At 40.5% G+C, this 57671-nt stretch carries 45 protein-coding genes, 2 tRNA genes and 1 pseudogene (2 of these 48 running past the window's edge); 13 read left to right on the plus strand and 35 right to left on the minus strand.

Annotation, left to right across the window (positions count from 1 at the left end; all coding sequences use genetic code 11):
* A protein-coding gene (locus L4C37_RS00970; protein WP_167494033.1) for a U32 family peptidase crosses the window boundary here: on the plus strand, positions 1 to 465 show its 3' portion. It extends 414 nt beyond the left edge of the window; only the last 465 of its 879 coding nucleotides appear in the window; its start codon lies off the left edge, out of view; its stop codon occupies positions 463 to 465.
* A gap of 93 nt (positions 466 to 558) precedes the next feature.
* On the opposite strand, the pseudogene L4C37_RS00975 reads toward L4C37_RS00970, so the two are convergent.
* The 6 genes and pseudogenes from L4C37_RS00975 to L4C37_RS01000 all read right to left on the minus strand — a co-directional run.
* Positions 559 to 1821: pseudogene (locus L4C37_RS00975) on the minus strand (MATE family efflux transporter); the annotation flags it as partial.
* 331 nt (positions 1822 to 2152) lie between these two features.
* Positions 2153 to 4345 (minus strand): AAA family ATPase, encoded by a 2193-nt coding sequence (locus tag L4C37_RS00980; RefSeq protein WP_429767647.1) that lies wholly within the window; start codon positions 4343 to 4345, stop codon positions 2153 to 2155.
* Positions 4345 to 4797 carry a VPA1267 family protein gene (locus L4C37_RS00985; RefSeq protein ID WP_016767823.1) on the minus strand — a complete coding sequence of 151 codons (453 nt, stop codon included), beginning with the start codon at positions 4795 to 4797 and terminating at the stop codon, positions 4345 to 4347. Before L4C37_RS00985 ends, L4C37_RS00980 begins: the two co-directional genes overlap by 1 nt.
* A gap of 1 nt (position 4798) precedes the next feature.
* Positions 4799 to 5347, minus strand: a complete 549-nt coding sequence (locus L4C37_RS00990; RefSeq protein ID WP_429767648.1) for a recombinase family protein — start codon at positions 5345 to 5347, stop codon at positions 4799 to 4801.
* 191 nt (positions 5348 to 5538) lie between these two features.
* A complete protein-coding gene (locus L4C37_RS00995; RefSeq protein ID WP_016767821.1) occupies positions 5539 to 5799 on the minus strand; it encodes an AbrB/MazE/SpoVT family DNA-binding domain-containing protein in 261 nt (86 codons plus the stop codon).
* Between the two features lie 108 nt (positions 5800 to 5907).
* Positions 5908 to 6159, minus strand: coding sequence for a helix-turn-helix domain-containing protein (locus L4C37_RS01000; RefSeq protein ID WP_429767649.1), 252 nt, complete (start codon positions 6157 to 6159; stop codon positions 5908 to 5910).
* 82 nt (positions 6160 to 6241) lie between these two features.
* Here L4C37_RS01000 and L4C37_RS01005 point away from each other — a divergent pair, with 82 nt between their 5' ends.
* Positions 6242 to 6769 (plus strand): hypothetical protein, encoded by a 528-nt coding sequence (locus tag L4C37_RS01005; RefSeq protein WP_429767650.1) that lies wholly within the window; start codon positions 6242 to 6244, stop codon positions 6767 to 6769.
* A gap of 220 nt (positions 6770 to 6989) precedes the next feature.
* Here the strand turns inward: L4C37_RS01005 and L4C37_RS01010 are convergent, their stop codons facing one another.
* Genes L4C37_RS01010 through L4C37_RS01020 form a run of 3 tightly spaced genes read right to left on the minus strand, consistent with a single transcriptional unit; the run spans position 6990 to position 12127 of the window.
* Positions 6990 to 9908, minus strand: coding sequence for a type III restriction-modification system endonuclease (locus tag L4C37_RS01010; protein ID WP_429767651.1), 2919 nt, complete (start codon positions 9906 to 9908; stop codon positions 6990 to 6992).
* Complete coding sequence (locus L4C37_RS01015) at positions 9908 to 11809, minus strand: site-specific DNA-methyltransferase (protein ID WP_429767652.1); 1902 nt, start codon at positions 11807 to 11809, stop codon at positions 9908 to 9910. The genes L4C37_RS01010 and L4C37_RS01015 overlap by 1 nt, the downstream gene beginning before the upstream one ends.
* A 33-nt stretch (positions 11810 to 11842) precedes the next feature.
* Positions 11843 to 12127, minus strand: coding sequence for a hypothetical protein (locus L4C37_RS01020; protein WP_429767653.1), 285 nt, complete (start codon positions 12125 to 12127; stop codon positions 11843 to 11845).
* A 382-nt stretch (positions 12128 to 12509) separates the two neighbouring features.
* Between L4C37_RS01020 and L4C37_RS01025 the strand changes: the two genes are divergently transcribed.
* The 3 genes from L4C37_RS01025 to L4C37_RS01035 all read left to right on the plus strand — a co-directional run bounded on the left by L4C37_RS01025 (position 12510) and on the right by L4C37_RS01035 (position 14359).
* Positions 12510 to 13703: an SH3 domain-containing protein gene (locus L4C37_RS01025; protein ID WP_429767654.1), complete on the plus strand. Its 1194-nt coding sequence runs from the start codon at positions 12510 to 12512 to the stop codon at positions 13701 to 13703.
* A gap of 64 nt (positions 13704 to 13767) precedes the next feature.
* Complete coding sequence (locus L4C37_RS01030; RefSeq protein WP_429767655.1) at positions 13768 to 13929, plus strand: hypothetical protein; 162 nt, start codon at positions 13768 to 13770, stop codon at positions 13927 to 13929.
* Between the two features lie 97 nt (positions 13930 to 14026).
* Entirely contained in the window at positions 14027 to 14359 is a 333-nt protein-coding gene (locus tag L4C37_RS01035) for a DMT family transporter (protein ID WP_198592332.1), read from the plus strand.
* Positions 14360 to 14403: 44 nt separating this feature from the next.
* Here the strand turns inward: L4C37_RS01035 and L4C37_RS01040 are convergent, their stop codons facing one another.
* The 20 genes from L4C37_RS01040 to rlmE form a co-directional block, all read right to left on the minus strand.
* A complete protein-coding gene (locus L4C37_RS01040; protein WP_429767656.1) occupies positions 14404 to 15048 on the minus strand; it encodes a hypothetical protein in 645 nt (214 codons plus the stop codon).
* Positions 15045 to 17198 carry a hypothetical protein gene (locus L4C37_RS01045; RefSeq protein ID WP_429767657.1) on the minus strand — a complete coding sequence of 718 codons (2154 nt, stop codon included), beginning with the start codon at positions 17196 to 17198 and terminating at the stop codon, positions 15045 to 15047. Before L4C37_RS01045 ends, L4C37_RS01040 begins: the two co-directional genes overlap by 4 nt.
* Positions 17199 to 17211: 13 nt before the next feature.
* Positions 17212 to 19341, minus strand: a complete 2130-nt coding sequence (locus L4C37_RS01050; RefSeq protein WP_429767658.1) for a hypothetical protein — start codon at positions 19339 to 19341, stop codon at positions 17212 to 17214.
* 3 nt (positions 19342 to 19344) lie between these two features.
* Positions 19345 to 20577 carry a site-specific integrase gene (locus L4C37_RS01055; protein ID WP_429767659.1) on the minus strand — a complete coding sequence of 411 codons (1233 nt, stop codon included), beginning with the start codon at positions 20575 to 20577 and terminating at the stop codon, positions 19345 to 19347.
* Positions 20578 to 20913: 336 nt separating this feature from the next.
* Complete coding sequence (locus L4C37_RS01060; protein ID WP_429767660.1) at positions 20914 to 21321, minus strand: MarR family winged helix-turn-helix transcriptional regulator; 408 nt, start codon at positions 21319 to 21321, stop codon at positions 20914 to 20916.
* A 131-nt stretch (positions 21322 to 21452) separates the two neighbouring features.
* Positions 21453 to 22370, minus strand: coding sequence for a lipoprotein NlpI (gene nlpI / locus L4C37_RS01065; protein ID WP_429767661.1), 918 nt, complete (start codon positions 22368 to 22370; stop codon positions 21453 to 21455).
* 120 nt (positions 22371 to 22490) lie between these two features.
* Entirely contained in the window at positions 22491 to 24611 is a 2121-nt protein-coding gene (gene pnp / locus L4C37_RS01070) for a polyribonucleotide nucleotidyltransferase (protein WP_429767662.1), read from the minus strand.
* Positions 24612 to 24989: 378 nt separating this feature from the next.
* On the minus strand, positions 24990 to 25259 hold the full coding sequence (rpsO, locus tag L4C37_RS01075) for a 30S ribosomal protein S15 (RefSeq protein ID WP_010436144.1): 270 nt from the start codon (positions 25257 to 25259) through the stop codon (positions 24990 to 24992).
* Positions 25260 to 25477: 218 nt separating this feature from the next.
* Positions 25478 to 26431: a tRNA pseudouridine(55) synthase TruB gene (gene truB, locus L4C37_RS01080; RefSeq protein WP_429767663.1), complete on the minus strand. Its 954-nt coding sequence runs from the start codon at positions 26429 to 26431 to the stop codon at positions 25478 to 25480.
* On the minus strand, positions 26431 to 26844 hold the full coding sequence (gene rbfA, locus L4C37_RS01085; RefSeq protein WP_137373443.1) for a 30S ribosome-binding factor RbfA: 414 nt from the start codon (positions 26842 to 26844) through the stop codon (positions 26431 to 26433). The genes truB and rbfA overlap by 1 nt, the downstream gene beginning before the upstream one ends.
* 134 nt (positions 26845 to 26978) lie before the next feature.
* The gene (gene infB, locus L4C37_RS01090) at positions 26979 to 29669 is read right to left on the minus strand and encodes a translation initiation factor IF-2 (protein WP_273296684.1); all 2691 of its coding nucleotides are present in this window, start codon (positions 29667 to 29669) and stop codon (positions 26979 to 26981) included.
* A 20-nt stretch (positions 29670 to 29689) separates the two neighbouring features.
* A complete protein-coding gene (gene nusA, locus L4C37_RS01095) occupies positions 29690 to 31177 on the minus strand; it encodes a transcription termination factor NusA (RefSeq protein ID WP_137373441.1) in 1488 nt (495 codons plus the stop codon).
* A gap of 35 nt (positions 31178 to 31212) precedes the next feature.
* The gene (gene rimP / locus L4C37_RS01100; protein WP_137373440.1) at positions 31213 to 31668 is read right to left on the minus strand and encodes a ribosome maturation factor RimP; all 456 of its coding nucleotides are present in this window, start codon (positions 31666 to 31668) and stop codon (positions 31213 to 31215) included.
* Positions 31669 to 31903: 235 nt separating this feature from the next.
* Positions 31904 to 31980, minus strand: a tRNA-Met gene (locus L4C37_RS01105).
* Positions 31981 to 32033: 53 nt separating this feature from the next.
* A tRNA-Leu gene (locus tag L4C37_RS01110) sits at positions 32034 to 32118 on the minus strand.
* A 15-nt stretch (positions 32119 to 32133) separates the two neighbouring features.
* A complete protein-coding gene (gene secG, locus L4C37_RS01115; protein WP_137373439.1) occupies positions 32134 to 32466 on the minus strand; it encodes a preprotein translocase subunit SecG in 333 nt (110 codons plus the stop codon).
* Between the two features lie 240 nt (positions 32467 to 32706).
* The gene (glmM, locus tag L4C37_RS01120) at positions 32707 to 34047 is read right to left on the minus strand and encodes a phosphoglucosamine mutase (protein WP_137373438.1); all 1341 of its coding nucleotides are present in this window, start codon (positions 34045 to 34047) and stop codon (positions 32707 to 32709) included.
* Positions 34048 to 34066: 19 nt separating this feature from the next.
* Positions 34067 to 34909, minus strand: a complete 843-nt coding sequence (gene folP / locus L4C37_RS01125; RefSeq protein ID WP_137373437.1) for a dihydropteroate synthase — start codon at positions 34907 to 34909, stop codon at positions 34067 to 34069.
* Between the two features lie 108 nt (positions 34910 to 35017).
* A complete protein-coding gene (gene ftsH / locus L4C37_RS01130) occupies positions 35018 to 36988 on the minus strand; it encodes an ATP-dependent zinc metalloprotease FtsH (RefSeq protein ID WP_273295975.1) in 1971 nt (656 codons plus the stop codon).
* A gap of 107 nt (positions 36989 to 37095) precedes the next feature.
* Positions 37096 to 37725, minus strand: coding sequence for a 23S rRNA (uridine(2552)-2'-O)-methyltransferase RlmE (rlmE, locus tag L4C37_RS01135; RefSeq protein WP_137373435.1), 630 nt, complete (start codon positions 37723 to 37725; stop codon positions 37096 to 37098).
* Positions 37726 to 37852: 127 nt separating this feature from the next.
* Here rlmE and yhbY point away from each other — a divergent pair, with 127 nt between their 5' ends.
* Positions 37853 to 38149 (plus strand): ribosome assembly RNA-binding protein YhbY, encoded by a 297-nt coding sequence (gene yhbY, locus L4C37_RS01140; RefSeq protein WP_004738252.1) that lies wholly within the window; start codon positions 37853 to 37855, stop codon positions 38147 to 38149.
* Positions 38150 to 38225: 76 nt separating this feature from the next.
* Here the strand turns inward: yhbY and greA are convergent, their stop codons facing one another.
* On the minus strand, positions 38226 to 38699 hold the full coding sequence (gene greA, locus L4C37_RS01145) for a transcription elongation factor GreA (protein WP_137373434.1): 474 nt from the start codon (positions 38697 to 38699) through the stop codon (positions 38226 to 38228).
* A gap of 513 nt (positions 38700 to 39212) precedes the next feature.
* Between greA and L4C37_RS01150 the strand changes: the two genes are divergently transcribed.
* Both L4C37_RS01150 and dacB read left to right on the plus strand, forming a co-directional pair.
* A complete protein-coding gene (locus L4C37_RS01150) occupies positions 39213 to 40205 on the plus strand; it encodes a porin (RefSeq protein ID WP_429767664.1) in 993 nt (330 codons plus the stop codon).
* A 112-nt stretch (positions 40206 to 40317) separates the two neighbouring features.
* Positions 40318 to 41718 (plus strand): serine-type D-Ala-D-Ala carboxypeptidase, encoded by a 1401-nt coding sequence (gene dacB, locus L4C37_RS01155; RefSeq protein WP_429767665.1) that lies wholly within the window; start codon positions 40318 to 40320, stop codon positions 41716 to 41718.
* A gap of 129 nt (positions 41719 to 41847) precedes the next feature.
* On the opposite strand, the gene L4C37_RS01160 is transcribed toward dacB, so the two are convergent.
* On the minus strand, positions 41848 to 42693 hold the full coding sequence (locus L4C37_RS01160; protein ID WP_429767666.1) for a magnesium transporter: 846 nt from the start codon (positions 42691 to 42693) through the stop codon (positions 41848 to 41850).
* 428 nt (positions 42694 to 43121) lie between these two features.
* A complete protein-coding gene (gene tyrS / locus L4C37_RS01165) occupies positions 43122 to 44309 on the minus strand; it encodes a tyrosine--tRNA ligase (protein WP_137373430.1) in 1188 nt (395 codons plus the stop codon).
* 129 nt (positions 44310 to 44438) lie between these two features.
* On the opposite strand from tyrS, the gene shyC reads away from it, so the two are divergent.
* The gene (gene shyC / locus L4C37_RS01170; RefSeq protein WP_429767667.1) at positions 44439 to 45728 is read left to right on the plus strand and encodes a peptidoglycan DD-endopeptidase ShyC; all 1290 of its coding nucleotides are present in this window, start codon (positions 44439 to 44441) and stop codon (positions 45726 to 45728) included.
* Between the two features lie 185 nt (positions 45729 to 45913).
* On the opposite strand, the gene L4C37_RS01175 is transcribed toward shyC, so the two are convergent.
* The 3 genes from L4C37_RS01175 to erpA all read right to left on the minus strand — a co-directional run bounded on the left by L4C37_RS01175 (position 45914) and on the right by erpA (position 50867).
* Entirely contained in the window at positions 45914 to 49012 is a 3099-nt protein-coding gene (locus L4C37_RS01175) for an efflux RND transporter permease subunit (protein WP_429767668.1), read from the minus strand.
* Positions 49013 to 49023: 11 nt separating this feature from the next.
* The gene (locus tag L4C37_RS01180; RefSeq protein ID WP_429767669.1) at positions 49024 to 50160 is read right to left on the minus strand and encodes an efflux RND transporter periplasmic adaptor subunit; all 1137 of its coding nucleotides are present in this window, start codon (positions 50158 to 50160) and stop codon (positions 49024 to 49026) included.
* Between the two features lie 365 nt (positions 50161 to 50525).
* On the minus strand, positions 50526 to 50867 hold the full coding sequence (erpA, locus tag L4C37_RS01185; RefSeq protein ID WP_137373426.1) for an iron-sulfur cluster insertion protein ErpA: 342 nt from the start codon (positions 50865 to 50867) through the stop codon (positions 50526 to 50528).
* A 296-nt stretch (positions 50868 to 51163) separates the two neighbouring features.
* On the opposite strand from erpA, the gene hemL reads away from it, so the two are divergent.
* The 4 genes from hemL to L4C37_RS01205 all read left to right on the plus strand — a co-directional run.
* Positions 51164 to 52459, plus strand: a complete 1296-nt coding sequence (gene hemL, locus L4C37_RS01190) for a glutamate-1-semialdehyde 2,1-aminomutase (protein WP_273294879.1) — start codon at positions 51164 to 51166, stop codon at positions 52457 to 52459.
* Between the two features lie 331 nt (positions 52460 to 52790).
* The gene (locus L4C37_RS01195) at positions 52791 to 53876 is read left to right on the plus strand and encodes an AI-2E family transporter (RefSeq protein ID WP_137373424.1); all 1086 of its coding nucleotides are present in this window, start codon (positions 52791 to 52793) and stop codon (positions 53874 to 53876) included.
* A 116-nt stretch (positions 53877 to 53992) separates the two neighbouring features.
* Complete coding sequence (gene rsmC, locus L4C37_RS01200; protein ID WP_429767670.1) at positions 53993 to 55015, plus strand: 16S rRNA (guanine(1207)-N(2))-methyltransferase RsmC; 1023 nt, start codon at positions 53993 to 53995, stop codon at positions 55013 to 55015.
* 215 nt (positions 55016 to 55230) lie between these two features.
* Positions 55231 to 57671, plus strand: partial view of a response regulator gene (locus tag L4C37_RS01205; RefSeq protein ID WP_137373422.1) — the 5' portion only. It continues 949 nt past the right edge of the window; the window shows 2441 of its 3390 coding nt (coding positions 1-2441); its start codon is at positions 55231 to 55233; the stop codon falls past the right edge of the window.

The raw sequence follows: 57671 nt of genomic DNA on the forward strand, positions 1-57671 counted from the left end.
GTTGAGCTTTCTCGCGAATGGTTGAGCAATATAATGGCACAATGCGAAGAGCTAAATATTCGTAATAAGTTTGAAGTCGAAGTATTCAGCCATGGCTATTTACCTTTAGCGTATTCAGCACGTTGCTTTACCGCTCGTGCAGAGAATAAAGCGAAAGATGACTGTGAAACTTGCTGTATTAAGTACCCAACAGGCTTACAAGTAGACAGCCAAGAAGGGCAATCAGTCTTCAACTTAAACGGTATTCAAACTCAGTCTGGCTACTGCTATAACTTAGTGAATGACTTACCGAGTATGAATGAATTAGTTGATGTGGCTAGGCTTAGCCCATTAGGTGTTGATACATTCTCTGAAGTTGAAAAGTTCAAAGCTAATGAGCAAGGCTTAAAACCTCAACCTATTTCAGATAGACAATGTAATGGTTATTGGCATCAATTGGCGGGGTTAAGCGTTAAGAATATCTAGATATTCAGTACAGCTTACACCACTCTATATCATAAAAAAGGTCCAGCTAACGCTAGACCTTTTTCTGTTTATAAAGAGTTCACATCAGAATATCTATACCATCACTGGTTTTTCTGAAGGTGGGTTTAGCTTCTTAACATCTTTCAGTAACATCACTATCACTACTAAACTCAGTGCAATATTTGAAATTGGGTACGCAATCCATACACCGGTTAGCCCCCAGACTTTAGGAAGTAGGTACAAGAATGGCAGTTGGATCAGCATATTGCCGATAGTCACAAACATTGCCTTACTGCCACGGTTCACGGACTGATAATAAGCTGCTGCGACCACCAAAAAACCATCTAGGAACAGTGCAAACATATGTAGCCTTAACCCTAGAACAGCCCCTTCCACTAATTCTGTGTTATTTGAATTGAATACAGATACCGCCTGGTAAGGGAAGATATTCAATACGATTACAAACACCAAACCACCAACGACAGACGTTACCATTGCTATATTAAGCAACTTACGCATGTTTTCGGGGTTCTTAGCTCCATAGTTATAACTCATTAATGGTTGCATACCATTCGCAACCCCTTCTACCGTGAGATAATAAACAGTCACAATATAGCCAATAATAGCGTAAGCACCAATTAACACAGAACTACCATACTGGGTAAATAGCGCATTATGTACAGCGACCATCATTGAACCATAGGCATACATAAAGAAGCTTGAAATACCAATAGTCAGAATAGTAGGTACAAACTCCAATCGTAAAACCAAACACTTAAGCGTTAAGCGAACTTTGGCTCTTTTAGAGAAAAAATATAAGATACCTAAAAGAGTTACCGTCATTTGAGCAATTCCGGTAGCAATCGCAGCACCTCTAAGTTCCCACTGTAAATGGGCAATAAAAATATAATCGAGTACGATATTGATAACCGCACCGACAATCATCAAGATAGTTGCCAAATTAGGGCTGTCGTCATTTCTCAATAGGAAAGGAATCGCAATCGACCCTAATGAAAAAACACTCGCAACAATTAAGATGTCGAGATATTGAACCCCAAGCTCTAGAACTCTTCCGCTTGCTCCTTGCAAGGCCAAGAAATCATCGGAGAAAAACCATAATGTTGTCGCAACAATAGGGGCAAGTATAAGCAACATTAAAAAACCAGTGGCTAAAGTTTGCTTAGCTTCTAAAGGCTTTTGCTCACCTTGCTTGATTGAAACCAGAGCTCCCGTACCCACGCCTATCATCATCCCTATCCCTAAAATAGTTCCGATCACAGGCCAAGCAACGTTAATTCCAGCTAAGCCGTCAGCTCCCACATAACGACCAATAAAAATGCCATCTACAACTTGGTATGAAGCGTAATCACATAAAAATTTTCGTTAGATTGATGAGTGGGTGGGTTTGTAGAACCCGTATTAACTAAGGTTTAAATAAAAAATCCTTGTACCCACCTCCGAAAAACCCAACTAACAAAAACATTTTTGTTAGTTTTCTATTCTGCCTTCTTTCTTTTCCTCATGCCTGCATTTAAATATTGCATACCAGAAGTATTAGCACTTTCTGTTAGTGTTATTCTAGTACGGCATTGGCACATGAATGTGCCAACACCATAAGTAAGTTTACTATTTCTGTTAGTTATCAAGTAAACTGATTGAGCCACTACTGAGTGCAAGCACTCATTCGCTAGGCATCAATAACTTTCCTTGACAACTTTTCTACTTCATCAGTCAACAAACTAGACAAACTTACCTGTCTTTTATTAACTGCTGTTTCTGTAGTGATTGCTTCTCTCAGTACCTTTTCACTGCCCAAAAAATATAGAGATTTTTCTGCTCTAGTAATTGCAGTGTAAACCCAAGAGTTATCCATAACTCGACTTCTAGAAAGTGGTACTATCACTCGTTCAAACTGACTTCCTTGAGCCTTATGTAAAGTAATAGCGTAAGCTAGCTCCAAGTCATCAATGTGATCATAAGTAACGTCAATTACAGCACCCGTATCTGTTTCCACCTTTACTATTGCTTTAACAAGATCATGACTACAGACCTCAATAATCTTACCTAGAGTGCCATTCTGAATATCAAGCTTGTAGTCGTTTTTCGTAAAAATGACAGGATCATTGAGGCGCAACCCAACATCTTCAAACTCACCATCAAATGAAAGAAACACTTTCTTACCGTATGGATTTTTAATTGCTTGGCAATGCTCATTAATTTCACGAGTCAACTTTCTGGTCGGAGTGATAATCTGACAATTTCCACCCAATTCTAAATACAGTTCGACTGCTGAATCCACTAAGGAATCATAAGGTGTACTTTTAAAGCTGATATTCTTGAAGGACAGGTTTTCAGGAATGATTTTGTTTCGGATTTGGTTTGAGTAAAAAGGGATTCCAGAAGATTCCTTTTGTCGCTGCACCACATCCAGCTTCACCGTACTAACAACATTACTGCGAACAATTTCGCTCAAGACCAACCCTGACCCAATCGGTGCTAACTGAGCATCATCTCCAACAAATATAATTCTCGTAGATGGCGGTATCTTCATTATGAGACGGTACAAGCTAAGGATATCGACCATTGAAGTTTCATCGATAATTAAAAGTGTCGGCTTATCTGACTCAAACTCACTTTCATCAAGCATGGCTAACCTATGAATTGTGTAAGTTGACATATGAATCGATTCACTTAACCTTTTCGTTGCTCGACCTGAAAGAGCTGTAGCAAATATTTTAAATCCTGAGTATCGATAAGCATCAACAATTGCTTTAAGGACTGTTGTTTTACCAGTGCCTGCACCGCCAGTAATGCAAAACACTTTAGTCTCCAAGCTTCTTACTACTGCTTCCCCTTGCTTATAAGAGAGAGGGAAAGGTATGCCTTCTAAGGCTTTTCGGTGCGATTCATCAAATACGGTCAACCATTCACGTTTCCAAGATAGCTTAGCAAGTCGCTTTGCTATGACTTTCTCCATAATGTAAGTGCCAGTATTATGAATCCTTTCACTATTGGGATCGTAATAGACAGCCAAAGAACTATGAGCATTAATAATGGCTTCTTCAGCTAAATCTTCATCATTTGCCAAACTAGCGACCCGACTAAATAACACCGAAACATCAGCTACGGTATGCCCTTCAGAGCAATAGTCTCTCATCGCAGACTCCACCATTGCATTAAGCCTTCTCAGATCATCCTCTTCGATATCAAAGTGCCTCTGTGCAATGTTGTCTGCTTCTTCAAATGACAGACCAAAATGCTGTAGCAAATAAGGATTTTCTTTTACTTGTTCAACTGAATTCTTCTTATGGTATCTAAAAAGCCTTGCTTGAACTCTTGGTGGTATTTTCTTTTCAGCAAACCATGATGCGTAACATAGGTTTTCGTATTTTCTATATCCAGCGATCAAAGCCTCAGCCGAATCTACGGTTAAAACCTTTCTTAGTGACGCTATATCTTTTTGAGAGAGTATTTCGAAAATTGTGCCACCAAAAGTATCAAAAAGTAACCTAGCCTTAGCCTCACCAATACCAATGAAGTCTTTTTCCTTAGAGATAAAACCAATGAACTCTTCAGCAGTTTCAGGCAAGACAATTTTGATCTTATACGGTTCAACAAAGCTAACTTCTGTCATTTCATACCCAGAGTCCTCTTTGATTCGAACTTCAGGCTTACCTAGCAATTCATAGATTTGCCCGACTCTAGGCTCTACCTCAAACTTACTTTCTGAGCAATGAATAGCAGCATATGATCTCGCAGATACTTTATTAGAGCGGTGACTACCTCGAACAAAAACACCATAGAACATATACTTATTGTCTCGGAGTGGGAATGCACTAGTAACACGCACATAGAACCTCAGATTTTTTTTCGATGACATCAAAGCACTCCCAATTCAGCAATAACCTCTTCTAACTCTCGATATCGTTCTAACTTTGCCTTAAGCACTAGGATTTCTTGCTGCGCTCGACTCAGTTGCGTTTCTAGTCTTTGAGCTTCAGTAAAGCTTTTGTTTCTTTTCGGGGTAGAAGCGATTTGTTGATCTGGTTTTGAACTGACCGCTTTAGGCAGTATTCCAATAGCCCTTAGAGAGTTTTCGAACTTTTCCAAATCTTTCACGATAACATCATTTTTGCTTAGAGCAGATTTGCCAATCCCCGCAACTTTCGCTACTTCGGTTCGATTTAACTTGCCACGATATACCATGCTTATTAGCATCGATTTGATTTCACGATTTAATTCCGCTCCCTCACTATCTTGCAGCCCCCCTTCAACAGAAGAAACCCACGCTCGAAACTTATCGATATTTTCTTCTTTCAATCCGTTAGACATACTACCTCCTTGAACTCTTCTCATTCAAAATTCGATAAACGGTTTGTCGGGATATCCCATGCTGTTTGGCGATTTGAGCTTTAGGTATGCGCTGTTCATTTTGAGCTATTACTGCTTTTCGCACCTTACTTGGTACTGAAGGGCGACCAATTCGGCTGTCTGTACTAGCCTTTTGACATTCAGAAAGGAGGCTATTTTCAAATTTGACAAATGAATCAAATAATCTGAGGCTTACTACTGATGAGTTCACTTCATCTTCCGATAGCACTATATTTTCAGCAACAAAGACAATAGAAGCACCTTGAGAAAGGATTTGCTTAGAGCGATGGTGCAAATCACTTAAGCTTGTAGCTAACGAACTAAAAGACTCAACATAAACACTATCCCCACGCTCTAAAAAGCGAATACATTCGCTGAGAGCCTCACTGTTCGACCCTGGTTTGGCTTTCTCATCTTCGATAAAAACTTTATCTAGCTCGATAGACACTAGTTTTGATTGAATAGAGTGAATTTGATCCATCCCACTCACGAAACCAATTTTTCTTGGCATCAACACACCCCTCTCCAACATGTAACATTAAACTTAGTATTTTTGTTACGAAGTGTCAAAAAACCATTTTGTTACATTATTATAGTTTATCAAAGATACAAAAAAACGAGGTTCGTTATTACGAACCTCGCTCTCTACCTTTTTCATTTCTATTGCCCTTTAGCCTTCCATACCTTAGAGTTTCATTGCTTTTAGCTTTGTTCTCGACCAACTATTGACTTACCACTCCACTCTTGCAGTTCAGGATCATTACGCTGCAATTCAAAATCTGTGTTAGCCATAAGGTCTTTTAATTTATATTTTGGTTTCTCATTCGATGGTTTAACGAAAAAGCCATCCCTTTGACGAACCAATGTAACTTTAGCACCAGGCTTTAGCTGCATTTCTTCTAACAGTTCATCGGGAATAACAACTCCAGTTGAACCATCAATCTTTATGAGAACTGTATCCATCTATACCTCCAGTCAGCTACGCTAAATGTTGGTACAATGTAATTAAGGTGTCAAATTTAAAGGGTCTCAAATCATCCTTTAGGTAGTTTGATAGATGACTCATATTTATTATTTCGACCTTTCTTTTATCGAGTCAAAGATCTCTTCATCACTAGGTAACAAATCCAATACAGGACACCCCAAGACGTAAGCGCATAAATAAACTTTTTCTAACGCTACGTTGGTTTCACCTCTTTCTAGATTTCCAATATAGGTCTTGCTTAGACCAGTGAATTTTGCAAGATCACCCTGCAACCATCCTATTTCTTTTCTCTTTTCAGCAACTTTGCTACCAAAGCTTATCGCTATTTCTTTTTTCATTTCAATTCACAGACCAATTATAGTTGGTTTAACCACCAAAACCAATTACAATTGGTTTGGTTGTTAATTATGGAGTTATCGTATGCAAGATTCATTTGAAGAAACAATGTTAATAGCAATATGTTCTAAGATGCCTCAAGTCTTCTATTTGAATGATCTCGTTAAAAAAATTAAAAACGATTACCAAGGAGATTTACCCCTGAGTTCTATTAAGCGATTAGTAGAACGTTTGTTAGAGTCATATGAATCTGAAGAACAACCTATTATTCAATCGCTTGGCAGTAAACCTTACGTTGGAGCTGTTTACCGAAAGCTCTATGTTGAGAATGAACAAGGTGAACTGGTTAAGAGTCACCCAATCTTGCCCGATTATTTTGAGATCGAGCACATCAAAGAAGTACGCAAAATCATAGATGATAAACTTGACTCGATTGAAAACCGAATTCACGCATATCAAAGATTGAGCTATAGCTTCCCAAAAACCGAAGACTGGTCCGATGCAAAGTTAACACGGCTTCTAACTCAGAAAGCATTTCTCTCTGAAGATCTCGATGTTATTGACGAACTTCTATCGGATACACAGCATTTAGAAAATGAGTTTGATTCGTAGAAATAACACTCTTAACCTCTTATTCCGACAAAAGAATACTGTTTACTGCTAAGTGTTTTGTCACAGCGGCATATTGACTCTGCTTTACGAGCATGCTTTGGACATAAATGCGTTATGTCGATGAATCTAACTTTTAAGTGTAAATTTTCTGTTCATGATTGAATTCTCCAAAATATCGAATGAAAGCGAAAGTATTTGATACTCTCGCTTTCTAGATAAGCTAACTAGAAGCAGCTTGCTTAATTAAATCGTAAATCAAATCATCAGCAAACTGTGTTTTGAAATCGACCTTGACCTCTTTACTGATCTGGTCAAAAAGAACTTTAGCATGTTCGATTTTTCGCTCTTCCTCTTTGCGAAGACTATCCTTGCCATCAACATTTTTCGTCTCAATGATGAAGTTCAGGAAATCACCTTTACTCGTTTTAACGACATACGCAAAGTCAGGAGAATATGAGTAGCCACCAGATACAGGGATCTTAATTGAGTTCTTCGGAATCTTAGTAAAGACTGATACAGATTCAATCTCACCATCGGTAATATTCAGTTTCTCAAGTTCAGAATCGTAAAACACATCTTCAAACAGGTATGTATCCAGAGGGGTGAGAGAGTCGTCATTATAAACGCCTAAATCACTTGCCATAACTTCGGTTCTAGGTTCACCTTGATCATCAGTAAACTTAGTTGGGTGCATACTATTTGATATAATGTTATAGCCAAGACCAAATTTATTGAATGAATTATTCAACAAGAATTTACTGAATCCTGATTTAACCTTTCTGATTGTCTGAATGTTCAAATAATCAGTAATATCAATCGTGCTTTGGACACTCAAAAATGCTTTATGAAGTGTAGATAACTTGATAAACGCTTCTTGTGATAATCGGTTCAGGAACTCTTTGTAAGTCATAGTAGAGAACTTGGTGAAGTCGTCATCGTTTCCAAACATTGACTTAGACATAGCTGTATCGTTATGAATATAGACCGTCTCAATACGTGTTTGAACACCAGTTTTCTTGAACTTATCTGACTCTTCAATCAGGTAATTTTTAAACAGCTCAAGGAAGTCATCTTCGCTTGCAATTTTATATTCTAAAATCGCTTTTTGGTTAATCATATCCCAAAGAGCTTTTAGCTCATCGAACTTACCAACACGCATTTTCGATGTTTTTTTAGCGCCATTATTAACCTTAATCTTGTTAGGCTTAACGCCTGTAGGAAATGCATTAGGGTATTGAGCTTTTAGTTTTGAGTAAGCATCAGAACCAAGTAAATTTTCATTTTCGTCAATGATTCCTTTACCCAACAGATCAGACATAATTTTAAATGCAGATAAATCAGGGTATTCGGCTGTAATTTTATCTTTGATTTCTTGAGTTAACTTGCTTGGAACAGTTTCTTTGAATGAAGAGTCATTCACTTCTTGAACGAGAGTGCTTACAAAGTCTTTTTCTGTAAAATCAACATAGTAATTAAGCATAAATGAACGGTCTTTAACACGCCCCATATACTCATTTACAGGTAGACGAAGACCACGGCCAACTTCTTGAAGTTTTGATGTTGTGCTACCGCTTGAACGTAACTTAACGATCTGCATTACGTTAGGCGAATCCCAACCTTCACGAAGTGTCCACTTACTAAAGATAAAACGTCTTGGATTGTCTAATGAAAGAAGAAGTTCTTTATCATGAAGAATCTCATTGATTTCTTTCTCAATTTTTTCATCTTTATCACTATTATCTTTCGAGAAATAACCGCCATGAGCAACAGACACATCTTTAATGGTCTTTTCTAGATATTCTCTGTAGAAAGCATCCGTTTCAACTTTTAAACATTCTTTAGCTTCTGCGACAACCCATTCTTCAAACTTCGTTTTTAAGCTACCTGAGAGGTTGTTACCATCACGATAACCTTCAATATCATCAATGAAGAAAAGCGATAACGGCTTGATTCTTGGGCGTTGAGTCAGCAATTCACGTTCAAGCTTGAAATGCTCCTTAATCGCTTTACGGATCATATTGTCTTCAAGCGTATCCGAGTATGAATAAGGATTTATAGACTTGCCGACTTTAAGCTCGATACCGTTACTCAACACAACCATTTTTGTGTTAAGTGATTCAATATACAGATCATGAATCTCGCTATGAGTCTTTGATAATGGCTCACCTTTCGCAAGTTTATAAACGGTTTTCGTTCCACTTTCGTTTAACTCAAAAGTTGCTTCTTTAGCCGTTGATTTAGTGAGTTTAAGGTTTGCAAAGTCATCACCAACAACATCTTCAATAAAAGCGTTAATCCCTTTTACTAGGTCATTGTTAAACGCATCGACAGCCGTTAAGCGATAAACTAGATTCTCGTAGTCTTCGTTGAAAGTTGCACCAAAACGAATAATGTATTGAGCATTAAGCTTGCTGATGTTGTCCCATGTTTTTTTAGCTGTAGGGAACTTATGAGGCTCATCAATTATAATAAAAGGTCTAACAGCACTGATAGCGTCAATCGGTGTATCGAATTTGTTATCTAACAACCCTGTGTCGTAAGTCTCAACCAATGATTTTGAGTTAATCATTCCTGAATTGATAACCAAAACGTGGATATGTTTTTTATTAAAATTATTTGCTTCAACAAAATCATGAACCGCTTGAGGCATAAAAGATTTAGTATTCTTCTTACTAGAACCTTTTTGACTTTCTACGACATAAGTTTTTAATTCACGTTCATAATCATCACGGAAATGTTCTTTAAGTGCATCACTTTTCAGAAAGTTGACTGTTCCAGCTTTGATTGAAAGCGTAGGGACAATGACAATAAACTTGTTGATTCCAAATGCTTTATTGAGATCATACATGGATTTAGTATAGGTATAAGTCTTACCTGTGCCTGTTTCCATCGAAATATCAATAACGTTGCTTTTAGCGTTGTAATGCTCTCTTTTATGTTCGATTCCATTGAATTCTTGGACTGTTTTGATGTTCGCATAGTATTGAGGGTCGGTGATACTAAGAACAGGATTTGCTCTAAGGCGAACGATAGGATCGTCCGATTGTTGAGGTTCAGCCCCAACAAACATACTCATCAATGCGTCTACACCTGCCTTTTGGTGTGGCAGATTCTTCTCAAATGTGAATCCCTTTGACATCAGTTTCTTCCTACCAGATCAATTTCTAATGACTTTTTATTAGCATAACTTTTCAGAGCTTCGTTTAGCTCCATTTGCTTCACGCTATCAAAGTTTTTACCAAAGAAAACAATCTTATTAGGTGAAAATTCCTTGTCTGTATCAAGTTTATTAAGAAGAGCTTTCAATGCATTACTAGAGAAATCTGAGGCAATCATATACAAGCGATTATCGCAAAGGTGAGCGATATAGTTAGCCAAGTCAATGTCTTGCACAGGTGTCGTTAACTCACTACCATCATACAAACGCCAAGTAGTAAGAAGCGTATGATATTGCTCATCGGTAAGCATCACATCATCAAACATTGTCATCGTCATTAAAGACAATTCTTTGTCGTCATCTTCGACTCTGAAATCTTCTACTGTCTCAAAGATTTTGAATCCCAGATTGCCCTGGAAATCAGGTTTTTGCTCACGAATCTTTTCAGCAGCTTTAATGATTCTGGCTTTAGTTAAATCGAAAATATTCACATAATCTTCTGAAGAGTTATCTAGCTTTTCAGGGATCTGAACTGTTATAAATTGTCTATTACCATTGTCATCAGCGTTTGCTTCTAGGACAGCATGTGCCGTTGACCCAGAGCCTGCAAAAAAATCTAATATGATGTCATCTTGGGATGACTGGGGGGTGATATGTATCAAGTTTTTGATTACAGGTATTGGCTTTGGAAAGCTAAATAACTTCTCACCATCGAATAACGCCCTTAAATCTCGTGCTGCTTTTTTGTTACCGTCAAGATCTGTCCATAAAGGAGATGGTCTTTTAGTTCTCCCTTCAAGATAGTATTTTATATATGGCCACCAGATTTCACCGCCATCACGTTTGGTTTTTTTCCAAAGAACCATGTCATCTTTGACTAATTGTTCATATGTAGGCTTACCGAAACGCCAACAACTTTCATAACCAGCAGGAGCAATTGGGTATAACTCGTTACCATCAGGATCAATAACAGCATAATACATGTTAGGTCGATCTTCTCTTCTGTCATTACTCCCTGTCTTTCTCATTTGATCGAAGGCGTAGTTACCTTTGGTATCTTTGTTTTGAAACCTTTTTAAATCATGTTCAGTGAGTGGCAATCCGCTAAGATCGACATTTTGTAATTTTGTATATACGAGAATATAATCAAAAGATGAACCTAATCCACCACTATCTTGTCCTGTTGTTTGACCAGTAGCTCTAACTATGTTCCCTGAAAAGTTTTGCTCACCAAAAACTTCATCGCAAACTAGCTTTAATTGACTAACTTCATGATCGTCAATTGATATGAAAATCACACCATTATCTGCAAGTAGTTCTCTTGCAATATATAGTCGAGGGTAAATGAAAGTTAGCCAAGCACTATGACTACTTGAACCCTTGTCCGTGAAATCCAAAATACGACTTGCTTCATCCAGGTCTATACCTGCTAAGTCAGCCAACTGTTCTTTGGTGAATTTACGGTCATCATTGTAAACAAACCCGTCTGAACCTGTGTTGTAAGGAGGGTCGATATAGATCATCTTGACCTTCTCACTGTATGCGTTAACCATGTGTTTCAATACTTCAAGGTTATCGCCTTTGATAAGCAGGTTTTTACTGTCTTTGTTCTGTTCTAACTGGTTATGTGCAACGTCTTCATCGATCAATGTTTTCGGTGGAAGATTAGTCAATAAGCGAGCGTAAGACTTACCAAGCCAGTTCAACGAGTATGACTCTTTTGAAAGTTCAACTTCATTCGCATTAACAACTTCAAGCATTTTCTCTTGAATGAAGTTACCCGACTTATCAAAGCATTGAGGGAAATTTTTTTTCAGGACTGCAAGCTGTTTGCTATTCACTGTCTCGCTGTTCGAATGAAGTGTTTCTTCTTTGATTGTCATCTTGTGTATCCAAATTTGTTTATAATACCGATTTTATTCTGAATCAGTTCTGTCAGTAATCTTGATTGATGCTTCTGTTAAGCCTATACGTAGTAGCTCTGCTAATGCCCCGTCCAAGCTTTTGAATATACGAGGCTCATAAGGCTGTCTAGAGCTACTTAACACCAATGGTTCACCATTCCATTCAGAACCATCGAAAACGACTGTGTATGCGCTTTTCATACCTGAAATTTGTGCGTGATCGATAATCCCACTTTTGACTCGCTCTTTAGCCATAGAGCTAAGTATGCAGTTACCACCGTTTATGCCTGAAATCATGATAATTCGTCCAATATCCGTTTTTGCTACAATATCAAATATCGCAACAATAATGTAGTTTTGAAATAATTTTGGGAGAGTTCAATATTTATGCAGAGCATGAAAGCTTAGTACATCATAGGTAACGCTACGGTGAAAACCATAATGAGCGAAGGTGTGTTTGCAATGATCGGTGCTGATACACCTATGGACAGAAGTAATTCATTGACATTGTTGGTTATTGCACTGGCTCAAGTATATCAATTTCCCTTGATTGTACATATTATACAATGTACTAGCTTCTACCTTCATAACCAAGTCACTCAACCATTTCTAATATTCGGTAAAAGGATGGGGAGCTGAAATAATAAAGCGATGAGATCCATAAGGACAATCAAACCGAATGAAAAAGAATCAACTGCTTGATAAATCAGCTCAAATGACAAGTCTAACGGCTATGCCTGATATATCGGCTCAAATAGCAAGTCTAACTGCCATGCCTGATATGTCGGCTCAAATAGCAAATCTAACTGCCATGCCTGATATGTCGGCTCAGATAGCAAGTCTAGCTGCCATGCCTGATATGTCGGCTCAAATAGCAAGTCTAACTGCCATGCCTGATATGTCGGCTCAGATAGCAAGTCTAACTGCCATGCCTGATATGTCGGCTCAAATAGCAAGTCTAACTGCCATACCAGATATGTCGGCTCAAATAGCAAGTCTAACTGCCATACCAGATATGTCGGCTCAGATAACAAGTCTAACTGCCATGTCTGATATGTCTGCTCAGATAGCAAGTTTAACTGCCATGCCTGATATGTCCGCTCAAATAGCAAGTCTAACTGCCATGTCAGATATGTCGGCTCAGATAGCAAGTCTAACTGCCATGCCTGATTTAAGCAGCCGTATGACCGAACTATCAAAAATGAAAGATCTGAATGTACATATGGCAACCTTATCGGTCATACCCTCTTCAATGTGGGAGCTAAATGTTTCACTAGATTTTTTGAAAAATTCAGTAACTGATGCGTGCCATTCAGGGGTTACAGTAAATGAAAATGGCACGATTAAGCATTCATCCAAAGAATTAGCGGTGTTTGAACTGCAAGAATTAACAATGGATGTATTACAGCATTCTGTAGATATCAACCAATCTATTGAGAGTTATATAAATTGCTTAATACATGAAATTAAGAAGCAGAAAGATCCATTAACTCAACGTTTATTATCATGGGTTGTTTTTCCATTGATAGTTGGGCTTATTCTTTCTGTAGCGGCACCTATATCAGAGCACTACGTGAATACTTACTTAGGCAAAGATAATAGAACAAAGGTAAAAATAATTAAGCAAAATGCAAACAATGCTGTTACTGACCCTGATTTACTCAGTGAAATGCGTTTTGTTAATACACCATTATTAAACGTAAGAATGCAACCTTCTATCAATAGCGAGCTAATTGGAGCTTTGAAATTTTCCACCCCCATTGTTGTTATTGAGAAAAGAAAAAGTTGGACATTAGTTCTGTGGGTAAATGAAGAAACGGAAGTATCAATTAAGGGATGGGTATTTTCTAGATACTTACAAAAGTTCAGGTAATTGGGATAAGCTTAGTTCATCAAGAGCTGAGTTATAGAAGTATCTCACTACAAAGTAATTCCTCTTGGATTTTACGAAGCATTCGGTAGGCTCAATCTCAAAAGAACAAATGCAAGTTGGTAACGACAATACCCAAAACACCACTATCAATATTCAGCAGCTTGTTGAAAAGGTAGCTTCTAGTAATGATACCGAAGCAAAAAAACAAGCTGAAACAGTTACTTGAAAACAACACTGTTGCTAGCGTATTAGGGGCAAGTGTTTCTAGTTTATTGAGCATGCTATAAAAGTAAAAACCATACCTCACAGTTAAGGTAAAAAACATTATGGGATATTTGTATCTTGCAGTTGCGATAATTGCAGAAGTTATAGGAACAAGCGCTCTAAAAGCATCTGAAGGATTCACTCAAACATTACCTAGCTTTGTGGCAATTATTGGTTACGGAGTCGCTTTTTATTTCCTATCACTAGTACTAAAAGCAATTCCTGTTGGAGTTGCTTACGCTATTTGGTCGGGGCTGGGGGTCGTTCTTGTTGCTATCGTAGGAACAGTTGCATTCAATCAAAAGTTAGATTTAGCAGCAATAATTGGGATGATCTTGATTATTGCTGGAGTATTAGTGATGAACATATTTTCAACATCAGTAAAACACTAACCTAAAAGCTAACAAACACGTTTGTTAGCCTTTCTATTTATCTTCTATGCTCCTTTGAGCTGTCCTTGCAGGTTCATTATTTCTTTCCTTAGACGTTTAATAACAAGTTCACTCTCTCCTTGTTCCGCTATTTGCTTTAACAGTTCATCTCGACTGGCAGTAACATCAACTAGCTTCTTATTTAAATCGTCATTTTCTCTTTCAAGCTTTGCAACTTTGGCTTTAAGAACTGCTTCAGACTGTATCACAACAGAGTTAGTATAGTAATCAAGGACTTCTCGACCAAACTCCTTTTGGGCTTTCTTAGCTTTACTCAACTTAGCTTTTAGCTCTTCTTTCGTAGGCTGATGAGCTTTCGAGTTAACTACATAGCTAGATAAGTCAAAGTGTGCTTTAAGCTTTGCATTCCAGGCATTAATACTACTAAAAAGAAATGGGCAGTTTTCCTTAGACATATGCGAGTGGTTAAGGTTAGCTCTACCCAACTTTCCCCCCGCCACCCTTGCAACCTCACTCTTATTTATAGTGCGTTCTCGAACTTTCAAAAGTGAAGTGGCAGTATCGATGTGAACTTTTGCTTTCTCATACTCATCTTCACACACTCGATAAATAACTTGCTGTAATTCAGAGAGTTCATAGTAAGCGCTTGGGTACTCTTTTTTCTTTTTAGTTAAGCCGACTAACTTCATTTCGACACCTCCAACTCATTTAATTGCGACCTTAGAGCATCAATTGTTTTGATTATGCGTTTCGACTCTTGCCTTTGCCTGCATTTGTTAGAGTTAACAAGTGACATTAAATTATTAGGATTTTTTGACGACTCAAGCAGGTTTATATGAATTGTCTGAAGCTGCTCCAAAGTCGTTAGATGAGAATCCGACTTCACTGCAACATTCGAGCAACCAAGGCAAAGGTTACTTTCACCACGATCAACTTTTGCGACCCCCGCAAAATCACGACATTTAGCCAATGGTACTCTGTCTTTAAATAGCATACAGAAACCGTATGAGTGTGGAACTAATCTTACCAGCCCATCGTCATCACTAGAGATCCAGTCATAAATTTGTTCATCTAGCTCATCCATAGTTACCCAGTTCATTGTTGAGAGTTTTTTTCGCACATACTCTACAGAAGCACCTGTGAAATTTGTTGCATTTTCTTTTCCTGCAATTTTTTTAATCAACTCATGAGTATATGCACGCTCAGCGGTACGTTGAACTTGTGGACTAACTTTATTACGTATGTAGTTATCAACATAACTCATGACATCCTTAGATGAATGAGCAAAACAGCGTCTAATTGCCCGATAAACATCGCCATCAAACCGCCTAAGTAAGAAATCAACAAACGTGTGGCGAAAAGCATGCACTGAAATGTTTTCATCAAGATCTCGAATCTCTTTTTCTGTCTCAGGAGATAAGCTTTTTAAGGTCTTTTCATAGATATCATTAATGAATCGATTTAAAGTGCCATTTCGTGCTTCTTTTTTTACTTGAGAGTCAGGAACACCTAACCAAGCCGCTTTTAAATCATTAACAAGTTTGTCGGGTTGAGTATGGTAACGCCTCGCTGCATATGTCGCTGCGTTATAAAAAATGGAGCAATATCCTTCCTTTATGACTCCACTCAACTTGTATTTTAATGGCTGAGTTTTATCTATGTAGCTAAGCTCTAAAAGTGAATTTACCGCTATGGATACGGCATCGCCAGTAGATCGGGTGACAGGTAATCCTTGATGGGTTTTATCGATTCTCGTAGTTAAATAGACAACGCCACTTTCTTCTTTTATCGCATTGTTGGCTTTGATATTAGCTAACTCATGCACCCTAATGCCTGTAAGAATAGAGATGACGGTTAATGAACAATTATGGTAATGCCTAACCTGCTCAGAAAGGACAGCTTGCGAAGGCAGCACTGTTTGCACAATAGATATAAATTCTTGTAAAGAAATACTACCTGCTAGGGCTTCATTTGCTCTATCAAACCACTTATAAAAGTTTGCAGTCATATTTTTCAGTCGAGAGAGAATCGAAGGGGCATTTGAGCTTTTTACATACCCTATTGCCTCAAAGTCATCATGACCATGCTCAACAATGAGAGCAGCAGCCCCTGCTAACTTTTTATTAGCGTTAATCCACCAATTGCATTCTCCCTCATCCCTACAAACATCAAAATATGCTTGTATGACTTTATGCTCAGTACTTTCAAGTTGTTCAATAGAATAGTTAAGCATCAGCATTGCCGTGGAAAGCGATACTGTTTCAAAACTACCTCCGTAAAGCCACTCTAATACGTCTACATCTGGGTATTTGTCACTGATGTACTCTGATGCGACCTTAGATAACTTTGACCTGCTGAGTGTTGCTGTCGTAGCCCAAACGCAACTGCCATCAATCGCTAACTTAGAAAAATCATTCAAGAATTGCATGAGCGTGATTATTGATTGCTGAGCATAAATCTCTTGCCCATTTTCGGGTCTCTTATCTATGAGAAAATATAAATACTCTACAACATGCTCAAAGTTAAATTCATCCAGAATATGAACAATTTCACGAGCATTCAAATACTCACAAAAATATTCCAACCTCTCAAATACATAGAGCCTCTCTGCACTCAATGCTCCAGCGTCTAGGTATCCCCCTAACGCTTGGACAATCGCAAATCGAAGAACCACTTTGGATTCTGAAGATAACTGCGTGCCAGAAAAGCTAACATCGAGGTGACTATCACCGACAATAAACTCAGTATCATATAAATTGTTCAGCCTTACTGAAGAAGCTTCCTTCTTTTTTTGAGAGTCTAAAATATCTCGAATAGTATGATTAAGTACTACAGTCATCTATAATTTCCTCTCATATAATCGGTGCAAAAACAGGTAACTCATGCTTATGGAGTATTTCATCAGCTTTCCTATGAAGCGCACCTTCAAATTCTTCAATAATCGAAGCTAAAACGACTCGAAGAGCCTCTGTCTTAATAACTTTATCGGAGAACATTTCACCGATTGATTTTTGATCTTCAATTAGCGCAGATAAACTTTCATCAATATGATTTACATGAGCTTTCAAGAACGCCAATACCAATGGGTGTTTCACAAACAAAATAGAGCTTTCATGCTCTACCCCCAAAAACTCAGTGATATCACACCCTGTTTTATTGATAAATTCAGAAAGCTCCATAGCAGTTAACTTTTCAGATTCTGTGCTTAAGTCAAACATGTCTTTCACTTCTGACAGTGAAACAACCTTTGCTTTACCTCTAAGCAACCTGGCTTCCTCAACCATCCTATTGGCAACTTGTTGCCCTACTTTGTGATCAGCTTCCAGCATTACTGGGCTATGATTTCGAGCTTCATACACATTGATATCCGTCTTAAGAGTATGAGACCGTTGATCTGCATCCATTTGTTCTGTAACACCATCATTCGCCTCAAAATTTGTGTCACTAACCTCTTTATCAACCAAATGATAATCAAATTGCATAACTTTTTGAGTTGTTGAAATTGCTGTGAGACCTAAGTGCAGATTTTTCTTTTGTTTACCCTGAGAGGCTGCTTTAAACTCCTTTTTAGCTGTAACCCAAGTTTGAATAAAGTGTGCAGTTTCCTCAGAAAAACATGCAGGAAAATTAGTCACTGCATTCTCAAATTGCTTTGTTACGTTATATATTGATTTTCCGAAACTTTTTGTTTGTGAGGCTTTTGAAATCGGTGTGGCTGTTATTGACAGGTTCTCTGCGGAGTAATACTTGCAGAGTTTATTGTAAAACTGAGAAAAAACCTCAAACTCAAACTTATTCTTAGTTCGAGTAAATACATAAACATGACCTCGATTTGTGTTCGGATTTGAGCCGCCACGGTTCTTATTCTCTTCAATTTGTACGCTTCCGCCCTTACCTGAGCTTAAGTTCACTGAGATACAATTTGGTGTTAATCGGCTCAACATTGATTCTGAAAATTGATATTTAGCGAGTATTAACCTACAAACAATCAACTCTAGATCTGTGAAAGAGGCATCATGTCGTGGCAGTAACAACCCAGTGCTTAATGGTATCGTGACTGAACCTTTCCCTAGAACTTTAGCGTGACCCTTGAAGCATTTCTTCCCTTTCGAAAACCAATAACTATAGAATCTCAACGGTGCTTCATTATCTTCGACATAAACTAGTTTTTCTGGCGAAGAGTGCAATGCTAGTAGCCTTTCATTACGATCTATATAACAGCGAGATAACGTTATCAGTAACTTCCTTTGCAACTCGGATGGGTACGAGTTGAAGCTATTCTTCCCCGTATAAGCTTCAATAATTTGATTGTACAAATCCATGTCATGGCGATATTCAGATTGAATAAGTGAATCTAACTCATTCGATATCTCCCAAGCTTCACGAAGAAAGCCATTAAAACCAGACCACAACTGTTTTTCTGCTTGATTCGAGTTATGTCTACCCAATAATTTTTGACCAAGCGTGTCACGAGGCTTTGCCTCTTCTGCAACTGTACGTGGCAACTCTTTCAATGCATTTTTTATCTCTATTGAGTATTCGACACCGTAGAGTTCATGTGACTTAAGAGCTTTATTTAAAAGTCCAACAATAGAGTTAAAGCTTCCCACTGCTACACCGTTCTTTTTCAGCAGTATGAATAACGACTTAATAAACCCTCGGTCATTAATCCTGTCTATATCATTCTCAATTGCTAAAAACAGTGTTTTCAAATCTCTAGATAATCGATTTTTCGAGCTTAAAGCCTGCTCTCTGACTGACTTAGAACTTAAATATGCAAACAAGCAATCTAAGAGTGGAGATTGAATCGAATTCGATTTAAAGCACTCGAACACTCGACCGTTAATATTTCTCTCACAAGCGATAGCGTAGAAACAAATTCGCTCAGGAGTAGACGCCTCATCCAATTCACCATTCAAAAAGTCCTCGTGGCTTACTGTGTAAGAACGGGCTAACGTACTTTCAAATGAAAACTCATTCATGTTCTAGCCTCTCCTTGCGTGATCTTTATCTGACATTTCAACAGCGAAGCTTTTAAGTATTTCATCTTCGGTTAGGACTGCTGCAAGGTAAATATATGAAGCTAACGTTGTAGAAAAGTTAGAATGACCCATTAGCTCTTTAAGAGCGATTTGATCTAAGCGCTTCCCTTCTTTACGTTGCTGAATAACGTGGTTTGTGGCAAAGCAGTGCCGTGTTGAATACAGATCTCTCTTTTTCCACAATTCAATTTCCGTGATGTCTAACATTCCTTTGGAAATGTATGCGTTAACCATTTTTTTCCATTGCTGATCATTAAAACAGCTAGACGACTTTAAAGGCTTACCACTTAATGATGTAAAGATTGATCCTGAAAATTTAATTTGCTGTTTCTTCTCCCAAAGAGGAATCGTCACATACAAAAATTTTTTCAACGGAGCATAGACTTGTGGCGGTATGATGATTTTGCGCAATTTACCTGCACCTCTTCCTTTACCAGTAACGATCAGCTCTGTACTAGCATTGAACGGTGCATGTTTGTCTATTACTTTTAACAAGCGCTTGATTGTAAAATTGTGAAACTTGATCAGTTCATGTGGTCTTATGCCAGAGTAATAGCACAGTAGAAGAATAAGACGATCCCTCTCATGGAGGAATGGATTGATTGTTGTCAGGTAGTTCAGCAGCTTATTAAACTCAACCTCATCATAGTAAAGATCGTGAATAGCTTTATCCAAGCCTATTGTTGCGGTTTGCTTTTGAGTATATTTATCATAAAGATAAGAAAAACTTGGATTAAATGATGATAATCCATAGTCATAGCAAAACTCATAGAATTCACGAATAACGTGGATATGCTGAGTAATAGAAGAGTTTTCTAGTGGTATACCTTTCGTGAATTCCACATCACCTCTAGCTAAGAGACTCAAGTAGCCAGACACATAGCTATCATTTACTTCTAAGTGAGCAGTGCTTGCTTTTACATACCTATTCTTTTCTGGATTCTCACGATCATCTTCCAAAAAAATCCAGTCATTGTAGTCAGTAAGTACCTGTGATAGATAGGTCTTCAACATCTGAGCTTTATTTCTCAAAGCATCGGTCTTTACTCTTTTCCCTTTGTATGCGAGATAAGCATTAGCAGACACTAGCGGTATACCCTCAAGGCAAAGCACATAAGCATCTTGGGTTAAAGTTACATCAAACTCGTAATTGCTAACCTTAATCGACTCCAACATAAATAATCTCTATTTATTTCTGTTAGTTTAAGATTAACACTCCATTCACATCAAATCAACATAATCACTATTTTTTTCTGTTAGTCCCACAAAAACAAAATGAAGGTTCATAAAGTAAAAGTTTAACTAACAGAAATTAGTAAGTAGTATTATTTGTGATTAAAACCATTCACCAGCATTGCTGCGACTGTAGGGATTGTATATCGCCAGAACTGGCGGTTAATTGAATTACTCATCAAGGTATCTCTACTTCCGAGAATATAGTCTTCTTTAAGTGCAGTTTGTACGTTAGCAATTTAGTTAACATAGCTAACTATTTACTTAAATCAGAGAAACTTATTTCAACGCTTTAGTCAAAAGCAGATTTAACTGCTCTAACTCTTCACGTGATAATTTTTTTTCTAATCCTTTAGACATAATTCCATATACATGGCTTTCTTCTTGTAAGCCTATTATTGCTTTTTCCGTCAGCTCAATTCGCTTCGCGCGTGAGTCTTCAGTACACACTTTTCGTTGTACCAACCCTTTGCGTTCTAAACGTTGTACCATATTGGTGGCAGATGGCTTTGTCACTTCCATTTCCACAGCTAAATCAGTTAGTCGAATCGGCTCTGGAGCCAACTGAATCACTTTTAAGTAGTCGTACTCATTAAAGCTCAACTGGTTAATAGGATCTTCTTTACTATGAATTCGCCAAACTTTAGCAGCAAAACGTTCTATTTTTTCTAAGTTAGACGTTAACATAAACAACCCAATTAGTTAGCATGGCTAACTATAATACTCTGTGAGTTTATTTTGGCAAGAAAAAACCGCTGACAGGCAGCGGTTCACGATGAAACTAGTTATATACAACAATGCTTGTAAAAAATTATCTATTACTGAGCTTGCTCTATTTCCTTGAGCTTAGCTTGAGCAATACGCTCAGCCTGAAGCTGCTCGAAAATACGTCCCAACTCTAAGAAAGAATATCGATGTTCTACATACTCATAAACATTGAATGATAACGCGAGTTTATAAAGTGAGATAGCATTCGCGTAGTCACCAGCTAAATGGTGACGCTTGGCTAAATAGAAATACGTTTCCGTTAATCTTTGTGCTAGCAATGTGTTGTCACGGGTTCCTGATAAGATAGCTTTAAACGCTTGTTCTTCAGTAATATCCCCTAGCATAATAGCAACAAGCACCCAACCCCATTGTTCATCACGAGCGCTGTAGCGTTGCTCTAAATCTTTTTTTGCTTGTTCAGGTGTTAGTTCACTTTGAATCACATAAAGCCATAAACCACGGAATGGATCGCTAGGGTCATCTTTGTAATGTTTCAACATTTCTTCATTGGCTAAGTCATATCGTTCACCATAATAAAGCGCAATTGAACGATTTCTTTCAGCATAAGAGTTACTAGGATCAAGCTCTAACGTTGAATCAAATGCTTCATAAGCCGCATCAAATTCACCTATTTGAGTAAAGTACACACCCAATAAATTGAAGATATCCGGTTGAGCGGGATTAAGAGAAAGTGACTGGTTAAAGTCAAGACGAGCTAAATCACGTAGACCTACGCTATCGTAATAATTACCGCGTTCAAATAGCATCTTTGCTCGAACTTCTTTTTTTAAATCAGTACGTTGTAGTAACTGCGTTAACCGAGCTATTTGAACTTCTTGTTGGACACTAGCCTGCAGAGGCACAGCCATTGGAGGGTAAACCCATTGCTGAGTAATCTTATCAGATGTTGATGCACAACCAGTCAGCGTGAGTAACACACACAAGCTCGCGGTTTGAAACCATTTCACGAATAAATACTCCTATAAGACCGCAATAAAAAAAGGGGAGCGATATGCTCCCCTTTATAACATGCTTTAGTATTGATAGGTTAGAAATCACCAAAAAGCGATAAACCTATCATAGGCTGATTACTCAGCAGCTGGTGCTTCACCTTCAGCTGGAGTTTCAACTGCTTCTTTCATGCTTAGACGTACACGGCCTTGACGGTCAATCTCAAGAACCTTAACTGGTACTTCTTGACCTTCAGTTAGGTAGTCAGACACTTTTTCAACACGCTTATCAGCGATTTGAGAAATGTGTACTAGACCATCTTTACCAGGAAGAATCGTTACGAATGCACCAAAGTCAGCTAGACGAGCAACTTTACCTTGGTAGATACGACCAACTTCAACTTCAGCAGTGATCTCTTCGATACGACGGATAGCTTCTTTAGCTGCTGCGCCTTCAGTTGCAGCAATCTTGATTGTGCCATCGTCTTCGATTTCGATTGTAGTACCAGTTTCTTCACAAAGAGCACGGATAACTGCGCCGCCTTTACCGATAACATCTTTGATCTTATCAGAGTTGATCTTCATCATGTGGATACGAGGAGCGAACTCAGAGATATCTTCACGAGCACCAGAGATAGCTTCATCCATTACAGAAAGGATGTGCTTACGTGCACCTTGCGCTTGGTTAAGTGCAATTTGCATGATCTCTTTAGTGATACCTTCGATCTTGATGTCCATTTGAAGTGCAGTGATACCAGCGTTAGTGCCTGCTACTTTAAAGTCCATGTCACCTAGGTGATCTTCGTCGCCAAGGATGTCAGAAAGAACAACGAAATCGTCGCCTTCTTTAACAAGACCCATTGCGATACCCGCAACAGAAGCTTTGATTGGAACACCAGCATCCATAAGTGCTAGAGATGTACCACATACAGAAGCCATTGAAGAAGAACCGTTAGATTCTGTGATTTCCGATACAACACGAACTGTGTATGGGAATTCGTCAACAGAAGGCATTACTGCTTGGATACCACGTTTAGCAAGCTTACCGTGACCAATTTCACGACGCTTAGGAGAACCAACGAAACCAGTCTCACCTACACAGTATGGAGGGAAGTTGTAGTGTAGAAGGAAGTTGTCTTTCTTCTCACCCATTAGGCTGTCGATGATTTGTGCATCACGCTGTGTACCAAGCGTTGCAGTAACAAGTGCTTGAGTTTCACCACGAGTGAATAGAGAAGAACCGTGTGTACGTGGAAGAACACCAGTACGTACGTCTAGCGCACGAACCATGTCTTTTTCACGACCATCAATACGAGGGTTGCCAGCGATGATGCGGCTACGTACTACGTTTTTCTCTAGAGAACCAAGCATGCCGCGGATTTCGCGCTCATCTAGGTTTTCATCTTCAGCAAGAAGTGCAGCTACAGCTTCAGTTTTGATTGTGCCAACTTGCTCATAACGAGCCATTTTCTCAGTGATCTGGTACGCGTCAGATAGACGAGTTTCAGCTTGCTCAGCAACTTTAGCTTTAAGCCCAGTGTTAACTGCTGGCGCTTCCCAGTTCCAAGATGGAGTTGCAACTTCAGCAGCAAACTCGTTGATTGCTTTGATTACAACTTGTTGTTGGTCGTGGCCGTAAACAACAGCTGAAAGCATTTCTTCTTCAGATAGGTTATCTGCTTCAGATTCAACCATTAGTACTGCGCCTTCTGTACCAGACACAACTAGGTCTAGTTTAGAGTTTTCAAGCTCAGTATTTGATGGGTTAAGAACTAGTTCACCGTCGATGTGACCAACACGTGCAGCACCGATAGGACCATTGAATGGAGCTCCAGAGATAGCAAGTGCAGCAGACGTTGCGATCATAGTGATCATGTCTGGGTTTACGTCAGGGTTGATAGAAACAACCGTAGCGATAACTTGAACTTCGTTTTTAAACGCACTTGGGAAAAGTGGACGAATTGGACGGTCAATCAGACGAGCTGTTAGCGTCTCGCCTTCAGATGGACGACCTTCGCGCTTGAAGAAACCACCAGGGATTTTACCCGCAGCGTATGTACGCTCTTGGTAGTTAACTGTTAGAGGGAAGAAATCTTGACCTGCAACAGCTTCTTTCTTAGCAACAACAGAAACGAATACTGATGTATCATCCATAGTTGCCATTACAGCAGCAGTAGCTTGACGTGCAATTACGCCCGTTTCTAGAGTAACGGTGTGGTTACCGTACTGGAACGATTTTACAACTGGTTTTTCAAACATTGTATATCCTTAGCTCTAAAGTCATGACTTTAGATTAAGTGAATAATGACTCAAGATATTACCAATCGCGACTAGTGAAAAGGGACTCAGAATAGTGACTCTTTACATGAGTTCACACGCCGAATTAAGACTAAATCCGCCTTTGAATAGTCGCGACCTATTGGCCGACATCTGTGACTGTAATCTCTTGAGAGGTTGAGTGCCTAACGTGAAAACGCTATAGGCGGGCGTAGTATAAACTATTTTTATTAGGAGAGATATTTCCTATCAGAAAAAGCCAGATGATATTCTGAGCATCCGGTCAGCCATTTTCTTACAGGCACAAAAAAAGGAGCATAAATGCTCCTTTTCTTCAAACTGTCTTTGCAGACATCGCTATTAGCGACGTAGGCCTAGACGCTTGATTAGGTCTTGGTAACGAGCAAGGTTTTTGCCTTTCAAGTAATCAAGAAGCTTACGACGGCTAGAAACCATACGTAGTAGACCACGACGGCTGTGGTGATCGTGTTTGTGCGCTTTGAAGTGACCTTGTAGGTGGTTGATAGAAGCAGTAAGTAGTGCTACTTGTACTTCTGGTGAACCTGTGTCGCCTTCAGATTGTGCGTATTCTGCAACGATTGCTGCTTTAGTTTCTGCATTCAGAGACATAAATCTCTCCTGATAAGAGTAAGTTTATATTTGTAGCAGCCAATCTCTGATTCAGCCGCTACGCGAGCCGAGGATTATAGGGAAGTTTACGAGTTGGTGCAATAACAATCGAACCCGTGAAAAACGAAAAAAGCGAACTACCTAAATCAGGCGTTCGCTTTCTGTCTTATTTACCAACTTTTCAATGCGAAAAGCTAATATCTAACTAGATTTACACATTAAACTTGTGGCTCTTCATCTCTGAAAACAACCAGACGCTTTGGTGCAACTCGACCATCTTCAGCAATTTGAGCAACACCAACAAACAACTTCTCTTCGCCGCTTGTCATACGCACAGTGCCTTCGGCTGGTGCTCCGGATACTTGAACTGGCATACCATGTTGAACAAGGTCAGTCAGCTCTGCATTCAGGTTTACCTCTGGTAAATCTTCAACGGCAGTGTCCATCGGCATTAGCAGAGGATCGAGTAGCTCTTTAGGTGCAACCTCTTGTTCCTGAGCTTGCTCTAAAATCGCGTTTAACTGCTCCAAAGTCACCATGCGCTCGTACGGGTACTTTGCAACACCAGTACGACGAAGCATTGTAACGTGAGCACCACAACCTAGCATTTCACCAAGATCGTCAGTGATTGTGCGGATGTAAGTGCCTTTCGAACAATGTACTTCCATCTCAACTTCATCACCTTCAAAGCGAAGTAGCTCGATAGAGTAAACAGTGATCTTACGAGATTCACGAGGAACTTCGATACCAGCACGTGCGTATTCATATAAAGGCTTACCTTGATACTTCAATGCAGAGAACATTGATGGTATCTGGTCGGTTTCGCCCTTGAAGCTTGCAATACACTGTTCAAGCTGTTCTTGAGTCACGTTCACATCACGAGTCTCTACCACTTCACCATCAGAGTCAGAGGTATTGGTACGCTCACCAAGCTTAGCGATCACCACGTAGCGTTTATCAGAATCTAGAAGAAACTGAGAAAACTTCGTCGCTTCACCAAGACAAATTGGCAGCATGCCAGTCGCAAGAGGATCCAGAGCACCTGTGTGCCCAGCTTTCTCTGCAAAGTAAATGCGTTTTACTTTTTGCAGTGCATCATTAGATGAAATACCAGTTGGTTTATCTAACAGAATTACCCCGTTTATTGGGCGACCTTTACGACGGCGAGCCATTACTCTTCACCTTTTACTTCTGTATCTTCATCACGGCCAGCTTCATGCTGCTTACGCTTGTCTTCACTCAAAACTTCACTTACTAAGTTAGACATACGCATACCTTCAACTAATGTATCGTCATATGTAAAACGAACTTCAGGAGTCAGGCGGTGGCGAATACGCTTACCTAGAGCCATACGGACTGGCACTTCGTGCTCTTTAAGAGCAGCAAGACATGATTGAGGTGTTTGCTCACCGATACATAGGAAAGTCACGAACACTTTTGCGTATGCAAGATCACGAGACACTTCTACGTCTGAGATCGTAACCATACCAATGCGTGAGTCACGGACTTCACGTTGCAAGATAAGTGCTAGCTCTTTTTGTAGCTGCTGAGACACACGCTGTGTGCGGCTAAATTCTTTTGACATTTTCTTTTCTCACTTAGAAAGATGGGGGGCTTGGTAATAACCAGCCCCCCATGGTGTATTCAACAACCGATTACTTATTACCTTTACTAGTAATGTTAGTAACCTTAGTCAATATGTCGAGTCGTACAGACTGGTTAGTCTAAAGTACGTTGAACCTCAACGATTTCGAATACTTCGATCTGGTCACCAACGCGAACGTCGTTGTAGTTCTTAACGCCAACACCACACTCGTAACCATTTTTAACTTCTTGAACATCATCTTTAAAGCGACGAAGTGACTCTAATTCACCTTCGTAGATAACAACGTTTTCACGAAGAACGCGGATTGGGTTGTTACGCTTAATGATACCTTCAGTCACGATACAACCAGCGATTGCGCCGATCTTAGGAGACTTAAATACATCACGTACTTGAGCAAGACCAATAATCTCTTGACGGAATTCAGGAGCAAGCATACCGCCCATCGCCTGTTTCACTTCGTCGATCAGTTGGTAAATGATTGAGTAGTAACGTAGATCAAGGTTTTCATTCTGAACAGTACCACGCGCAGTTGCGTCAGCACGAACGTTGAAACCAAGGATAATAGCGTTAGAAGCTGCTGCAAGCGTTGCATCAGTTTCAGTAATACCACCAACACCAGAACCTACGATGTTCACTTTAACTTCGTCAGTTGAAAGTTTCAGTAGAGAGTCAGCGATTGCTTCAACAGAACCTTGAACGTCTGCTTTTAGTACAACGTTAAGTTCAGCAACTTCACCAGCTTCCATGTTTGCGAACATGTTTTCTAGTTTAGCTTTTTGTTGACGAGCTAGTTTAACATCACGGAATTTACCTTGACGGTAGTTAGCTACTTCACGTGCTTTACGCTCATCACGTACAACAGTCGCTTCGTCGCCTGACGAAGGAACACCAGAAAGACCTAGAATTTCTACAGGAATAGATGGACCTGCAGTTTCGATGTCTTTACCGTTTTCATCGCGCATTGCACGAACACGACCGTACTCTTGACCACAAAGAACGATGTCGCCTTTGTTTAGAGTACCAGACTGTACTAGTACTGTTGCAACTGGACCGCGACCTTTATCAAGACGAGATTCAACAACAACACCAGACGCCATGCCTTCTTTAACTGCTGTAAGTTCAAGAACTTCAGACTGAAGAAGGATTGCTTCTAGAAGACCTTCGATGTTTGTACCCTGTTTAGCAGAGATGTGAACAAACATGTTCTCACCGCCCCATTCTTCAGGGATAACGTCGTATTGAGCTAGCTCATTCTTAACGTTGTCTGGGTTTGCACCCTCTTTATCGATCTTGTTCACAGCAACAATCAGAGGAACGCCTGCCGCTTTCGCGTGCTGGATTGCTTCGATTGTTTGTGGCATTACGCCATCGTCTGCTGCAACTACAAGTACAACGATATCTGTCGCTTGAGCACCACGAGCACGCATGGCAGTAAACGCCGCGTGTCCAGGAGTATCAAGGAAAGTGATCATACCGTTATCAGTATCTACGTGGTAAGCACCAATGTGCTGCGTGATACCGCCAGCTTCGCCAGAAGCAACGTGTGCTTTACGAATGTAATCAAGTGTTGAAGTTTTACCGTGGTCAACGTGACCCATGATAGTAACAACAGGAGCACGACCTTCAGCGATTGCATCGCTATCACGATCCGCTAGTACTGCTTCTTCAAGTTCATTTTCTTTACGAAGAATAACCTTGTGACCCATTTCTTCAGCAACAAGAGCTGCTGTTTCTTGGTCGATCACTTGGTTGATAGTCGCCATAGCGCCCATCTTCATCATAACTTTAATTACTTCAGTTGCTTTAACTGACATTTTGCTAGCCAGTTCAGAAACAACGATTGTTTCGCCAATAGCAACGTCAGACTTAGCAACAGTTGCTGATTTATCAAAACCTTGCTGCATTGAAGTTGGTTTAGCAAGCTTACCTTTACCACCACGACCACGTTGGTTGCGACCACCACGGTTATTGCCTGGTTGAGTAGCTGGAGCAGCTTTCTTCTTGCGACGACGAGGAGCTTTCTCGTCTTTTTTATCCGCTGCATCTTCTGCTTCACGAGCGTAAGTAGAAGTCGTAACATGGTAATCCGCAGATTTTTCTTGTTCTTTCTTCTTCTTCTCTTCTTCAGACCAACGTTCTTGGTTTTCTTCTGCTAGCTTACGAGCATCTTCAACTAGTTTTGCAGCTTCAGCTTCAGCTTTACGCGTTGCTTCCTGCTCCTGACGTGCTTTTAGCTCATCAGCTTCTTTCTTCGCTTGTGCGTTTGTGTCTGCGTTCTTTGAATTCATGTCTTTTTTAGCCTTATCAGCTTGTGCGCGTTTTGCCTTTTCTTCAGCTTCACGTTTAGCATCTGCTTCACGTTTTACTTTCTCTTCGGCTTCGCGCTGTGCTTTCTCTGCAGCTACACGTTGCGCTTGCTCTTCAGCTTCGCGTTGTGCTTTATCTTCCGCTTCACGAGTATCAGCTTCTTCGGCTTCTCGTTTCGCTTCATCTTCGATTGTGCTGCGCTTTACGTAAGTACGCTTCTTACGTACCTCAACTTGAACATCCTTACTCTTACCGCCTCCAGCGGCAACACTTAACGTGCTGCGGGTTTTGCGTTGAAGAGTTAAGCGAGTCGGTTCAGTTTCACCAGAAGTGTCACCATGTTCTTTTTTCAGGTGAGTAAGCAAACTTTGCTTTTCTGCATCTGAAACTTGATCCGATCCTGCTTTCTTCATTCCTGCATCAGCAAGTTGTTCAATTAAGCGGTCAACTGGCGTACCAATCTCTTCACTCAGTGCTTTAACTGTTAATTGTGTCATACCGCTCTCTCCTTGCTGAGTTATTCTTCGTCGCCGAACCAACAGATGTTACGCGCAGCCATGATAAGCTCACCTGCACGTTCTTCTGTTAGATCTTCAATACCTTCTAGTTCATCAACACCTTGATCAGCTAAATCTTCAAGTGTTGCAACACCTTTTGCTGCTAACTTGTAAGCCATCTCACGCTCAAGACCTTCTAGTGCAAGTAAGTCTTCTGCTGGCTCAACACCATCAAAAGTTTCTTCTTTAGCAAGCGCTAGAGTAGTCAGAGCATCTTTCGCACGGTTACGTAGCTCTTCAACGATGCCTTCATCTAGACCATCGACTTCAAGAAGTTCGTTTACTGGAACGTATGCTACTTCTTCTAAAGTAGAGAAACCTTCTTCTACAAGCATTTGAGCGAAGTCTTCTTCGATATCTAAGTGCTTCATGAAGTTTTCAATTGAAGCAACCGCTTCTTCTTGGTGTTTCTTCTGAAGATCAGCAACTGTCATTACATTCAGTTCCCAACCAGTTAGTTGAGAAGCTAGACGTACGTTTTGACCGCTACGACCGATAGCTTGAGCTAGGTTATCTGCTTCTACTGCGATATCCATTGAGTGCGCATCTTCATCAACGATGATAGAAGCTACATCTGCAGGAGCCATTGCATTGATAACAAATTGTGCCGGGTTATCATCCCAAAGCACGATATCAATACGCTCACCACCAAGATCATTAGAAACCGCTTGTACACGTGCACCACGCATACCAACACAAGCCCCTACAGGGTCAATGCGTTTATCATTGGTTTTCACTGCGATTTTAGCACGCGAACCAGGATCTCGAGCCGCACCTTTTAATTCAATCAGTTCTTCACCAATTTCAGGTACTTCTACGCGGAATAGTTCAGCTAGCATTTCAGGCTTAGAGCGAGTAATGAATAACTGGAAACCACGAGCCTCTGGCTTAACTGCGTAAAGCAAACCACGTACTCGGTCACCTGGACGGAAGTTTTCACGTGGAAGTTGGTCATCACGAAGGATTACCGCTTCAGCGTTGCTACCTAGATCTAAGATAATTGTGTCACGGTTAACTTTCTTAACAACACCAGTAACTAGCTCACCTTCATTATCGATGAACTGTTCAACAATTTGAGCGCGCTCAGCTTCACGTACTTTTTGTACAATAACTTGCTTAGCGGTTTGAGTCGTAATACGGTCAAATGTAACTGACTCGATATCATCTTCAATGAAACCACCTAGTTCGATTTCAGGATCATCGTACTGTGCAGCTTCGAAAGAGATCTCTTTTGTTGGGAATTCAACAACTTCAACAGCTTCCCAACGACGGAAAGTCTCAAAATTACCCGTTTTACGATCGATTTCTACACGAACTTCAATTTCAAATTCGCTTTTCTTCTTAGTTGCTGTTGCAAGCGCGATTTCAAGCGCTTCAAAAATACGCTCACGAGGAACTGCTTTCTCATTTGAAACAGCTTCTACTACCGCTAAAATTTCTTTGTTCATTAATCTAGCCTCTTAAGCTTTTCTCACGAGGAGAACTAAAATTTAGGGATCAGGTTAGCTTTCGAAATATTACTTAGTGGAAACTCTTCTGTGTTCCCTTCAGCTAATATTGAAATAGTCTCACCATCAACAGATTGGATATCACCTTTCCATTTACGACGGTTGGCTACAGCCATTTTCAAAACAATGCTTACCTCGTGACCAATAAATTGTTGGTAATGCTCAGCTTTGAATAGTGGTCTTTCTAGACCTGGTGAAGACACTTCAAGGTTGTAAATCACTGAAATTGGATCTTCAACGTCTAATACTGCACCTACTTGATGACTTACTTCAGCACAATCATCTACAAAAATACCATTTTCATGATCAATGTAGATACGTAGCGTTGAGTGCTCACCCGCACGAATAAATTCTAATCCAACTAACTCATAACCTGACGCAGCTACAGGAGCTTCAAGCATTTCAGTAAGTTGTCTTTCTAAACCAGTCATTTAACCACTCCAGAAACAAAAAAAGGGCTCAAAGCCCAATTTAAATTCCAAGCAAACATTACCTAAATGCATTTATAAATGCTTAGATAACAAAAAACCCCGTATAAGCCGGGGTTTTTGTTGCTGGACCCTGATTCGTTAAGCAATTATCTAATAAGATTAATACTTAACTCGTAGTGAGGTTCACACTACGTAAACTTGCTACCAACTTTCACACATAGTGTGCTTTGAAAATTGGTTGCGGGAGCCGGATTTGAACCGACGACCTTCGGGTTATGAGCCCGACGAGCTACCAAACTGCTCCATCCCGCGTCCGACTTGTGAGCATTATACGCCCAACAAGATGTTTTACAAGTTTGTAAACATGGTGCCGAGAGAGGGACTCGAACCCTCACACCCTAAGGCACTAGCACCTCATGCTAGCGTGTCTACCAATTTCACCATCTCGGCATCAAATCTTTCAGATTATTGTGGAATCTCGTCGCCTTGCGCCGGAACTTCACTCACTGCATCATTAGCTTGCTGAATTACCTGACCTTGAGTCGGGTCAATCCACTGTGACTCAGTTTTATGTGTAGACATATTACCAAGTACTAAGCTAATAACAAAAAATACGATTGCAAAAATTGCAGTCATTCGGGTTAGGAAATTCCCTGAGCCACCAGCACCAAACACAGTGTTTGAAGCACCAGCACCGAATGAAGCTCCCATATCTGCGCCTTTACCTTGTTGAATTAACACTAGGCCAATTACACCAAGCGCTGCCAACAGGTAAATCACAAGTAGAACTGTAAACATTTTTCCACCTATGTTCCTAATTGTTGAGCCAGCGCCGTTCTAAAACACTATTTACACGATGTTTAGAGAACAAGGCTAGCGACCTCCTAACTGAAGGCCGAGCAATACTAACGAATGCTTACTTACCTGACAAGTGGAATTTGCCAAAAATAAGCCTTTAGAAAACAAACGCTCAAAAAAAAGACAAAACAAGCATAAAACTACCTTATGCTTGTTTTGATTAGTTCAACAATAAGTTGATTAACAGCTGGCTTTTACCGCCTCTGCAATTTTAAGCGCTGAGCTTTGAACTAATTCTGCATCTTCACCTTCAACCATTACACGTAGTAGAGGCTCTGTTCCAGACTTACGAAGTAGCACTCGACCTTTTTCACCAAGAACAAGTTCAACCTCTTTAACTGACCGAATTACCGCTTCTGCTTCTAATGGGTTTGAGTCACCACTAAATCTTACGTTTTCTAAAACTTGTGGATATAGCGTCATACCTTGTGATAGCTCGTTTAGAGACATTTCACTGTCCACTACTGATGCTAATACCTGCAATGCCGCAACAATCGCATCACCAGTTGTTACTTTATCAAGCAAAATAACGTGACCAGAATTCTCAGCACCGATCTTCCAACCTTTAGCTAAAAGCTGTTCCATTACATATCGGTCACCAACAGCTGCACGTACAAATGGAATCCCTAATTGCTTAAGCCCATTTTCCATACCAAGGTTAGTCATTAATGTACCTACAACACCACCCTTCAGTTCTCCGCGACGTAGGGCATCACGAGCAATGATATAAGCGATTTGGTCACCATCAACTTTGTTACCTAGCTCATCAACCATGATGATACGGTCGCCATCACCATCAAAACCTAGACCGAGTGCAGCTTTCTCTTCAAGCACTCTAGCTTGTAAAGCTCGTACATCCGTTGCACCGACTTCATGATTTATATTGGTGCCATTTGGCTCAACACCCATTGCAATAACTTCTGCACCAAGCTCTCTAAAAACTGCAGGAGCAATATGGTATGTCGCACCATGAGCACAATCCACAACAATTTTCATTCCAGACAAGCTCATGTGGTTAGGGAATGTGCTTTTACAAAATTCAATATAACGACCTGCTGCATCATTTAAGCGAACCGCTTTACCAAGCTCTGATGATTCTACACATTCAATGTCTTTATCTAATTCAGCCTCAATCGCTAACTCAATTTCATCAGATAACTTAGTGCCTTCAGAAGAGAAGAACTTAATACCATTATCATAATATGGGTTATGAGATGCTGAGATAACAATCCCAGCTTCTGCGCGGAAAGTCTGTGTTAAGTAAGCAACAGCAGGGGTTGGCATTGGACCTGTGAAAGTTGCTTGAAGGCCTGCAGCAGCAAGACCTGCTTCTAAAGCAGATTCAAGCATATAACCAGAAATGCGGGTATCTTTACCTATGATAACTTTTTTTGTACCTTGTTTAGCAAGAACACGACCAGCAGCCCAACCAAGTTTAAGTACAAAGTCCGGAGTGATAGGGTATTGCCCTACTTTTCCACGCACACCATCTGTACCAAAATAACGTCTTTTATCTGACATGGGTTTTCCTTAATTTTTATTATTTTTCAATTGAATGATTATTGTTCATCACTTGAATGATCTTCATCGCTTCTAATGTTTCTTCAACATCATGAACACGAATAATTTGTGCACCTTTCATTGCCGCGATTGTAGCGCAAGTGATGCTTGCTATCATGCAGTCGGCAGGAGCTTTATCTAAAAGCTTAAAAATCATCGATTTTCTCGACATCCCCGCTAAGATCGGCAACTCAAGTGTATGAAATTTTTCAAGGTGCGCTAATAGGTGGTAATTATGTTCGATGGTTTTACCGAAACCAAAACCAGGATCAAGAATCAGCTGTTCCTTTGAGATACCGACGGCTTTACAAGACTTCACTCTTTCTTGCAAGAATGCTTCGATATCCTTTAGAACATCGTCATAACTTGGATTGGCTTGCATAGTTCTTGGCTGACCTTTCATGTGCATTAAGCAAACAGGTACATTAGCCTCAGCGGCAGCTTCCAAAGCTCCTGGTTCTTGCAAAGCGCGCACATCATTGATCAAGTCAGCTCCAGCTTCAACCGCTTGGCGCATCACTTCCGCTTTACTGGTATCAATAGAAATCCAAACATCAAACTTAGCTCGAATCGCTTTAATAACAGGGATAACACGAGCGAGTTCTTCCTCTAAGGAAACGTTAGGAGCTCCTGGGCGAGTCGATTCTCCACCAATATCAATAATACTTACACCAGCTTCAATCATCTGTTCAGCTTGCAGTAAAGCATTATCTAATGAATTGAATTTTCCGCCATCAGAAAAGGAATCAGGGGTAACATTTAAAATCCCCATGACATGTGTTCGGTCAAGAACAAGAGTTTTATTGTTAGATTTTAATTTCATCGGAACTATCTTCAACAAATGTAATAGTTATTTTACGCAATAAATATACTCGAGCTATAAACAGAAAAACCCTGAGTCTCCTCAGGGTTTTTGTTTATAACTTAAAGATTAAGAGTCTTTGTTTTGGGCATCATCTGATTCAGACTTAGCTTCTTCAACTTTAGGCTCTTCAGCTTTTGGTTCAGTTTTAGCTTGCCCTTCTGATTTGGCTTCAGTTTTAGCTTCTTCCTTTGCAGGTTCTGCTTTTTCCTGATCACCCCAACCAGCTGGCTCACGAATGTCAGTTTTACGCTCCATGAGATCATCAATCTGACCTGCATCGATCGTTTCATACTTCATAAGTGCATCTTTCATCGAATGCATCAAATCCATATTATCTTCTAGGATTTGCTTAGCACGAGCGTAGTTGCGGTCGATAAGGATACGAATTTCTTCATCGATCAGTCGAGTTGTATCGTCAGAAACATGTTTAGCTTGGCTCATGCCGCGACCTAGGAAAACTTCACCTTCTTCTTCAGCATAAAGAAGAGGGCCTAGTTTTTCAGAGAAACCCCATTGCGTAACCATCTTGCGAGCAATATCTGTTGCACGTTCGATATCGTTAGATGCACCAGTTGATACATTGTCCTTACCGTAGATAAGTTCTTCAGCTAGACGACCACCGTACAAGCTAGAAATCATTGACTCTAGATGTTGGCGAGACATGCTTACGCGATCTTGCTCTGGTAGGTACATAGTCACACCAAGTGCACGACCACGTGGGATGATTGATACCTTGTACACAGGATCGTGTTCAGGTACCAAACGACCAACAATCGCGTGACCCGCTTCGTGATAAGCCGTTGATTCTTTCACTTCTTCAGACATAACCATTGAGCGGCGCTCTGCACCCATCATGATCTTATCTTTCGCAAGTTCAAACTCAACCATAGATACATTGCGTTTATTTCCGCGAGCAGCGAATAGAGCCGCTTCGTTAACAAGGTTCGCAAGATCTGCACCAGAGAAACCTGGAGTACCACGAGCAATCAGAGATGGTTCAACATCGCCTGACAGTGGGACTTTACGCATGTGTACTTTAAGTATCTGTTCACGACCACGTACATCAGGCAGACCAACCACAACTTGACGGTCAAAACGACCTGGACGAAGTAGTGCCGGGTCAAGTACGTCTGGACGGTTAGTCGCAGCGATAACGATAATACCTTCGTTACCTTCAAAACCATCCATCTCAACCAGCATTTGGTTTAGTGTTTGTTCACGTTCATCGTGACCACCACCAACACCAGCGCCACGCTGACGACCTACCGCATCGATTTCATCGATAAAGATGATACAAGGTGCCGCTTTCTTCGCTTGTTCGAACATGTCACGTACACGAGATGCACCAACACCAACAAACATTTCAACGAAGTCAGAACCTGAGATAGTAAAGAACGGTACTTTCGCTTCACCAGCAATCGCTTTTGCAAGCAATGTTTTACCAGTACCAGGAGGACCAACCAACAGAATGCCTGTAGGGATTTTACCACCTAGCTTTTGGAAACGACTTGGGTCACGAAGGTAGTCAACAAGTTCTTTCACATCTTCTTTTGCTTCGTCACAACCTGCAACATCAGCAAACATCGTTTTAATTTGTTCTTCGCTCATCATTCGAGCTTTACTCTTACCAAACGACATTGCGCCTTTACCGCCGCCGCCGCCTTGCATTTGACGCATGAAGAAAATCCACACACCAATTAGTAAGATCATAGGGAACCAAGAGATGAAGATAGTACCAAGTAGGCTCTGTTCTTCTGGTGGTGTGCCCTGAACTCGAACATTTTGATTAATTAAGTCATCAAGTAGCTTTTGATCATAAACAGGCATGTAAGTTACATACTTAGAACCACCACCACGACGGGTAAAGGTAATTTCACTGTTATTGAACTGTGCGTCTTGAATCTGGCCTTGGCCAACTTCCTGTACAAATGTGGTGTAATCTACTGCTCTGCCGTTACTTTCTCCAGGGCCGAAGCTCTGGAATACAGACATAAGCACTACAGCAATAACAAGCCACAGAATTAAATTTTTTGCCATGTCACTCAAGGTGTCAGCCTCTCGATAACTAATTGTAATTAAAGGTAGGGTACTACAGTTTGTAAACTGTAGCCATATTGTTAACGCTCACTTTTGAAAGAGAATCGTTAACCTTTGTAACCAGTGGCTACGATAAAAACTTCACGAGAACGTGCTCGTGATGAATCGGGTTTTCTGACTTTTACTGTTTTGAATATCTCACGGACATCCTTAACATATTGATCAAACCCTTCGCCTTGGAAAACTTTGACAACAAAACTACCATTGGTAGCTAGAACTTGTCGACACATATCCAATGCTAATTCAACTAAGTACATAGCTCTAGGTTGATCTACAGAGTTGTTGCCCGCAATATTTGGTGCCATATCTGACATAACTACATCAACCATATTAGGTTGAATTCGCTCTAATAAAGCATCTAATACTGCTTCTTCACGAAAATCACCTTGAAGAAAGCTAACACCAGCAATTGGGTCCATTGGTAACAAGTCACAGGCAATGATTTGACCACTGTCCCCTATAACCTTAGCACCGTATTGAGACCACCCCCCAGGAGCGGCACCCAAATCAACAACTGTCATACCTGGCGCAAGCAGCTTATCTTTGGATTGAATTTCTTCCATTTTAAAATAAGCACGAGAACGATAGCCTTTTTTTCTAGCTTCATTTGCATACTTGTCGTCGAAGTGTTCCTTCAACCAACGACCAGAACTGGCCGAATGTTTCTGTTTACTCATTAGATACCTAAATCGGTGAATAAATACTGATTGCCCAATACTATGATGAATAAATTATAGTCTTCAGCATTAGATGGCGTTAAAATAGGTTTTTTCAACCCTAATATTAAAGAAAATTGGCCGCGTAATGAACCTAAGTACCAAACAAAAGCAGCATCTAAAGGGCCTAGCTCACAGTTTAAAACCTGTAGTGCTAATGGGCGCAAATGGACTTACTGAAGCTGTTCTAGCGGAAATCGAATTAGCTCTAGACCACCACGAACTGATCAAGATTAAAGTTGCATCAGAAGACCGTGAGACTAAGCAACTGATTATCGATGCAATTGTACGTGAAACTAAAGCAGAGAAAGTACAGACTATCGGTAAAGTTCTAGTACTGTTCCGTCAGTCAGAAGCACGTAAAATCGAGATTCCACGTAAGTAATCTATTATTACCTACATGAGAAACAAAAAAGGTCGCTGTGAGCGACCTTTTTAATATCAACAATAAAATAATCAGCTTAGATATATTCTACTTTATCAATTTCGAAATCTTTCTCGCCGCCTGGGGTAGAAATAAGCACTTCGTCGCCTTCCATCTTACCAATAAGACCACGAGCAATTGGAGACTTAACAGAGATACGGCCTGTTTTAATATCCGCTTCATCTTCTGAAACAATTTGGTATTTCACTTCTTCGTCAGTATCTACATCAATTAATGTCACTGTCGTACCAAAAATGATCTTCCCAGTATTTTCCATTTGAGTAACATCAATAATCTGAGCTAAAGAAAGCTTATATTCGATATCACGGATCTGTGCTTCACAGATGCCTTGCTCTTCACGAGCAGCATGATATTCAGCATTTTCTTTTAAATCACCGAGTTCACGAGCTTCACCAATCGCTGCTGAGATAACAGGGCGTAGCTTTAATAGGCGATCTAATTCGTCACGTAGCTGCTGAGCGCCACGTACTGTCATTGGAACCTTTTCCATTTCTTACCTCTATGCCAAAGTTTTCTTTGGACAAAATAAACCTACCCAACCTTAGTGATTAGGTAATAGAAACAAACTCATTTTGATAGTGTAAACAAACTTGATATCTAAATCACGTTTATTCCACTTTGTATTCAAAAAGCGTAATCGAGCTCATATTTGCCTACTTCTCAAAACTAGAATTTCAGTCTCATCTTTAAAACTAACAAAAGAAAAATATAAAAAAACAAAAAAAAATAAAAATAAATTACACTGCACGAAAAATCAAAAACAATTAAAATCAACAACTTAAATAAAAACAATCACAATAAAACAGTGTTCATAATTTCAATTTATATTGTTTTACTAACTCAACAGGGAACTTTAAGGTAAAAAGTAACCCACGGATTGCACTGGCAAGTTTCTCGCTTAATGTTATAAGCCTGATTATGAAGCTTGATTTATACAGGCAATACAAAAAGGATACATATCCTTGATAAAACTATTTATGGACAGTAATTAGGAATTAATAACATGAACAAAACAATTATCGCTCTAGCAGTATCTGCTGCTGCTCTTACTACTGGTGCAACTGCTGCTGAACTTTACAACCAAGATGGTACTTCTCTAGAAATGGGCGGTCGTGCTGAAGCTCGTCTATCTATGAAAGATGGCAAAGCATCTGATAACTCTCGTATCCGTCTTAACTTTTTAGGTAAAGTTGAAATCCAAGACGGTCTATACGGCGTTGGTTTCTACGAAGGTGAATTCACTACAGCTGACAACGATGACGGTTCTGATCTAGATAACCGTTACACTTACGCTGGTCTTGGCGGTAAATTTGGTGAAGTAACTTACGGTAAAAACGATGGCGCACTTGGCGTAATCACTGACTTCACAGATATCATGGCTTACCACGGTAACTCTGCTGCAGATAAACTAGCGGCAGCTGACCGTACAGACAACATGCTTTCTTACAAGGGTCAATTCCAAGACCTAAGCGTAAAAGCAAGCTACCGTTTTGCTGACCGTTCTGAGAACGCAGCAGAAACTGAATATGTAGATAACGGCGAAGACGGTTACTCTCTATCTGGTATCTACGCTATCGGCGAAACTGGCGTTAAACTAGGTGCAGGCTTCGCAGACCAAGCTGAAGAAAACGAATACATGCTTTCTGGTTCTTACACAATGGGCGACCTATACTTCGCTGGTGTATTTACTGACGGTGAAAAAGCGAAGAACAACGGCGACTACACTGGTTACGAGTTAGCAGCTGCGTACACTATGGGTCAAACTGTATTCTCTTCTACATACAACAATGCTGAAACTAACGGCGACACATCTGCTGATAACCTAGCAGTAGACGCAACTTACTTCTTCAAGCCTAACTTCCGTGGCTACGTATCGTACAACTTCAACCTTATCTCAAAAGGTGACACGTACGGTTCTGTTGGCGGCGCAAACACTGGCGCAACGTCAATCCAAGCTGAAGACGAACTAGCTCTTGGTCTACGTTACGACTTCTAATTCTAGTTAGCTAATTGATTAATTAGTTAATTGAGAATCAAAACGCCCGCTCTCTAGCGGGCGTTTTTTATATCTGTATACTGAAAACTCTAACCACAACTTTTATCTGACTATGCGAATTCTTACAGCTCTAATTTTTTTTAGTTTTTCCTTTTCAGTCTTTGCATATACTCCTCTGAATTATCTACCAAAAGGAAGTGTCTCAAGCCTGATCGTAGAGTCACTAGATTCAAGTGAAGAGTTCATTTCACTCAATAGTGATCGATTTTACCCTCCAGCAAGCACCCTTAAGCTCGTCACTGCTCTCGCCGCTAAATTAGAGTTAGGGAATGATTTCCACTACTCAACTTCTTTATATAAAAGCGGCAGTGATGTTGTAATTTCTTTCTCTGGAGATCCAACTCTAAAGCGAGAACATTTAAAGCAATTACTGCGTGATTATAAAAAAGAGTATGGCAATCAAATAGCCGGAAGCATTTTTCTGGATAACTCCGCTTTTACAGGCTATGACCGAGCAGTTGGCTGGCCTTGGGATATTTTAGGTGTGTGTTACAGCGCTCCAGCATCGGCTATTACGCTTGATGAAAATTGCGCTCAAGCATCAATATATACTCAAGATGATGGACATACCCGTGTTTACATTCCGGCTCACTACCCAATCACTGTAAACACTGAAACATCAACAGTCTCCCGCTCAGGGCAAAAAGCAACACAATGCAGCTTAGAATTAACAACGACACCTAATAATGAATACCAACTGTCTGGCTGCTTAATAGAGAGAAAGAAACCTCTCCCTCTTAAGTTTGCTATACAAAACCCCGAGTTGTACGTACAAAATGTTACCTCAGATCTAGTAGCTGAACTGAAAATGGATATAAAAGGGCAAATCACAGTTAAGCCTACTAGATCATCCAAGATGACATTAGTATCAAAGCACAGGTCACCTTCGCTTCCCTCGCTTCTTAATACTATGTTGAAAGAGTCTGACAACTTAATTGCAGATAACCTAACAAAGACATTAGGCGCTACTTTTTTTGTCCAAGCAGGTAGTTTTAACAATGGTACTGAGGCAATCAAACAAATTTTATTAAGTAAGGCCGGAATTGATCTTCAAAGTGCAAAGCTAACCGATGGTTCAGGATTATCTCGTAACAATAGAATGACAGCAGAAAGTATGACCCAAGTCCTGCACTATATTTGGGAAAACGAAAAAGAGCTGAATTTACTTCAGTCTATGCCCAAATCAGGGCTAAGCGGTACACTTCGTTATCGAAAGAGTATGAGAAAGGCACCAATAGAAGGCAACATCATTGCAAAAAGTGGCTCTTTATACGGGAGTTATAATATGGCAGGCTTTGGTTTAGACAAAGCAGGCCAACCTAACAGTGTTTTTGTTCAATTTGTGAGGGATTACTACCCTGTGAAAAATAATACTGATACGCCTGTCATTGCTCCGATTACTCAATTTGAAAAAGCATTTTACAAAGATGTCATCAAATTCAGTCAACAATAATCATTGAATAGGGAGCAACCACCTAAGTTCGCTCCCTATATCTAATCTCTGCACACTAAGCTCTAAGCTCTAAGCTCTAAGCTCTAAGCTCTAAGCTCTAAGCAATCTTGTAACCTACCCCGTATTGATTCAAGCTATTTCAAGCAAAGTATTTACTACGGTAAAGTAGATCCACATTCCTGAGATATCCACAATTGAAGCAAGCACAGGGCTCACTAACACGGCAGGATCAAGCTTGAATAATCGTGCAACTATCGGTAACCCACCACCAAGCACCGTTGATATCGTAACTTGAATAAACAGAGCGACAGCAATGGCTAAAGCAATCATGTTGATGTCATAGCCGCCTGTTGATTGGCTTTCACTAAACATCAAAATACGCCCTATCATCACCACCGAAATCGCAAGTGCTAAACAAATCGCGACTCTAAACTCTTTCCATAGAACGTTAGCCCATTGTCGCTTCTTCAACTCACCAGTGGCTAAAGCTCTGATGACCAAAGTCGCGGCTTGCGTTCCCGTATTACCACCAGCAGCAGCGATCACTGGCATGTAGATCGCCAGAAGCACCAACTGGCTGAGAATGTCTTCATATTGAGCAATGATAAGCCCTGAGACGATTCCCAATAGTGCTAACGCAATTATCCAACCGATACGTTGCCTAACATGGCTCATCACCCCAGTCGAAAGGTAGCCCTGCTGAGGTTCCACCTCTGAGTAGATCAGCCCTAGTTGGTGAGCTAGGTGTCGAGATCGCTTCTCAAAGCCCTGTTCTTCTAACTCACTAAGTAAAGTCTGAATCGTACTAAGAGAGCATTGCCCAAGCACTAACACCGCATCTTCAAGTGGCATGCGGTTCAAAAGGTTAATTTGTTGCTCACGTCCGTACTGTTGAAATGCATTAGATACAGCTTGGATGTCTTTCTCTGAGTACAGAGCTTCAATAGATAGAAAAGTGTTGTTCATTACCGTCATGGCGAATCTCCCGATTGGCAAAGGTAACGACCATCAAAACAAATAGCTTATAGCTTATAGCTAGTACACAAAAGCATATAACGAGCATACCAAGAGCGTATAACTAGGCGTACCAAGAGCTGAAAACTACTCGTGGTGTCTACTTGTTAGAATCTAGTGTGTGGAAAAGAATGAAGGGGGAAAACAAAGATACCCTACCTGAACGGTAGGACAATAAATCAATACCGAGACAGGTTATTCTTCTCCATTCAAACTAGGAGGATGGTCGGTATTGTTCATAAAAATCTCCAGAATTACTGTCTATTTGACAGCGCGCACAGTGTAGCAATACTCATTTAAAAACTTCGTCAACTTTCGGTCAATAATCTTTTAGGCAATAAAAAAGGCATCCGTAGATGCCTTTTCGTTAAAAACACTTAAATTGAATATTACTTGATAGTAATACGAGCAAACTTGCGCTTACCTACTTGGTAAACCGCCGTACCCGCTTCAGGTACAAATCTGCTGTCTTCAATTTTCTCGCCTTCTAGCTTAGCCGCGCCTTGCTTGATCATACGCATCGCATCAGAAGTAGAGTTTACAAGACCTGCTTCTTTTAGAACGTTAGCGATTGGTAGACCTGCTTCGAATTCGAATTCAGGCATTTCATCTGGCACTTGGTTTTTAGCAAAACGGTTAACAAACTCTTGCTCAGCCGCTTCAGCATCGGCTTCACTGTGGAAACGAGCGATGATCTCTTTAGCCAGTAGAACTTTAACGTCACGAGGGTTTTTGCCCGCTTCAACGCCAGCTTTTAGTTCCGCTACTTCTTCTAGAGGACGGAAAGACAGCAGCTCGTAGTAGCTCCACATTAGATCGTCAGAGATAGACATGATCTTACCAAACATCTCACTTGGAGCTTCGCTAATACCGATGTAGTTATGCGCAGACTTAGACATCTTCTTAACACCGTCTAGACCAACAAGTAGTGGCATCATCAGTACCGCTTGTGGTTTTTGACCGGCAGCTTTTTGCAGTTCACGACCCATTAGAAGGTTAAACTTCTGGTCAGTACCGCCAAGCTCAACGTCGCTCTCTAGTGCAACAGAGTCGTGACCTTGTAGAAGTGGGTACATAAATTCGTGAATTGCGATCGGTTGACCACCAGCGTAACGCTTTTTAAAGTCATCACGCTCAAGCATACGAGCAACAGTTTGGTTAGATGCAAGACGAATCATGCCTTCAGCACCAAGTTCAGATAACCATTCAGAGTTGAAACGAATTTGCGTTTTCGCAGGGTCTAGAATCTTGAATACTTGCTCTTTGTAAGTTTCAGCATTTTTCAATACGTCTTCACGGCTTAGTGGTGGACGAGTTGAATTCTTACCTGATGGGTCACCAACCATTGCAGTGAAATCACCAATAAGGAATGTCACTTCATGACCTAGCTCTTGAAACGCACGTAATTTGTTAAAGATTACGGTGTGACCAAGGTGGATATCTGGTGCTGTCGGATCGGCACCCAACTTAATGCGTAAAGGACGACCTTCTTTTAACTTAGCTATCAGTTCGTCTTCTGGAATCAGTTCTTCTACGCCACGTTTGATCTCGGCTAATGCTGCTTCAATACTCGCCATTCTTGTTCACTCCCACAGATTTGGCAAAAATATAATAGTTCGACATCTTACTTGAATAGCGATGTATTTTGAAACCAGTTACACTATTCTGTCGCCTATTTTCTCAATATTTACAGAACGAACCGGATCATGTTGTCTATTTTTGCACGCCTTCCTATTTTGCACCGGGCTTTGATCGCATTCTTTAGTGCGATAATTTTCATAGCTTTGTTTTTGTTACCAGACGCCAATAGCTTAAGAGATTCTGAGAATCGACTTGAGGTTGGTAAACTCTACCCGTTAACCATAAATGCTGAAGCACTTGCTATAGGTACAGACATAGCCCCAACTGCCGTTCTCAAATGGGAAAAATACACGGTTCGTTCAGGCGAAAGTACCGCCGTCCTTTTTAAGCGTATTGGATTATCACCACGCTTACTCCATAACTTAGTCAGCAGCGATAAAGACATTAAAGACCATTTGTCTAACCTTCGCCCTGGAGACGTACTTCAATTCGGTTTTAATGAAAATAACGCTCTAATTCAACTGAAGCGCCAGCTCAATGCTTTTGAGACCTTTCGCATTACCGCGTCAGGTGATCAGTTCACATCTAAACTGGATAAAAAGGAAGTCAATTACCAATACAATTATGCCCAAGCCAACATCACTTCTAACTTTTGGAATGCTGGCATCAATGCTGGTTTAACAGCCAACCAAATCATGGAACTTGCGGGAATATTTGGCTGGGATATTGATTTTGCTTTAGATATTCGAAAAAACGACAGTTTTAAAATCCTATACCAAGAAAAGGTAGTGGAAGGAGAGGTCGTTGGGCGCGGGAAAATTATGGCGGCTATATTCAGTAACCAAGGTGATACATTTACTGCGGTTTTAGATGATAAGAGCGGTAACTATTACGATGAAAAAGGCCGAGCTATGAAGAAGGCTTTCTTACGCTCTCCTGTTGATTTCAGACGTGTAACATCAAACTTCAACCCTAACCGAAAACACCCAGTTACAGGTAAGATAAGAGCTCATAGAGGCACGGATTACGCGGCACCTGTCGGCACACCAATTTGGGCAGCAGGCGATGGTATTGTTCAAAAGTCTAGTTACAACCAATTTAATGGTAACTACGTTTTCATACGTCACAGCAACACCTACATAACGAAGTACCTGCACTTGAAAAAGCGCTCTGTCAAAACAGGTCAACGTGTGAAACAAGGGCAAACTATTGGTACTTTAGGTGGAACAGGTCGAGTCACGGGTCCTCACCTACATTATGAATTCTTAGTTAATGGGGTTCACAAAAATGCTCGAACGGTGAAGTTACCCCAATCAAAATCACTCAAAGGCAAAACAAAGAACACTTTTATTGCTAACTCTAAGATTCGATTAGATAAATTAGAACGTTACGGGCAATTACTCGCAACAAAGTAATCACTAACTAGCCCCTAACGATTCTAAACTGAGTGATAAAAATGAAAGTCTAAAATAAAAATAGCGCCGAAATCAGGCGCTATTTTTTATTTTACTGCTCACTTATTTTGAAGGTAGCGGCTCTTAATAGTAAGTGCTGTGATAATAATTACGGTTGATAGTAACGACTGACTGATTAAAACCAATTAATCCGATTGAACCTCTTCCTTCTTAGCTCTACCTAACATCAATAAGCAAGGTGTTAAGACTAACGTCAGCACAGTTGCAAATGCTAAGCCACCAGCAATAGCAGTAGCGAGTTGTGACCACCATTGCGTACTAGGAGCTCCAAACTCAATTTTTTGATTAATTAAATCGATATTCATTTCTAAAACCATAGGTAACAAGCCTAATATGGTTGTCACAGTGGTCAGCATTACAGGTCTTAAACGCTGGACACCAGTTCTTAAAATAGCATCTCGCTTATCTAGACCCCGCTTAATCAACTGATTATAAGTATCGATGAGTACAATGTTGTTGTTCACCACAATCCCAGCTAATGCAATCACGCCAATCCCAGACATCACGATACCAAATGGTCTTTGGAATATAAGCAAACCAACAAAAACACCAACTGTAGAAAACAAGACAGCACTCAAGATTAGAAACGCTTGATAGAAACTATTGAACTGAGTAATAAGGATTAACGCCATTACCGCTAGTGCAACCAAAAAGGCACTCTGTAAAAAGGCTGAAGAGTTCTCTTGTTCTTCATTTTGACCACGAATACGAAAATCAACGCCGCTAGGGAGCCCTAATTCATTCAATGCTTGCTCTATTTTTGGTAATTCTAACGCTAAATTAAACCCTTCCTCCATATCCGCCATAATGTTTACGACTCGTTTACCATCGAGCCTCTTAATCGTATCTTGTTTATGATCAGGGATAATTTGAGCAAAATTTGTAATAGGCACTAAACCTGCTGGCGTCTTCACTCTTAGTTGATCAAAACGACCGATATCTCGCTTATCATTTGGATAGCGTACAAGGATATCGACTTCTTCTGAGGAATCATCCGGTAAATAGTCACCAATTTTCAACCCATTAGTCACAAACTGAACGGTATTACCGACTAAGGTGGCATCCGCAGAGAAACGAGCCGCGTCATCTCTTCGAATATCAACTTTCCAATCGATCCCTTCTTTGCTTGAAGTATCACTGATGTTTTTAAGAACAGAGTTACCATCTGCCCAAGCTCTCACCACTTTTGCAGCTTGATTTAACTCTTCTGGGGTACGAGCGGACAACTCAATAACCAGATCATTTTCAACAGGTGGTCCCGCATCTGGAAACTTGTATTCAATTTCGACACCAGCATAGAGATCGGTTTGTAGCTTTAACTCTTCAATGATCTCTTTTACGCTTCGGCGGTATTGCCAATCGACAGGGGTTATTGAGATCAAACCGATTTGGTCATCCCCTCCCGTTCGAGTATATACACTTTCAAACTCATCATGATTAAGCATAGTTTGCTCAATATCACGCATGATAGTGTCTTTTTCTTGAATTGAGAGATCGCCATGAGAACGCACTTTGACGTTAAAGAATGGCGGGTCTACTTCAGGAAAAAATTCAGCTCCAAGCCCGGCTTTAGAATAAGTAAAGCCAACCGCCACAGATAATATGATTGCGCTACAAAGAATCTTGAATGGATGTTTGATGGCTATCGATAGCGTATGGTAATACGCTTTAGTTAACCCCTTCGCTTGTGAAAAGTCACCGTTATGTAAGGCAACCATTCGAGCTTGGTTAGCTGACGACACATACTGCGGCTTTCCAATTAAACCGCCTAGTACTGGCACAAATAAAAGCGCCATAATGAGTGATGCACTTAATGTTGCAATTAACGTTAATGGCAAATATTTCATGAATTCGCCAGTTACATCCGGCCAAAATAGCAGAGGAGCAAAGGCTGCAAGCGTTGTCGCTGTGGATGCAGTAATCGGCCATGCCATACGTTTAGCCGCATCCCGGTAAGCTTCTTTTCGACTTTCCCCTTCTTGCATTCGCCTATCTGCAAATTCGGTGACAACAATAGCGCCATCCACGAGCATGCCAACCGCCATGATCAGTGAGAACAATACGACGATATTCACTGTTAAGCCGAAAACTGAAAGCACTAATAAGCCAGTAAGAAATGACCCGGGAATCGAGATGCCAACTAACAATGCCGTTCTAACCCCTAAAATAGCGATAATAACGATCACAACCAGGATAATTGCTGACAATATATTATTCTGAAGATCATTAAGCATGATCTTCACATCTTTAGATTCATCCCATGTGTATTTAACGAGTAAATTATTCGGCCATTCTGCTCGTTGCTGAGCACCAGCCATTACAGCTTTTACGAGTGCAACTGTCTCTATGATATTTTCCCCGGCGCGTTTCTTTATATCTAAAACGACAGCCGATTTCCCATCTAAACGAGCAAAACTTTCAGGATCGCGAAAGGCGCGGCGAACCGTGGCAACATCTCCAAAAGTTACGACTTGTTTTCCATCAACTTTGATAGGTAGTTCAAGTACATCTTTTAAAGAATTGAAAACAGAAGGCACTTTTACTGAAAATCGTCCATAGCCAGTATCGACAAAGCCAGCCGCTACTACTCGGTTATTCAAGGCGATAAGGTTATAAATGTCCGCCTGATCTAGGCTATAACTTTCCATGAGTAAAGGGTCGACAATAATCTCAACAATATCGTCCCTGTCACCTGCTATATCTACCTCTAGGATTTGCCTATAACTTTCTAATTTATCGCCTAGCTCTCGGGCAATCTGAACAATTGTCCGCTCTGGCACTGTGCCATATAAAACGACAGAAAGTACTGGTTGCTCAGAGGCTAAGGTCACTTCATTTACGGTAGGTTCGTCGCTATCTTCCGGCAGTTTAGGTTTTGCAAGATCAACCGCATCACGAACATCTGCCATTGCTTTTGTAAGATCGACACCGACATTAAATTCCAACACAACAGAAGCATGGCCTTCAGCCGCTGTTGCTGTCATTTCCTTCACACCTTCAATTGATCTTAACTCTTGCTCAATAGGTCTTACGAGTAAACGTTCCGCATCGGCTGGTGAGATCCCTTGGTGTCCAACGGAGACGTAAATAATGGGGATCGTAATATCAGGGCTAGATTCTTTAGGTATGGCTATATATGTGCCCACACCCGCGATCAGAATAAGTGATAATAAAGACAACATTGTTCTTGCACGAGACAACGCCGCATCAATAATTGAATACATTCGTTATCCCTCTAATTATCTGTCATCGTTGACTGTTCAGGCTCGGGAGTCAATTGCTGCTCCACAGCAACTACAGAGTCACCATCACGCACAAAGCCTTGCCCAACAGTGATAATATCAACCTGTTGACCCAACCCTGTAAGCCAAACACCATCTTGTTCAGCTTTAACAAGTTGAATCTCAACAAACTTAACAATAGGTTTATCTTCTTTCAAAACTAATGTCTTAACACCTAAATTCCCTGCTTCATCTAATGCAAGCATCGCAGGGGTTATTTTTATGGCATCTTGACTTTCAAGGCTGAGAGTCACTTCCGCGCTAACCCCAGCAGGTAAAAAGCCTTGTGCGTTGGCGATCTCAATTTCGATTGGAAAAGTATTGGTTGAAGTAGATGAAATACGAGAAATATAACGTAAGCTACCTTCCACCTCATTTCTACCTAACAAGCGTACAGAAGCTGATTGATCGACCTGAAGATGCTGTATATGACGCTCACTAACATCCGCTTCAATCACCAAAGGGTCAAGGTCGATAACACCTGCGACTGGGTCACCAACCCCAACAAAATCTCCTAATTCAACCAATAACTCTTGAACCACACCTGAAAATGGTGAGGTGATTTTCGTATTCTTTAGAGCCAGTTCAGCATTACTTTTCATCGCTTTTGCTTCTGTTAATGAAGCCTCAGCCGTGGTGTAAGCAATTTCACCCTGCAGCCCTCTCTTCTTAAGTGATTGAGCCGCTTTAAATTCTTTTTGTTTCAATCTATATAAAGCTGACGCCCGTTCAAATTGAATTTCGAGATCGCCTTTATCTATCTGCGCGATGGCCTGTCCGGCTTTTACTTTATCGCCTTTTTTAACATTTAATTTGACGATTTTACCTGCGATTTCCGCACCTAATCGTGCATGCCGATCAGGTGCTGTACGACCATAAAGCTCAATGGTTTTGTAAGTAGGTGAAGACATAAAGGTCTGAAAAGATACTTTCGCCAGCGGAATTTCAATTGATTTGTTTGGTAATGCTTCTTCTGCATGACCAGCACCTAGTCCCAACCAAATGGATAGCAACACCACGAGAACTAAGGAAACTAACCATGGCTGCTTAAATTGGTGGGGAATAAATGTTCGAGAAAACTCAGAGGGCATAACAAATCCTTTTCTGTTTGGAGCGTGCGATGAGGGCGAACGAATAAAGATAAACGCAACCAGGTGCAACTTCCTGATACACAAAGGTAACATTAACAGACCAAGGTTTATCAAAGTTGAGATGTTATCTACAGTTTAATAAATATGGCGTTTACTAAACACAAACAAAATTAAAGAAAATACCCGTTAAAATCCATTCTAATGGAATAACAAAGGTTTAATCTTAAAACCAATGTTGCAGGTAGAAAGGCTAGAGTGAAGGAAATCAAGAAATCACAACTAATAGATAATAAAAAACGCCGAACAAAAGTTCGGCGTTAGGGATATTTGGGGTACTACTTTATCGTTGGTGTTACTGCGAAAAGCTACACGCTAAATGAAGCACCACAACCGCATGTCGTCGTAGCATTCGGGTTGTTAACAAAAAAGCGAGCGCCTTCTAGACCCTCTGTGTAATCAACCATACCACCCATTAAGTATTGCAAGCTCATTGGATCAACAACCAATGTTACGCCACTATTCAAAATGGTTGTATCGCCATCGTTAACTTTCTCATCAAAAGTAAAACCATATTGGAAACCACTACAACCGCCACCCGTAATATATACACGTAGTTTTAGATCTGGATTTTCTTCTTCTGCGATCAGCGTTTGTACGCGATTTGCTGCTGCATCAGAAAAAGATAAAGGAATATTTGCTTCGCTCACGACAACCTCTCTCATTCGTGTCAAAAACAACCTGATACAAATCTAGTTCGAGATCATAGTTGCTGAATATTTTTATAATACACAGTGATTATCTAATACCTGACTGAAACGTTCAAGTATTCACCATAGGATATGTCCGTTTAAGCTTTTAAAGGCAATTTAATTTCTTTAATAAGACGCGTAACACCTCAAATAAGGCAGTTTCAAGTGATTATATTAGCGAAAACATTTCTAGTTAGATAATGGATAGGTACAATGCGAGCCAATTGGTCCGACAATCAAAAGAGGATATATCAATGACCAAATCAGCAGAGTTGTATCAAAAAGCACAGCAAACCATTCCCGGTGGCGTTAATTCACCAGTTCGTGCATTTAACGGTGTTGGCGGTTCTCCTATTTTCGTTGAACGTGCAGATGGCCCACTTATTTTTGATGCTGATGGTAAAGCGTACATTGATTACGTTGGATCTTGGGGACCTATGATTTTAGGTCACAACCACGGTGTGATTCGTGAAGCTGTTATTGATGCTGCGCAGCGTGGTTTAAGTTTTGGTGCTCCAACTGAAACTGAAATTAATATGGCTGAATTAGTATCTGAAATGGTTCCTTCAATGGAACAACTTCGTATGGTGAGCTCTGGTACTGAAGCGACAATGAGCGCTATTCGTCTAGCTCGTGGATTCACTGGTCGCGATAAAATTCTTAAGTTTGAAGGTTGCTACCACGGTCACGCTGACAGCCTGCTAGTGAAAGCTGGTTCAGGTGCACTAACACTTGGTCAACCAAGTTCACCTGGCGTTCCAGCAGACTTTGCAAAACTAACACTGACAGCAACATTCAATAACCTGGATTCTGTTCGTGAGCTTTTTGCAGCTAATAAAGGCGAAATTGCATGCATTATCGTGGAGCCAGTAGCTGGTAACATGAACTGTATTCCACCAGTAGAAGGCTTCCACGAAGGTCTACGTGAAATTTGTGATCAAGAAGGCGCGCTACTTATTTTTGATGAAGTAATGACTGGTTTCCGCGTAGCAGAAGGCGGAGCTCAAGCTTACTACAACATCAAGCCTGACTTAACCTGTCTTGGTAAAGTTATCGGCGGCGGAATGCCTGTTGGTGCTTTTGGTGGTCGTAAAGATGTGATGCAGTACATCGCACCAACAGGACCTGTATATCAAGCTGGTACACTTTCAGGTAACCCTGTAGCAATGGCTGCTGGCTATGCATCATTAAACCTTCTTCGTGAAGAAGGTAATGAAAAGCGCCTTGCTGCAAAAACTAAGCAACTTGCAAATGGCTTCAAAGATCTTGCTGATAAACATGGCATTCCAATGTTAGTGCACCAAGTTGGCGGTATGTTTGGCTTCTTCTTTACTGACCAAGAAACAGTAACCTGCTATGAAGATGTTACTAAGTGCGATGTTGAACGCTTCAAACGCTTCTTCCATCTAATGCTAGACCACGGTGTTTACCTTGCACCTTCAGCATTTGAAGCAAGCTTTACTTCTCTTGCTCATGGCTCTAAAGAAATTGATGCGACATTAGAAGCGGCTGATCGCAGCTTTGCTATCATTGCAGCAGAAGCTAAATAACGTAAATAACGTAAATAACGTAAAAACTACAAAAAGAGCTGCGATTCCGCGGCTCTTTTTATTTGTACTTTCTTTGGGTAAAGAATACTTATAGACATTAGCGATGAACGCTAGCTTTCATATAAGTGCTTATCTTTCCCAGAACAGAAAAACAAGTAGCATGATGGTTCCTAAAAACATCCGAAACCAAGGGATCTCTTTACGCGGCTGCTGTTCTTCACTCTCGCACTTCTCATTCTTATTACAACATCCCATAATATAAACTCCTCATTGCTAACCATCTGTTTTACAGCCATTATAAACATAGAACGTTAATCGAGAGACCATCATCGTGTCAGAAAAAATTAAAATCACCTCCAGCCATTGGGTCATTATTGTTGCTCTACTCGCTGCAGCCTATGCATGCTACTTACTTATTGAACCTTATGTAAATTCAATAATAATGGCATTTATTATTTCTTTACTGATGTTCCCTATCCATGAATGGCTTGAAAAGAAACTCCCTAATAAAGCCAATACCGTGTCTTTGCTCTCTTGTATCATACTGACGTTTATTATTGTCATTCCCCTACTTGCCGTATTTGCCGCCATCGTTCAGCAAGGTTCTTTATTCTCCCAAAATACTTATCAATGGGTGACACATGGAGGCATCCAAACTCTATTCGAACACCCTCTCGTAGTTAAAGCCTTAGCATTTATCAATAACTATCTGCCATTTGATAATATTGAGCCTCAAGCTATCGCGCAAAAAGTGGGAGAGTTTGCGACAAGCTTCGGCTCTAAGTTAGTTGGAATTAGTGCAAAAATCTTAGGTGACGCAACCAACTTCCTGATGGACTTCTTCTTGATGCTATTCGTTTTATTCTTCTTATTAAGAGACCACGATAAGATCATCAGTGTCGTAAGACATATTTTACCGCTGTCACGCAGTCAAGAAGACAAATTACTGACAGAGATTGAAGAGGTTTCTAAATCTGCAGTAATGGGCTCGTTCTTAACAGCTATTGCGCAAGGCTTTGCTGGCGGGATAGGTATGTGGATTGCAGGTTTCCCAGGATTATTCTGGGGTACGATGATGGGCTTTGCTTCATTCATCCCAGTCGTTGGTACCGCTTTAATTTGGATCCCAGCCGCAACTTACCTATTCCTCACAGGCGAAACCACCTGGGCTATTTTCCTAACGGTTTATTGCATTGCTATTGTAGGGTCGATTGATAACTTACTTCGTCCACTTCTGATGCAAGGCAGCGCGGGCATGAATACTTTGATGATTTTCTTCTCACTGCTAGGTGGTATCCAGCTATTTGGTTTGATTGGTCTGATTTATGGTCCGCTGATTTTCGCAATCACGATAGTACTCTTTAATATTTATGATGAAGAGTTTAAAGATTTTCTCGATCAACAAGACAACAACTAATGACCTACTGCGCGCTTGTGCTCTAAGCGCAGCCAGCACACATTAAAACTTCAAGCTTAGGGCGGATTATGCGAAAATCCGCCCTCATTTTTGCTAACCATTCAACAGAGTGCCTTATGTCTGCATATATTGCTCCAAGCCAAATTGCTCAACGCCAACTCGCCTATTTCGAAGGCAAACATGTTCTAGTAGCTGGCGAGTCGGAAGATTTATTTCCGGTTGAACTGGCAAAGCATTGTGAAACTGTATCTGTTTTTACATCAAACTATAGCTATTACCGTCAACTTGATGGGTATAATTCGATTCAACGTTTCTATGGCACTGAATTGACGCAAGAGACAAAAGCAAATTTAGTATTACTCTACTGGCCAAAAGCTAAGGCTGAAGCTGAATATTTGTTAGCGATGATCTTCGCTAAATTAGGCAAAGATACGGAGATCGTCGTCGTCGGTGAAAACCGTTCTGGCGTTAAGAGCATTGAAAAGATGTTTAGCCCCTACGGAAAAGTAGTCAAATATGATTCAGCCCGCCGCTGTTCATTTTACTGGGGACAATGCTTCGAACAACCGGCAAAGTTTGATCTACAAGATTGGTTCAAAACCTACTCTGTAAATATCGGCGACCAAAATTTAACAGTAAAAAGTTTACCTGGTGTCTTTAGCCATGGTGAATTTGATGTAGGCAGCCAACTGCTATTAGATAGCCTACCTTCGTTAAGTGGGAAAGTGCTCGACTTTGGTTGTGGTGCTGGTGTTTTAGGTGCCGTAATGGTTTCAAGAAACCCTGATATTGAGCTAGAGATGTGTGATATCAGTGCTTTCGCCGTCGCTTCTAGCCAAGCAACCCTAGAAGCCAATGGTCTACAAGGGAAAGTCTTCGCCTCTGATGTCTATTCCGACACCTCTAAAGACTATCGATTTATTATTAGTAACCCTCCATTCCATTCAGGTTTAGATACAAGTTATAGCGCTACGGAAACCTTATTGGCAAAAGCTCCTAGTCAATTAAATAAAAAAGGCGAGCTTATAATCGTAGCCAACAGTTTTTTAAAATACACACCAATCATTGAGCTAGCTTTCGGTAAATGTTCGACGCTAAATAAGACGACTAAATTCGCGATATATCACGCTAACAAATAAAACATTCTATTTAGTGCAGGGATTTCCCTGCACTAAACGCTTAGATTATCTGCAATATCCTATAAAAGTGCGCCTTCGCACACGCTTTAAATACCACTTACTTGTCAAAGTAAAAAAACTCGTTAATTTCGTTAAATTAGGACCCATTCATTCGATTCTTTGTACTGTTTCTCAGCTATGTGAGCCGTACTTTAAAGGGAAGTTGTACCTTATTTATGTTCAGATTCTATCGAAAACAGAAGTTTAAGCGCCTTCAAAATACCCTAATGCTTGCATTTCTTGTTCTTAGTATTACCCCTGTCACTGTCATCGCCTTCTTCTTTCTTCAATCACACAGTGCGGACCTACAAGAACAAAGTACCTCTCATTTAGTTTCAGTGAGAGATACTAAGCAGCAGCAAGTCACCGATTACTTACAAGCACAAGAGTCACAGGTCATTGGATTTGTACGCTCCGAGCTCGCCATAGCCAGTGGTGGACGTTTTTATGGACTAGTTAATGCATTTCAACGGCTTGGTCTAGATATAGATGAGGCTAGAGAAAATGCACAACAACGATATATCCAAGGATCTGGCAACCAGATAAAAACATCAATCCTTCCTGAATCAAGCAGTTACGTAGGAAGCGAACGCTACCGTCTGCTTCATAAGCGCTACCATCAAGCCTATCTTGAATTATTAAAACGCTCTGATTTTGATGATATTTTACTTGTCGATATCAATGGTAACGTCACTTACTCCGTCTATAAGAATGACAATTACGGTACTAATTTAACAACCGGTGTATATAAAGACTCTAATTTAGGGAAAACATTTACGCGATTGAACCAAGACGTGATAAGCAAACGTAAGTCGAATGAAGACTATACGCCTATCATTGTTTCTGATTTTGAATTAGAAAATGGTAAGCAAAGTGCATGGCTCGGAGCGCCTATTATTCAACAAGGTTACCTGCACAGTTACGCAATGTTTAGGCTGCCAAACAATGGCATCACAAACCTTATCGCCGACCTCAACAAATCATCAAATATGCATTCTCTTTTAGTGGGTAGTGACCACTTACCTCGTAGTTTAGCTCATAGCCAAGAGTCGATAAATTTAAGCCTTGAGGTTGTAGATAAAGCCTTAGCCGGTGAAAATGCAGTAGGTACTTTTAATAATGCACTAGGTGAACCGACTATTGCAGCATACACCCCAATTAAGCTTAAATATGCAACCTGGGCTCTTGTGGTGGAACTACCTGAAAAAGAAGCTTTTTCTCGAATATATCAACTCGAAAAAATATTTATTATCACCATGCTTACTGCCATTATTTTGGTAGTAGTTGCTTCTCACTACCTTTCTAATTTCATTACTTCCCCACTTCTAAAGTTAACTTGGGCTGCAGAAAAAGTATCGGCTGGTGATTTGGATGAAGCAATGATCAACATGGAGCGAAAAGATGAGATTGGACGCCTTGCAGTAAGCTTTGAAAGAATGCAGCGCTCTATTCGAGAAAAAATACTCCTGATAAAAAGCCAAAACCAAGAACTTGAGGATAACTTAAAAGTCATCCAAAAGCAGAATGACGACCTTCAACTTGCCAATAAGCTTAAAGATGAATTCTTAGCCACAACATCTCATGAGTTAAGAACTCCATTACACGGTATGGTCGGTATCGCTGAAGCTTTGATCTCAGGAGCAAACGGTCCTATCCCTGCGAGTCAAAAGTACCAACTCGACATTATTATTAACAGCGGACAACGCTTAACCACCTTGGTCGATGATCTGCTGGACTATCACAAGATGCGCTATGGCAGCTTAGACATCAACAAATCAGCCGTAGACCTTTCAGCCGCCACCAGCTTAGTTTTAGAACTTTCCCATCACTTATTGGGCAATAAACCGATTCGCATTATTAACCAAGTGCCAAATGACCTAGCACTTGTATCATCAGATCCTCAGCGACTTGAACAGGTGATGTATAACTTAGTTGGCAACGCCATTAAATATACTACTGAAGGTAAGATTGTCATTTCAGCCAGTATTATTGATGACAACATTCGCGTGCAAGTTGTGGATACTGGGCAAGGAATTCCTGCGGAATATTTAGACCATATTTTCGAACCGCTCATTCAAGCTGGTCAAGATGCAAATCGCTATAGACAAGGTGCAGGTCTAGGATTATCAATTAGCCGCCAACTTATCGAACTAATGGGTGGCTCACTGTATGTAAGCAGCCAAACCATGGTAGGGACTACCTTTAGCTTTACCCTTCCACTTGCATCAGAAGAAGAAATAGCAGCAACTAGCCCTGCTAATCCTTTTTCCCACTTCCAAGCGCCAGAAATTATTGAAAACCATCAGCTAGATGCCTGTGTCATTGATGAAAACCCTGATGGTCCGTTATTAATTATTGCCGACGACGAGCCTGTAAACCTGAGAGTTCTGGATAGCTTCTTAAAAATAGAAGGCTACAGAGTTCGTACAGCAAATGATGGCCCTGAAACTATTGAACTAATAAAGAAAGAAAAGCCTGAACTTTTATTGCTCGATATCATGATGCCAGGAATGAGTGGCTATCAAGTTTGTGAAACCCTCAGAAAAGAATTCGATCACGCACAACTACCTATCATAATGCTCACGGCTCTAAATCAAACAGAAGACCGCGTAAGAGG

Origin of the sequence: Vibrio kagoshimensis (assembly GCF_050337535.1) — a bacterium.
GTDB lineage: Bacteria > Pseudomonadota > Gammaproteobacteria > Enterobacterales > Vibrionaceae > Vibrio > Vibrio gallaecicus.

Excerpts from the sequence above, each read along its gene's own strand:
- L4C37_RS00980 (WP_429767647.1), bottom strand. The coding sequence starts at position 4,345 with ATGTCATCGAAAAAAAATCTGAGGTTCTATGTGCGTGTTACTAGTGCA.
- L4C37_RS00985 (WP_016767823.1), bottom strand. The coding sequence starts at position 4,797 with ATGTCTAACGGATTGAAAGAAGAAAATATCGATAAGTTTCGAGCGTGG.
- L4C37_RS00990 (WP_429767648.1), bottom strand. The coding sequence starts at position 5,347 with ATGCCAAGAAAAATTGGTTTCGTGAGTGGGATGGATCAAATTCACTCT.
- L4C37_RS00995 (WP_016767821.1), bottom strand. The coding sequence starts at position 5,799 with ATGGATACAGTTCTCATAAAGATTGATGGTTCAACTGGAGTTGTTATT.
- L4C37_RS01000 (WP_429767649.1), bottom strand. The coding sequence starts at position 6,159 with ATGAAAAAAGAAATAGCGATAAGCTTTGGTAGCAAAGTTGCTGAAAAG.
- L4C37_RS01005 (WP_429767650.1), top strand. The coding sequence starts at position 6,242 with ATGCAAGATTCATTTGAAGAAACAATGTTAATAGCAATATGTTCTAAG.
- L4C37_RS01010 (WP_429767651.1), bottom strand. The coding sequence starts at position 9,908 with ATGTCAAAGGGATTCACATTTGAGAAGAATCTGCCACACCAAAAGGCA.
- L4C37_RS01015 (WP_429767652.1), bottom strand. The coding sequence starts at position 11,809 with ATGACAATCAAAGAAGAAACACTTCATTCGAACAGCGAGACAGTGAAT.
- L4C37_RS01020 (WP_429767653.1), bottom strand. The coding sequence starts at position 12,127 with ATGATTTCAGGCATAAACGGTGGTAACTGCATACTTAGCTCTATGGCT.
- L4C37_RS01025 (WP_429767654.1), top strand. The coding sequence starts at position 12,510 with ATGAAAAAGAATCAACTGCTTGATAAATCAGCTCAAATGACAAGTCTA.
- L4C37_RS01040 (WP_429767656.1), bottom strand. The coding sequence starts at position 15,048 with ATGAAGTTAGTCGGCTTAACTAAAAAGAAAAAAGAGTACCCAAGCGCT.
- L4C37_RS01045 (WP_429767657.1), bottom strand. The coding sequence starts at position 17,198 with ATGACTGTAGTACTTAATCATACTATTCGAGATATTTTAGACTCTCAA.
- L4C37_RS01050 (WP_429767658.1), bottom strand. The coding sequence starts at position 19,341 with ATGAATGAGTTTTCATTTGAAAGTACGTTAGCCCGTTCTTACACAGTA.
- L4C37_RS01055 (WP_429767659.1), bottom strand. The coding sequence starts at position 20,577 with ATGTTGGAGTCGATTAAGGTTAGCAATTACGAGTTTGATGTAACTTTA.
- L4C37_RS01060 (WP_429767660.1), bottom strand. The coding sequence starts at position 21,321 with ATGTTAACGTCTAACTTAGAAAAAATAGAACGTTTTGCTGCTAAAGTT.
- pnp (WP_429767662.1), bottom strand. The coding sequence starts at position 24,611 with ATGTTTGAAAAACCAGTTGTAAAATCGTTCCAGTACGGTAACCACACC.
- rpsO (WP_010436144.1), bottom strand. The coding sequence starts at position 25,259 with ATGTCTCTGAATGCAGAAACTAAAGCAGCAATCGTTGCAGAATACGCA.
- truB (WP_429767663.1), bottom strand. The coding sequence starts at position 26,431 with ATGGCTCGCCGTCGTAAAGGTCGCCCAATAAACGGGGTAATTCTGTTA.
- rbfA (WP_137373443.1), bottom strand. The coding sequence starts at position 26,844 with ATGTCAAAAGAATTTAGCCGCACACAGCGTGTGTCTCAGCAGCTACAA.
- infB (WP_273296684.1), bottom strand. The coding sequence starts at position 29,669 with ATGACACAATTAACAGTTAAAGCACTGAGTGAAGAGATTGGTACGCCA.
- nusA (WP_137373441.1), bottom strand. The coding sequence starts at position 31,177 with ATGAACAAAGAAATTTTAGCGGTAGTAGAAGCTGTTTCAAATGAGAAA.
- rimP (WP_137373440.1), bottom strand. The coding sequence starts at position 31,668 with ATGACTGGTTTAGAAAGACAACTTACTGAAATGCTTGAAGCTCCTGTA.
- secG (WP_137373439.1), bottom strand. The coding sequence starts at position 32,466 with ATGTTTACAGTTCTACTTGTGATTTACCTGTTGGCAGCGCTTGGTGTA.
- glmM (WP_137373438.1), bottom strand. The coding sequence starts at position 34,047 with ATGTCAGATAAAAGACGTTATTTTGGTACAGATGGTGTGCGTGGAAAA.
- folP (WP_137373437.1), bottom strand. The coding sequence starts at position 34,909 with ATGAAATTAAAATCTAACAATAAAACTCTTGTTCTTGACCGAACACAT.
- ftsH (WP_273295975.1), bottom strand. The coding sequence starts at position 36,988 with ATGGCAAAAAATTTAATTCTGTGGCTTGTTATTGCTGTAGTGCTTATG.
- rlmE (WP_137373435.1), bottom strand. The coding sequence starts at position 37,725 with ATGAGTAAACAGAAACATTCGGCCAGTTCTGGTCGTTGGTTGAAGGAA.
- yhbY (WP_004738252.1), top strand. The coding sequence starts at position 37,853 with ATGAACCTAAGTACCAAACAAAAGCAGCATCTAAAGGGCCTAGCTCAC.
- greA (WP_137373434.1), bottom strand. The coding sequence starts at position 38,699 with ATGGAAAAGGTTCCAATGACAGTACGTGGCGCTCAGCAGCTACGTGAC.
- L4C37_RS01150 (WP_429767664.1), top strand. The coding sequence starts at position 39,213 with ATGAACAAAACAATTATCGCTCTAGCAGTATCTGCTGCTGCTCTTACT.
- dacB (WP_429767665.1), top strand. The coding sequence starts at position 40,318 with ATGCGAATTCTTACAGCTCTAATTTTTTTTAGTTTTTCCTTTTCAGTC.
- L4C37_RS01160 (WP_429767666.1), bottom strand. The coding sequence starts at position 42,693 with ATGACGGTAATGAACAACACTTTTCTATCTATTGAAGCTCTGTACTCA.
- tyrS (WP_137373430.1), bottom strand. The coding sequence starts at position 44,309 with ATGGCGAGTATTGAAGCAGCATTAGCCGAGATCAAACGTGGCGTAGAA.
- shyC (WP_429767667.1), top strand. The coding sequence starts at position 44,439 with ATGTTGTCTATTTTTGCACGCCTTCCTATTTTGCACCGGGCTTTGATC.
- L4C37_RS01175 (WP_429767668.1), bottom strand. The coding sequence starts at position 49,012 with ATGTATTCAATTATTGATGCGGCGTTGTCTCGTGCAAGAACAATGTTG.
- L4C37_RS01180 (WP_429767669.1), bottom strand. The coding sequence starts at position 50,160 with ATGCCCTCTGAGTTTTCTCGAACATTTATTCCCCACCAATTTAAGCAG.
- hemL (WP_273294879.1), top strand. The coding sequence starts at position 51,164 with ATGACCAAATCAGCAGAGTTGTATCAAAAAGCACAGCAAACCATTCCC.
- rsmC (WP_429767670.1), top strand. The coding sequence starts at position 53,993 with ATGTCTGCATATATTGCTCCAAGCCAAATTGCTCAACGCCAACTCGCC.